The organism is Sphingomonas sp. MMS24-J13 (assembly GCF_044905095.1).
Lineage (GTDB): Bacteria > Pseudomonadota > Alphaproteobacteria > Sphingomonadales > Sphingomonadaceae > Sphingomonas_I.
In genome coordinates, this window is sequence record NZ_CP173258.1 from 1,928,678 (window position 1) to 1,986,348 (window position 57,671).

Here is a 57,671-nt window from a genome sequence, read left to right on the forward strand (position 1 = left end):
AACCCTGACGGGGATCACCGCGAGCACCGATCTGGCACGCGTTCCGCTGGAAGGATGGGGCGCGCTAGCGTTTCTCGTCGGGGCGAGCACATTGATTGGTTACGCCGTTTTCCTAATGCTCAACGTCCGCGTTTCGTCGACGCTCGCCAACACCTTCAACTACGCCGCACCGGTCATCGCCTTGGTGCTGTCTGCCCTTCTCGGGGGTGGGGAAGTCGGCGCGGATGGCTTCTGTCCCCGCCACCATCGATTTCGATAATCTCGTGCCCGTTGCTCGAATAGGCGAAGCGCAGGCCTAACACCTCGGCATAGTCCCGCGCCTGCTGCACACCATCCTGTGCTGAGCGATAACCGGCCTTCGCCTCAATCACAGCGATGGGATAATCCGGCCGGTAGCGCAGGATATAGTCGGCCCTCTTTTCTGCCCGCGGCGTGGTGCGCCGCCGACGAACATGACCCGCCCGTCAGTGAATGTGCGCTGTTCCTGAATCGCGTACGGCGCATCGTCCCACCAGATGCCTGCAGGCGAGGAACTATCAGTTTGCGACAGATATCTGCTTCCGTGACCATCATTCAGCCAGTGTTTTGCCGAGGGCAGTCGCGCATGGCAACGAACGATTGCCAGAAACGACATCCGATGCAGAAATGTCTGGTTTCCTGGATGGAATGTGCTGAAGCCGACAGTCAGCTATGTCCTCAAGTTGGCCGTTCGCATGTGGAATAGGTTGCACGACTGATTGTGGCTGCAACTGTGTGTTTTAGCGAGAAGGCGATGAAAATCGCGCTTTGAAGTCAACTGCTTGGGCGTCCATTAAGTCTCCTCTTCTGGCTTCCGAGGACGTCCACGAACGTCTCGGAAGTGGCTGTTTTCAGCCGATTTTACGTTATACCGTCCAGCGAAATCCGGGCAGATACGTGACCAGCCACGTAGCCGTTCTAAAGGCGTGGTTGCCCAGGCCATTTCGGGCGACAGCGACCGCAGGCAACTCGTACAGCTACAGCGGCAATAAATCCGGCCGATCAAATACCCTGACCCGCGGCGGCCGCCCGTCGTGGCGGCGGATATCGACCAGACAGGTCTGCGCGACGCAACCCTGCGAAAAGCTGGACGCGCCGCGATCGAGGGTCAGCGTGTTGGGGTTGCCGTGCCGCTCGATATCCTCACCCGGATCGAACCAGGCGCCGGTCGCGAGCCGCGCCACGCCGGGCATGATCGCGTCGCTCAGGATCGCCCCCGCAAGGCAGCGCCCGCGATCGTTGAATAGCTCGACGACGTCGCCGTCGGCGATCCCGCGCGCGGCCGCATCGCCGCGATTGAGATAGACCGGCTCGCGCGCCTGGATCTTTCCGCCGCGGCTGTAGGGCGTGAGATCGAGCTGGCTGTGCAGGCGTCGCTGCGGCTGATCGGACAGGAGGTGGAACGGGAATCGCTGCGCCAGATCGTGGCCGAGCCATTCGAACGGCTCGCGCCACACCGGATGACCGGGGCAATCCTCCAGCCCGAAGCCGGCGATGCGTTCACAGAATATTTCGATCTTGCCTGAGACCGTCCGCAGCGGATGCGCGACCGGATCGCGCCGGAAATCCTGATGCATGACATGCGGTTTGTCGTGCGCGGCGAGGTCGATCAGCCCCTGCTCCCAGAAGGCGTCGAAATCGGGCAGGTCGATCCCCGTCGCGACGGCGCGCAGACGGCTTTCCTCATACATGCGCCGCAGCCAGCCCGGCGCATCGAGCCCCTCGCCATAATCCTCGTTGACACCCAGCCGCCGCGCCAGATCGGTGAAGATCGCGAAATCGTCGCGCGCCTCGCCCTGCGGCGCGACCGCCCGACGCATCGCGACGACCAGCCCCTCGCGCGTGGCGAAGCCGATATCGTCACGTTCGAGGCTGATCGTCGCGGGCAGTACGATATCGGCGTGGCGCGCCGACGGCGTCCAATATTGTTCGTGGACGATGATCGTCTCGGGCTTCGCCCACGCCTTGCGCAGCCGGTTCAGATCCTGATGGTGGTGGAAGGGATTGCCGCCCGCCCAGTGGAGCAGGCGGATATCGGGATAGGTATGGGTCGCGCCCCGATAGGTGAAATGTCCACCCGGCCCGAGCAGCATATCGGCAATGCGCGCCACCGGGATGAAAGTCGCGATCGGGTTCTGGCCCTGCGGCAGGAACGGCCCCTTGAAATGGGCATGCCTGCTGCCGATCAGATTCATCGCGCCATAGCCGAGGCCATAACCGCCGCCCGGCAGCCCGATCTGGCCGAGCATCGCCGCGAGCGTGATGAGCATCCAGTAAGGCTGCTCGCCATGCGCCGCGCGCTGAAGCGCCCAGGCGGCGTTGAGCATCGTGCGCTTGCCGAGCATCTCCGCACCCAGTGCTTCGATCCGTTCGGCCGGCACACCGGTGATCGCGGCAGCCCAGGCGGGCGTCTTAGGCACCCCGTCCGCCGTGCCGATAAGATAAGGCAGGAAGCGATCGAACCCGACCGTATGGCTATCGATGAAACCACGATCGAAGCGCGGATCGTGCAGCACGACCCATGCCAGCGCAAGCATCATCGCCGTATCGGTATTCGGGCGGATCGGAATCCACTCGCTCGCGTCGCCGTCGCCCAGATTGTCGCCGACCGGTCCGATATTGACGATCCGTGCGCCCGCCTCGCGCAGCCGGCGCAGGCCGTCGCGCATCCGGTGGCGCCCTGCCCCGCTCGACGAGACCTGCCCGTTCTTCAGCGGGACGCCACCGAAGCTGACGAATAATGCGCTATGCTCGGCCAGTACGTCCCATGACGTGTGCGAAGCATTGGAGTCCTCGATGTCGGTGACGATGTAGGGCAGCAACGCGCGCCCCGCGCCGAGGCTGTACGTATCCACGCTACGCACATAGCCGCCGATCATATTGTAGAAGCGGTGGAGGTGGCTCTGCGCATGGTGGAACCGCCCGGCGCTCGCCCAGCCATAGGAGCCCCCGAAGATCGCCTCGTTGCCGTGGGTGGCGCGAACGCGGGCGATCTCACCGGCGGCCAGATCGAGCGCCACCTCCCAATCGACCTCGACGAACGGCTCGTGCCCACGCAGCGCGCCCTCCCTGCGGCCCTTCAGCCAGCTCCGGCGCACCGCCGGGCGCGCGACGCGCAACGCGGTCACCGAAGGGTCGAGCTGATCGCGCCCGATCGGATTGGGATCGGGATCGATCGCCAGCGGCTTGAGGATCGGGTCCGCGCCGTCGGGCCCCTGCTCGACTTCATAGACGCCCCAATGGGCAGCCGAGTAACGGCGTCCGCTCAAGAGAAGCTCTTGTCGAAACCGCGCCGGACGTCGATCCGCTGGCTGATCAGGCCAGCGCGCAGGTAACGATCGGCGGTCTTCTGCTGCTCGGCGATCGCGGCGTTCGGATCCCAGATCGCCCAGCCATCGACCGCCCCGCTTTCCAGCGCGGCATTGCCGTCCGATGGGGACATGAACACGAACTTCACGCTGTCGAGCGGATGGCCGTGCAATTCGAGTGCGGCGAGCACGAAATTGTGGCTGACCGATCCTTTGGGAGTGGCGATCTTGCGGCCGGGCAGATCGGCGATCGTGCGGATCGGTGAATCCTTAGGCACCACCAGCACCGGGCCGATCCCGTCCGATTTCCCGGCCCCGATCGCCTTGATGGCGGCGCCCGATCCGATCGCGAAGATGAAGGCGGCATCACCCCCGACCCCGGTATCGATCGCACCCGCATTGAGCGCCTCCAGCAGTGGCGCGGCATTGGGAAAGGCGGACCATTCGATCCTGTAGGGAAGATCGTTCAGATTGTTCGACGCGCGCAGCACCACCTGTGATCCGCCGCGCTGATCGCCCACGAACAGGGTGTCGGGGCCGGCCGCCGCACCGCGATGGCATGCCGCAAGCAACCCCACCGTGCCGAAGCCCAACAGGCTCCGGCGGGACAGCGCGAGCGATGGATCGCGTGCGAACGGCATGGGTGGATTTCCGATATGCTGACGACCGAAATGTTGCGGATCGTGCCTAATGGCAGCGGGCGATCCCGATAATTTGGCTTTTCCAATAGGGGCGGGGCGGCGGCTCATAGCTGGCCGCATCATGCGCAAACCAGCACGTCATTCCCTCGGCGGCGGGAATCGGTATTCTCAAAAGGTCCGGAGTTTATGGTGTCCCGCCTGCGCGGGGAATGACGGCAATACGTATGCCGGTTACTCAAAGCCCGAACGCCGCCTTCCCGCTGGCCACCAGGATCGTGTCGGTCTGCGGGCTGTGGATCCGGCTGCACAGCACATCACGATAATGGCGCTCCAGCGGGTTCTTGCGGCTCAGCCCCGGGTTGCCCGTGAGCTCCAGCCCGATCTCGACCGCGCGGATCGCGTTCGCGGTCGCGATATATTTGATGTTGTTGGCCTCGATCGCGCTGGGCGGATGGCCGGCATCGGCGTGTTCGGCCGCGGTTTCGAGCAGGGTGCGGTTGACCTGAAGCAAGGCCTCGATCTCACCCATCTTCTCCTGCACACGCGGCAGGGTGGCAAGCGGCGCGCCGAGATTGCCGGGCACGCGCGACTTCAGATAATCGACCAGCCAGTCGCGCGCCGACCACGCCACGCCATCATAGATGGCCGAGATGGCGAGCGCGTTCCACAGGCCGGCGGCGGTATCGCTCGTCTTGGGCTTCCACTCGGCGGGCGCGCGCACGTCGACCGCATGATCGAGCGGGGTCGGCGTATCGGCGAACACCACCTCGTGGCTCACGGTGGCGCGCATGCCGAGATGATCCCAGGCGGGGACGATCGTGATGCCGGGGCTGTCGGCCGCGACGAGGAAGTTGCCGACCCGCGGCTCGGGTTCGTCGGTACGCGCCCAGACCGCATACCAGGAAAGCCCGGTCGATCCGGTCGAATAGATCTTGGAGCCCGAAATCGCCCAGCCGTCGACCGTCCGCCGCGCGATCGTTGCCGGCATGCCGCCGCGCAGCGGGGTGCCCAGCTCCGGCTCGACCCGCAGTCCGCCGATCAGCCCGCCGCCCGCAACCGCCTGCCGCGCAAGGGTTTCGTAGATATGCGCCGGCCAGCTTTGCGCGCGGGTCGGCTGGCCGTGATAGCCATAGGTCATGAACAGGATCAGGGCGGTCGAAGGCTCTCCGCGCGCGACCGCGCCCAGCACGCGCAACGCCTCGGCCAGCCCCGCTCCGCGCCCGCCGAGTTCGGGCGAGACGGTCAGCCCGATCAAGCCCTCCTCGGCCAGGATATCGAAATTCGTACGGGGAAATTCGGCGCTGCGATCGAACGCTTCCGCGGTTTGGGCGAGACGCCGCGTGACGCTGTCGAGCACCGATTGCGGCACCGGCGGCACGGAGGCCGGGCGGGAAAAAGCGAGCGTCGCGGTCATGATCGATCGAACCTGCGTCTGGATGATGGCACCGTCAGCCGGTCATAAGCCGATCTGTTCAATGGAGATATGCTCACGGCCTCATTTACAAAGCTCATTGGATCATCGCCTGCGGCGGAAGTCGCAACGTTTCCATAGGTTTGGCGCAATCGGTAGCCTGACAAGATTCTCTATTGCCCGGAGCGGAATATTGCGCGCGCGACCCGCCTCCCCATCTGCCAATCCGAAAGGGCCGCCAATGGCTAAGGCGGCGGTGGAGACCAGCATGGCACGATCCCGTCAACTGCATCTCGGCGCCTTCATGCGGCCCGTCAGCATCCATACCGGCGCATGGCGTTATCCCGGCGCGATCCCCGACGCCAATTTCAACTTCCCCGCGCTCAAGCGCTTCGCCCGGAAACTCGAGCATGGGAAGTTCGACGCGTTTTTCATGGCGGACCATCTGGGCGTGCTCAACCTGCCGGTCGAGGCGCTCAAGCGGAGCCATACCGTCACGTCGTTCGAACCCTTCACCTTGCTCTCGGCTTTGGCCGGCGCGACCGAGCGGATCGGGCTGGTCGCGACCGCATCGACCACGTTCGACGAGCCCTTCCATGTCGCGCGCCGCTTCGCCTCGCTCGATCATCTGAGCGGCGGGCGGGCTGGGTGGAACATCGTCACCACCGCCAATCCGGATTCGGCGCTCAATTTCGGCTATGAGGTTCAGCCCGATCATGGCGCGCGGTACGTCCGTGCGCGCGAATTCTACGATGTCGTCACCGGACTATGGGACAGTTTCGCCGACGATGCCTTCGTCCGCGATGTCGAGGCCGGCATCTATTTCGATCCCGACCGGCTGCATGTGCTCGATCATAAGGGGCCGCAATTTGCGGTGCGCGGGCCGCTCAACATCGCGCGACCGGTGCAGGGCTGGCCCGTGATCGTCCAGGCTGGCGCATCCGAGCCGGGGCGCCAGCTTGCCGCCGAAACCGCCGAAGTCGTGTTCGGGGCGGAATCGACGATCGAGAGCGGCAAGGCTTTCTACGCGGACGTGAAGGGCCGGATGGCGCGGATCGGACGCAATCCCGATCATCTCAAGATCCTGCCCGCGGCGTTCGTGGTGGTCGGCGAGACCGTCGCCGAGGCGCAGGCCAAGCGTTCGCATCTCGACAGCCTCGTCCATTATGACAGCGGCATCCATTCGCTGTCGGGCATGCTCGGCCATGATGTTTCGGGCTACGATCCCGACGGGCCGCTCCCTGAAATCCCCGACACCAATGCCAGCAAGAGCGCGCGCGAGCGGATCCTGAGCTACGCCCGCGAGAAAGGCGTCACTATCCGCCAGCTCGCCGCCAAGGCGGGCAGCTATGCGGGTCTGGCCTTCGTCGGCACGCCTGCGTCGATCGCCGATGAGATGGAGCGCTGGCTCGATGAGCGCGCTTCGGACGGGTTCAACGTGATGTTCCCCTATTTGCCCGAGGGGCTCGACGATTTCGTCGATACGGTCGTACCCGAGTTGCAGCGGCGCGGCATCTTCCGCAGCGACTATGCGGGCACGACCTTGCGCGAGCATCTCGGCCTGCCCCGACCAGCAAACCAATTCTTTGCGCCGCGTGACGCGGCGGTCGCGGCGGAGTGACGGCCGCTCTCCTATGAGGCCTGCTCGAGCGGATATTCGAAAAACTGGCAATTTTTTTTCGTGGCCGCCCCCTATCACCAGGCGGGGAGACCAGAATGACAGTCGCACGATCGGTCCGTTTGATCGCCGCCACCCTGATGGCGTTGGCCGCACCGGCCGCGCATGCGCAGGCGACAGCCGCGGAGACGATCCACGATCGCATATTGCCGTTCGATCCCCACCTCGATCTCGACACGAATTTCGACGTGCCGGGCGCACCCGCTACTGCCGACGGCCCTACCCAGTTCGATCTCGCCAAGACCAAGCGCGGCGGGATCAAGGCGGTCGGGCTGGCCGTGTTCGTGCCGCAGGAGGATGAGAGCCCCGCTTTCCTCGCCAAGGCGCGCGGCATCGCCGAGGCCAAGCATCGCATCATCTTCGGGCTCGCCGCGCATTATCCCGGCCAGGCAGAACGTGCGCTGACGCCCGACGACGTCCGCCGCATTGCCGCGGCGGGCAAGCTCGCGATCGTCGAGACGGTGGTGAATGGCGGCGCGTTCGTCGACAGCCTCGACGATATCGACCGCTGGCAGCAGGCCGGCGTGCGGATCTTCGGCCTCGTCCATGCCGGGCATAACCGGCTGGCCGACAGCTCGCGCCCGGCGATCACGCGCGGCGAGGGGCCGTCGCGCAATGGCGGGCTGTCGTCGCTCGGCAGGCAGGTGGTGGAGCGGCTCAACCGGCTGGGCGTGCTGATCGACGTCTCGCAACTGAGCGATGCCGCATTCGACGATGTGCTGCGCCTCACCCGCGCGCCGGTGATCGCGAGCCATTCGGACGTGCGGGCTTTGGTCGACAATGGCCGCAACCTCACCGACGCCCAGCTCGATGCGATCAAGGCCAATGGCGGCGTGGTCGCGATCAACGCGTTCAGCGCCTATCTTCATCCGCAGGATCCGGCCGTCACCGCCAAAGTGAAAGCGCTGCAGGCCCAATATGGCATCGTCGACGGCAAGGGCGCGCGCCTCACCCCCGAGCAACTCACCGCCTATAATCAGGCGTTCCACGATCTGCTCGGCGAGCAACCCAAGGCGAGCCTCGCCGAACTGGCCGATGCGATCGATTATGCGGTCAAGCGGATCGGGATCGACCATGTCGCGATCTCGTCGGACTTCAACCATGGCGGCGGCGTGATCGGCTGGGCGAATGAAGGCGAGGCCGGCAACGTCACCGCCGAACTCGTCCGGCGCGGCTACAATGAAGCGGACATCGCCAAATTGTGGAGCGGCAATGTGCTGCGTGTCTGGGCGCAGGCGATCGCCGTCGCGCAGCGGAAGTAGGCGCGATGCGGCGTCGGTCTTTCCTGCTGCTGATCGCCGGGCTCGCCGGCTGCACGCCACACGATCAGGCGAGCGACACTGCGGTTCTCCGCGTCGGCAGCCAGCGCGGCGGGACGAAAGCGCTGTTGCTCGCCTCGGGCACGCTCGACGGCGCGCCGTATAAAGTGGAATGGTCCGAATTTCCGGCGGCGCAGAATCTGATCGAGGCGATCGGCGCCGGGGCGGTCGATGTCGGCATGGCGGGCGACGCCCCGTTCCAGTTCGCCTATCAGAGCGGGCAGCCGATCAAGGCGGTCGGTGCGCTCGCCGCGCATCCGCGCCCGCCCGGCGCGCTCGACATCCTCGTGCCGCGCGCGTCGCCGATCCGCACGGTCGCCGATCTCAGGGGCAAGCGCATCGCCACGACGCGCGGATCGATCGGCCATTATCTGATCCTGCGCGCGATCGATGCCGCCGGGCTCACGATGAAAGACGTACAGATCGTCTTCCTCTCGCCGGCCGACAGCAAGGCCGCGCTCGATTCCGGATCGATCGACGCCTGGTCGACCTGGTCGCCCTACGTGCCGGCCGCGCTCGCCGACGGCGCGCGGATCATCGCCGACGGATCGTCTTATTATAGCGGCACGGCGTTCGACGTCGCTTATGCCGGATCGGCGCAGAGCAAGCAGGCCTTGCTGACCGATTTCCTGCGTCGCGAGACGCGCGCCTACGCCTGGGCCAAGGCGCATCCGGCGGATTATGCGAAGGTGCTGGCGCGCGAGACGGGGCTGCCGCCCGCGATCGCTTTGTACCACGTCACGCATCAGCCGCTCGTCCGTACGCCGATCGATGCCGCGCTCGAGGCGGGCGAGCGTGAGGTCGTCGCCAACTTCCGCAAGGCGGGTGCGCTGGCGGGGAGCCAGCCGCTGGATGGTGCTTATGCGCCGCTGGAGTGAGTGGTGGGAAACCGAAAATTTCCGTCACCCCGGGCTTGACCCGGGGTCCCGCTTCTTGTGTTTCGTCGAAAGTGAGCGGGACCCCGGGTCAAGCCCGGGGTGACGATGAAATACGTCTTCTCACTCACCCATCAGCACCATCAAAGTCGCTATAAGAACCACTCGATATTCGCCCGAAGCCCTCCGCCCTACGAAGACCCCTCACCGGAGATCTTCGCAATGGCGCACCCGCCCCCACCAGCCAACACCGTCGCCGAAGCGGATGTCCTCATCATCGGCGGCGGCATGGCGGCGACATGGGCGGCGGTCTCCGCCGCGCGCGAGGGGGCGGACGTCCTGCTGGTCGACAAAGGCTTCGTCGGCACCAGCGGGGTGACCGCGACCGGCGGACCGAACCATTGGTGGGTTCCGCCCGATCCGGGCCGGCGCGAGGCGGCAATCGAGGATCGCTATGCGCGCAGCTTCGGGCTCGCCGAGCGCGCATGGATGGCGCGGATCATCGAGACGACCTGGCGCACCTTGCCCGAACTGACCGGCTATTATGCCTTCGATACCGACGGGCGCGGCGGGACCTATTATTCGGGGCTGCGCGGGCCGGAATATCTGCGCGCGTTGCGCCGCTATGCGATCGCCAAGGGGGTGCGCATCCGCGATCATCATCCGGCGCTCGAACTGCTCGTGCATGACGACGGGACGATCGCGGGCGCCGCGGGCTACGATCGGCTCGCGCGCAAGCCGTGGATCGTGCGCGCGGCGGCGGTGGTGCTCGCGACCGGCGGCTGCGCGTTCAAATCGGGGCTGATCGGCAGCGATACCAATACCGGAGACGGCTATCTGATGGCGGCCGAGGCCGGCGCCGAGCTTTCGGGTATGGAATTCGCCGGCGCCTACACTTTATCGCCCGCGTGGAATTCGACGCGGACCTTGCCTTACCCCTCGGCGCGCTTCTTCGACGCCGATGGGCGAGAACTCGACATCCCGCCGCAAGGCGCCGCGCATAATCGCGCGCTGGCGGAGGCGATGCTGGCCGGCCCGGTCTTCGCGGATCTCAGCGACGCGCCCGCTCTGCTCAAGCAGATCCTGCCGCGCATCCAGCCCGCCTCGCCCGCGCCGTTCGAGCGGCGCGGGCTCGATATCTTCGCCGATCGCTTCGAGGTGAAATTGTACGGCGAGGGCATGATCCGCGGCATGGGCGGGCTGCGCATCGTCGACGAAGACTGCCAGACGACCGTGCCCGGCCTGTTCGCCGCGGGCGACACCGCCACGCGCGAGCTGATCGCCGGCGCGACCAGCGGCGGCGGCGCGCAGAATTCGGCCTGGGCGCTGACATCGGGGCTCGCCGCCGGGGTCGGCGCGGCGCGGACAGCGCGGCGCGACGGCCGCCGCGTGGGTGCCCGGGCGCTCGCCGTGGGGGCTGCAGGCCTGCGACCGACCGCCTCACCCCGTTCGATCGACGAGGGCGCAGCGGTGCAGGCGATCCAGAACGAGGCATTGGCCTATGACCGGGTGCTATGGCGCAGCGGCGCAACCTTGCTCGCCGGCAAGGCAGTGCTCGACGGGCTATGGAACGAGATCGGCGCGCACAGCCATGCCGAAGGGCTAGCGCAGGTCCGCGCGCGCGAGACCGCCGCGATGACCGCGACCGCGCGCTGGTGCAATGCCGCAGCACTCGCCCGCACCGAAAGCCGCGGCATGCACGTCCGCACAGATTTTCCCGATCTTGCGCCCGAACAGACAAGGCGCCTGCTGATCGGCGGGCTCGACCGGATATGGACCCGCCCCGAAGCGCCGCAACGCGTCGAGTTGGCCGCATGATCGCGCATATCTTCGCCGAGCGCTGCACCGGCTGCAACGATTGCGTCGCCGCCTGTCCGACCCACGTGTTCGATCCCGGCGCCGACGGCGTCCCCATGATCGCGCGGCTCGATCAGTGCCAGACCTGCTTCATGTGCGAACTCTATTGCGAGGCCGACGCGCTCTATGTCGCGCCCGATCAGCGCAATCCCGAGGCGATCGATCCCGCCGCAATCCTTGCCTCGGGCCATGTCGGCCGGCTGCGGCACGATTATGGCTGGGACCGCCCGGCCGAAGGCGAAGGCCATCTCGCCGAATTCTGGCGGCTCGGGCCGCTTCTGCGCGAGGGCGCCGAGATCGCGGCGCGGCGCTACGAGGATCGGGCGAAGCTGCGCGCGGCCGATCAGTGTCCCGCCCCTTTGGCCGCCTCGTTGAACGAGCGGTCATAGCCCCCGGCCAGATCGGGCACGGTCGCAATGATCCCCGCCTTGCGATAGCGCTCGAAAATCTCGCGCTGCTCGGCGACGACCTGGTCGTCGATCTCTACCGGCGTGCCGAGATTGCTCTCGATCGAGAAGAGCGCGACCTCGAACGGAATGCCGGTCTCTTTCGCGAGCACCGCCGCATAATCGCGCGGATGCGCGCGCGCCCAGATCCGCGCACGGCTCAGCCGCTGGACGAAATCGTTCAGCAGTGGCCGTTTGGCGGCGATAGCGGCGTTGCTCGCGGCGTAGAAGCCGACATTGCCGGGCAGGCGGCTGCCGTCCGCCAGGATGCGATCGCCGTCCTCGATCGCGGCGATGCCGACATAGCTGCCCCACGTCGACCAGGCATCGATCGCGCCCGATCCCAGCGCCGCCTTGGCCTGCCCGTTATCGAGATAGACCCATTGGACGTCATGCGGCCCGAGCCCGGCTTTCTCTAGCAGTTTGAGCGCCAGATCCTGCCCGGCCGAACCGCGCACCGTGGCGAGCCTGTGCCCCTTGAGATCGGCCAGGGTGTGCAGCGGTGAATTCTTCCTGACGATGATCGCCGAGGCCCGCCCCGCCCGCGCCGGATCGACGCGATAGGCAAACACCGCCTTGATCGGCTGGCCACTGGCATACGCGAAAGCAAACGGCGCGCCGCCGATCCCGCCGACGTCGATCGCGTTGGCGCCGAGCGCCTCGAGCAAAGGCGCGGCGGCGGGGAACAGCGCAAAATCGAGCTTGTAGGGGACATGATCCAGCTCGCCGGCCGCGCGGAGCAGAGCCTGCACGCCGCCGCGCTGATCCCCGACGATCAGCACCGGCCGGCTGGCGGCTTTGGTCGCAGGCCGCTCCGTCCGCCAGACGAGCAACGCCACGACGACCACCACGATCAGGAGTGCGGCGAGCCCCCACCAGCGACGGGGGACCGACGGATAAGCGTGCTCGGACGGCATGATCTTCTCTCCGGCTGCGGGGAATCGAAATGCACGGCGCGGACGACGACGTTCACCCGCAGGCTCTCCGTTTCGGCACGCCGCCGCCACGTAGTTATCGTGGCGACCGGATTAGAAAAACTTCCAATCGCCGCGGCATTATCGATTTATCTTCGTCATGCATTCTTGTTACGAACAATCCAATTGATCGAATGATTGATCTTATATTTGGATTATCCATAGTCTTATGAGAATATCTCATCGACTTTCACTTCTGGAGATCGGCACCGCGCTTGTCGTGTCGGCGGCTGGCGCTCAGAGCGCCTATGGCGACGCGCGCAATTCCGCGCCGACCGCGCAGAGCTGGGCCGATATCGCCCGCCTGCCCGATCTCAGCGGGGTATGGACGCCCGGGCCGATGGACAAATTCCCGCCGGGCAGCACCACCGCCCCGCCATGGAAGCCCGAGATCGCGCAGCAGGTCGCGGCGCTCCAGAAGCTTGAGGAAAGTGGCCGGCCGCAGAATATATACATCAATTGCCTGCCCGAGGGCCTGCCGAGTTCGGTCACCCAGACGCTCAATTCGGTCGAGTTCCTGGTCACGCCGGGACGGGTCACGATCCTCGGCGAGTTCGACGGCAATCGCCTGCGCCGCATCTGGACCGATGGGCGCGGCCACCCGCCCGATCCCGATCCCACGTTCAGCGGCCATTCGATCGGCCATTGGGAGGGCAACAGCCTGGTGATCGATACGATCGGCTTCCTGCCCGAGGTCTATATCCCGATGGGCCAGGGCGTCGGTATCCCCAACAATGGCGACATGCATGTGCGCGAGCGGATCACCCTGATCGATGCGAACACCTTGCGGCAAGAGATCGAGGTGACCGCGCCGAAGGTGCTCGCCGCGCCGTGGAAGGCGGTGCGCAGCTTCACGCGCCATCGCGAGCGCCAATATGATTTCGTCAAATCCTCCTGCCGCCAGGGCGACTTCCTCGAAAGCAAGGACGCGCACGGCAATGCCGTGTTCGCGCCGATCCCCAAGGATCCCGGCGGTGCGCCCGTGCCACCCGATCAGCCCACCACAACGGGACACCAGTGACGATGCGACCTATCCTCCTTGCCGGCGCGCTCATGAGTGCGGCCCCCGCGCTGGCCCATCACAGCTTCGCGATGTTCGATCCGGCCAAAAGGATGACGATCGATGGCACCATCGAGACGCTGCAATGGACTGCGCCTCACGTGATCCTGTGGGTCCGGGCCGGCAAGGTCGGCCCCTATGACGCCGGGCTGTGGTCGGTCGAACTGCCGACCAGCCCGGGCAATCTCGGCAAGATGGGCTGGTCGCGCACCACGGTCGCGCCGGGCGACAAGATCCGCGTCGATATCGATCCGATCCGCGACGGGCGCCGGTCGGGCAGTTTCAAGCGGGCCGTCCTCGTCCGCACCGGCAAGGTGCTGACGGTCGGCCCGGTTCCCGGCGGCACCAACGATCCCGCCGCCAAATGAGGGATTCCCTGGTGCGCAAGATCATCCTGCTCGCCGGCGCGGCGTCGTTCGCCTGCGCCGCGGTCGCGGCTCCACCGTCCGATCCAATCAAGCCGGCGCCGACCGCAGCCGAATGGGCGGCGCTCGCCCGCCTGCCCGACTGGAGCGGCACATGGTCACCCGACGTCACCGATCAGAATGCCCAGATCAAGACCAACCCGGTGCCGTGGAAACCGGAGATCCAGAAGCAGGTCGATCACTGGGTCGCCGAGGAACAGGCCGGTCGACCCAAGGGCCTGCTGCTCGATTGCCTGCCGCACGGCATGCCGAGCCTGATCCTGATCTCGCACAATGCGATGGAGATATTGTTCACCCCCGGCCGCGTCACGTTGCTGGGCGAGTCCGACGGCAACCGGCTGCTCCGCATCTGGACCGACGGGCGCCCCCACTCGCCCGACCCTGATCCCAGCTTCCACGGCGAGACGATCGGCCATTGGGAGGGTGATGCTTTGGTGACCGATACGATCGCGATCCTCCCGCAAGTCTATCTGGCGGTGAGCGAGGCGGTCGGCATTCCCAACAATGGCGACATGCACATCACCCAGCGCGTCCACCTGACCGCGCCCGACACCCTCGCCTTCGATCTCACGATCGACGCGCCGAAGATCCTGACCCGCCCGTGGACGACACGGCGGCTTTACTATCGCAAGCGGCAGCGCAGCCACGAAATCGTCGAAGGAGTTTGCCGCCAGGGCGATTTCCGCGATGCGACCGACCCATGGGGCAATGCCATCTTCGAGCCCGCCTTCCAGCAGAACGGCAATATCCTGCCCACCCCCGGAAAATGAGATATCGCATGCATAAGATCATCCTGCCCCTGCTCGTTTTCGCATTCGCCGCGCCGGCGAGCGCGCATCACAGCTTCGCGATGTTCGATCCGGCCAGGACCGTGACCCTCAACGGCACGATCAAGGAATTCCGCTGGGTCAATCCGCACGTGTCCCTGTTCGTACTGGCGGATCATCCCGGCGCGGCACCCGAATTGTGGGCTGTCGAATTGACGAGCCCCGGCAACCTCACACGGCTCGGCTGGACCCGTAAATCGCTGGCGCCCGGCGACAAGGTGACGGTCGAGGTCAATCCGTTGCGCGACGGCCAGAAAGGCGGCGGCTTTCGCAAGCTGACGCTGGTTTCGACCGGTCAGGTGCTGGTGGCGCGGTTGATCGATATCGAGAAGAATGGGGAGAGGTGAGATTATCCAATCCGTCATCCCCGCGAAGGCGGGGATCCCTATCTCTGAAGCTCACAAATAATTCGGAAGGTTAGAGTTTATGGATTCCCGCCTCCGCGGGAATGACGGGATTGGCAAACCCTCACTGCGACAACGTGAACCCGATCCACCGCCCGAACGCGACGATCACCACCCACAGCAGCAAAGACGCCCCGCCCGAAAGCTTCGGCAGCACCGCTCCCTCGCGATCGAGATGGCGGTGCGCGAAGAGATGGAATCCGATCATGTTGAGCCCGGCCAGCACCAGCAGGATCAACTTGCCGAGAAAGTAGAAGTTCGCCGAATAGCTGATCGGATTGGCGGTGAAGAGCAATCCGCCGGTAATCGCGGCGATCACGAACGCGATCCACGTCACAGGCAGCACCGCGCGGATCAGATCGCGTGGATCGCGGTCGCGCGAGGCGAGACCGACCAGTCGCAGATCGACGATCATGATCGATCCCACCACCAGGGCGATCGCGATGACATGAAGCGATTCGATCGCGGGAAAGGCGGCGGGGGAATTGGTCAGCGCCATCGACAGCCGGGTTTCCGACAGCCAGGTCGCGAAATCTTGCAGGCTCAAGGCGTGATGGTCCTCGTGTCAAACATGCGGATCAGGAGGGCGCGCCGGGCCAGGCGTTGACGTAGGCGATCCAGCGCCCCGCCACGATCACCGCCAGCCACAAGGCCAAGGCGACGATCGCGACGAGCTTGCGCGCCGGCGCGACCGCGATCGCGCCGCCGGGCGCCAGCGTGAAAACGGCCCGGTGCGACCATGTGAGGCCCAGAGCCGCCACGATCAGCGCCATCTTGATCCAGAATATCATGCGAAAGATCGCGCGGGTCGGCTCGCCCGCGATCAGCAGCGCACCGGTCACCGCCAGCACCGTGACCGCGATCGTCACCGGCCACAGATAGCGATCGAGGATCGCGGCGATCGGCTGCCCGTGTTCGACCAGGCCGGCGATGCGCAAATTGATGAACAGCACGCCCGACAGCACCACCGCGACGCTCAGGATATGGATCGTCTGCAGGCTGGGGATGATCCAGTCGTGGCTCGCGATCAGGATGTTGAGCCAGCCGCCCGAAAGTTGGCCGGTGAGGCGAAGGAGAGCGTCGTTGACCATGGGGCCGACTCTAAAGACGGCGCGGCGTCAGGAATAATGGTGCTTGCTTATAAGCCTTATGCGGCGCGCTTGAGCGCGCGCTCGCTGATGATCATTCCTTAGTGGTGACGCACAAAAACTCGCTTCCCGGCGATCGGGACGATGATAGGCCGGAGGCGCGACTATCAGCGAGTATCACATGATCGACGACGACCCACCTCCGGCGCCGCCGGGCCATTATTGGGACATCGATGCGATCGCATCGGACCTGCGCTCGGCACGCGACGACTGGCGCGCGGCGCATCGCCGCCATGCCGAGCATGGCGCGGTCGGCTTTCCCTCACGCATCCTGCTCGAAAAGATCATGAGTGCCATGTGCGGCGCGCTGTTCCCGCTCCGCCTCGGGCCGAGTTTCGTGCGCCACCATAACGAGGATGCGTTCGTCGCCGAAACGCTCCAGACCGCGCTTGCGCGCCTCTATGGCCAGATCCGGCTCGAGCTCGGCTATGTCCTTCGCGACGATGCCACCGGCCAGCTCGAATCCGAGGCTGCGCGGATCATCGGCCAGTTCGCCGCCGCGCTGCCGGCACTCCGCCGTCTGCTCGATACCGATGTCGCCGCGGCTTATGCCGGCGATCCGGCGGCGCGCAGCGTCGACGAGATATTGCTCTGCTATCCCGGCATGCTCGCAATCATCCACCACCGGCTGGCACACCGGCTTTACCAGCTCGGCGCGCCGCTGGTAGCGCGGATCATCGCCGAGATCGCCAATTCGAAGACCGGGATCGATATCCATCCGGGTGCGTCGATCGGCGAGAGCTTCTTCATCGATCATGGCACCGGCGTGGTGATCGGCGAAACCGCGATTATCGGCAAACGCGTGCGCCTGTATCAGGCGGTGACGCTCGGTGCGCGCAGCTTCCCCGCCGACGACGAGGGCATCTTGCACAAGGGCCTCCCTCGCCATCCGATCGTCGAGGACGATGTGGTGATCTATGCCGGCGCGACCATCCTCGGTCGCATCACGATCGGGCGCGGGTCGACGATCGGCGGCAATGTGTGGCTGACGGCGAGCGTGCCGGCGAACAGCGCGGTCAAGCAGGCGAGTGCGCTCAGGAACGAAACGGTGGTAGAGGAGGTCGCGTAATCTGTCGTCGCCCCTGCGAAGGCAGGGGCCCATATCTCGCCCAACAAGAGATGCCTTGGAGGCGAAAGAGATGGGCCCCTGCCTTCGCAGGGGCGACGGGCGTTAGGCCACTTCGCGCTGTTCGTCGCGCCGCGCGACCAGATCGCGCACCAGCGGGAGCAGATCCCGCCCGTAGGCAATCGAATCCTCCAGCGGTTCGAAGCCGCGGATCAGGAAATGATCGACGCCGAGGTCGTAATAATCGAGCATCGCATCCGCCACCTGTTCAGGCGTGCCGACCAGCCCGGTCGAATTGCCCGAAGCGCCACCCAATGCCGCAACGCCGGTCCACAGCCTCTTGTCGACGCGATAGCCGCGCGCCGCCGTCTGGAGCAGGCGCTGCGATCCGGCATTGGCGGGCGCATGACCCTCGGTCTTGAGCCCCGCCGCCTCGCGCAGCGCGCGCACCTGTTCGACGATCTCGTCGGCGCGCTTCCACGCCGCTTCCTCGGTGTCGGCGATGACCGGGCGCAGCGACAGCGAGAAGCCCGGCCGGCGGCCATGCCGCGCCGCCGCCGCGCGCACGCGCGACACGACCTCGCGCACTTCATCGAGCCGCTCGCCCCACAAGGCATAGACATCGGCGTGCTTGCCCGACACCTCGATCGCGATGTCGGACGATCCGCCGAAAAAGACCGGCAGGTTGGTCGGCTTGATCGCGGCGATCGCCTGACGGATCGTGTAGAAGCGGCCCTGATGGTCGAACGGTTTCTCGGCGGTCCATTCCTGGCGCAGGATCGTCAGATATTCGTCGGTGCGGCGATAGCGATCCTCCTTGACCGAGATGTCGCCATCCTTCGCCATCTCGTCATCCGCCCCGCCGGTGATGATGTGAACCGCGACGCGGCTGCCCGAGAGCGCATCGAGCGTCGCAAGCTGTCGCGCCGCCAAAGTCGGCTGGGTGAAGCCCGGCCTGTGCGCGACGAGGAATCCCAGCGTCTTGGTCTTCGCGGCGGCATGCGCGGCGACGATCTGGCTTTCGGGCGAGCTCGATCCGAACGGGATCAACACGCGATCGAACCCGCCCTCCTCCTGCGCCCTCGCCGCGGCCTCGACATAGTCGACGTCGAGCTCGCGCCCGCGCACCGCGCCGTGAATCTCGCTGTGATTGTTGAAGCCGATATAGCCGATGAACTTGACGCTCATGATGGTCTCCTGACGATCGAAGGACAGCGCACACCCTGCCGTTAGCGGCGGTCCCAAGCGTGCGGCGGCCATGCCGGTTGGAAGGACGACGGTTCGGCACGGCCAGGCAATGGAGTTTCTCTGCACTGCACATTTGCAATCCTCATACGGCGCAAATCCGGTATATAATCGATTGATTCACAATGGTTTTTATTGCCGATCGGCAGGGCAGCAACAAAGGCTTTAAAGGGCTAAATCGAAAGCCTCATCGTTATTTCCTATCGTTTGAATAGGATATAGATCGAAGCCGGGACTTCGCATCGCCGACGAAGGCGCAGGAGCGGACGCGCAGCCGCACACCTGTTCGGAGTATCCCGGCCATTCGTCCCTCGTCGGTCTGTCACGCGCCGACGGCGGAAACGGGAGCGAGAAGCCGAAATGACCGTCAATCTTCCGACCACCCTGCTCCGAAGCTTCGTCGCGATCGTCGACACCGGATCGATGCTCAACGCCGCCGAGCAGGTCTTCGTCACGCAATCGGCGCTGAGCCTGCAGATCAAGCGGCTCGAGGAATTGGTGCAGCAACCGATCTTCACCCGCGAGGGCCGACGGCTGGCGCTGACGCCGATCGGCGAGGTGCTGCTCGATTATGCCCGGCGCGTGCTCAACCTGCACGACGAGGCCATCGTCGCGATCAGTTCGGGCCATTTCTCGGGTCCGGTGCGGATCGGCATGGTGCAGGACTTCGCCGAGACTTTGCTGCCTGGCCTGCTCGCCCGCTTCGCCGAGTTGCACCCCGATTCCCAGATCTATGCACGTGTCGCCGGCACGGCCGAGCTGCTGACCCTGTTCGACCGCGGCCAGCTCGATCTGGTGATCGGCTATGCTGCGGGTGACGATCCGCACGCGGTGAAGGTTGCACCGATGGCCTGGTACGGCCGCGATGATCTGGCCGAACGCAACGTCATCCCGCTCGCGGTGCTGGAGAAACCGTGCCGCTTCCGCGAGGCCGCGATCGCCAGCCTGGATGCGGCGAAGCGGCCGTGGCGGATCGCGATCGAGACGCCCAATCTGTCGACCCTGCGCGCCGCGGTGGAAGCCGGGCTCGGCCTCACCTGCCGCACACATCTGTTCCTGCCCGCCGAGGCCAGCCTCGCCTCGCTCGCTTTGCCGCCGCTGCCCAAGGTCGCCTGCATCATCAGCCGCAACCATGACGCCAATCAGGCAACCGAACGCCTGTCAGAACTGGCGACCGAGGTGGTCCTGCAGCTTTAAGGTGGGGCGTCCAGGTCAAACCCTCACGTTATTGCTGACCCGCTCATACTACGCTCATACTATAAGCGCCCATCAAGGCAGGAATGATATCATCTCGTTGGTCGCCGTTCGGCCCGCTTCCTATGCTTCGCCTATAGTCATGGAGGTGGACCGATGAGCAATGCCACGACCGAAAGCCTGACCGCGCAATTCGAGCAACTCCACGCCGAACGCGTGCGCAGCTGGGAGCCCGCCAAACTCGCCAAGAATGTCGACCAGAGGCGGCGGCTGGTCGACGCCTTCGATCCCGCCGCGATCGTCCAGATTGGCGATGCCGTCGACCCGTTCGTGCTGACCGATTCCGATGGCGGGACGCTGACGCTCGACAGCCTCACCGCGCACGGCCCGGTCGCCTTGATCTTCTTCCGCTTCGCCGGCTGCCCGGCCTGCAATCTGGCGCTGCCTTATTATGACCGCCAGCTCCGTCCGGCGCTGGAGGCGGCGGGGGTGACTTTGGTTGCGGTGAGCCCGCATCTGCCGGAAAAGGGGTTGGGCGACATCAGGGCGCGCCACGGCCTCGGCTTCCGGGTCGCATCGGACCGCGGCAACGCACTCGGCCGCCGCTTCCGCATCACCTTCTCGCGCGGCGAAGTCCCGGCCGGCCAGCCGACCCCGGGCTGGATCGGCGAACTGACCGGCACCGGCACCGCCGAACTGCCGGAGCCGACGGTGGTAATCATCGATCGCGACCATGTGGTGCGTTTCGTCGATGTCAGCCCCGACTGGCTGATCCGCACCGAGGCGCCCGAGATCATCGATGCGGTGGCGAAACTGACGCTGCGCGCCGCCGCCTGAACCGCTGGGTTCGCACACCGAGCGCCTCTTATAGATTGTCGAGGGTTTCTCGTAAGACAGGCGCGCCGTTTGGCTTATGGGGCCGACGGCACGCCGCCCCTCGACAAGGATCCTTCATGCAGTTTCGCAAGCTCGGCCGTACCGATATCGACGTCAGCCTGATCTGCCTCGGCACGATGACGTGGGGCTCGCAGAATACAGAGGCCGAGGGCCATGCCCAGATCGATTATGCGCTCGATCAGGGGGTCAATTTCCTCGACACGGCCGAGGGTTATCCGGTCACCCCGGTGAGCGTCGAGACGCAGGGACGGACCGAGGAGATCATCGGCAGCTGGATCGCGAAGGGCAAACGCCGCAGCGATATCATCCTCGCTACCAAGGTGGCAGGCCCCGGCCGGCCCAACGATGTGCGCAAGTTTCGAGGTGGTGGCAATCGGCTCGATCGGCGCAACATCGAGCAGGCTATCGATACCAGCCTCAAGCGACTGCAGACCGACTATGTCGATCTCTACCAATTGCATTGGCCCGACCGCACGGTTGCCTCGTTCGGCGGGCGCGGCATCGGCAAGCTCGACGATCATCCTGATACGGTCTCGATCGAAGAGACGCTGAGCGCGCTGGACGACCTGATCAAGGCGGGCAAGGTGCGCCATGTCGGCGTATCGAACGAGACACCGTGGGGCGTCAGCGAGTTCCTGCGGCTCTCGCGCGACGCCGGATTGCCGAGGATCGCCTCGATCCAGAATGCGTATAATCTGCTCAACCGGGTGTTCGAGATCGGCCTGTCGGAATTCGCGTTGCGCGAGAAGGTCGGACTGCTCGCTTATTCACCGCTTGCCGCCGGCAATCTCAGCGGCAAATATCTCGGCGGCACCGTTCCGCCCGGATCGCGGCGTTCGGTGGCGCAGCAATTCACCCGTTACGATACACCGGGCCAATTGCCCGCGAGCGCGCGCTATGTCGCGCTGGCGCATGCGCACGGGATCGATCCGTCGCAGCTCGCGCTGGCTTATGTGAACAGCCGGCCGTTCGTGACCTCGACGATCATCGGCGCGACCTCGCTGGACCAGTTGCGCACCGATATCGGCAGTGTGGACGTGACTTTGTCGCCCGAAGTTCTGGCCGAGATCGAGGCGATCCAGCGCGCGATCCCGGATCCGTGTCCGTAAGCCGCCCATATCGTCACCCCGGCCTTGAGCCGGGGTCCCGCTAACTTTTGACGGAACAGAAGAAGCGGGACCCCGGCTCAAGCCCGGGGTGACGAGACAATATCGGGCCGCACCACCACTTTGACAGACGTCATCAACCTATAAGCAATCCGCGTTCGTCCCGCGCCCGCATCTTTTCTATCGCGTCATGCAACGCATCGACGGGATCACAGACCATGGCACAATCACGCAAGATCAAGCTCGGCTTCATTCTCCACGGCGTCGGCCGCACCTGGAACGATTGGCGCCACCCGGACAAGGACGTCAACGCCAGCACCAGCTTCGCTTTCTACACCCGCCAGGCGCAACTGGCGGAGAAGGGCAAGTTCGACTTCCTGTTCGTGGCCGACAGCCTGTCGATCACCGAGAAATCGAGCCCGCATTATCTCAACCGGGTCGAGCCGATCACGATCCTGTCGGCGCTCGCGGCGGTCACCTCGAAGATCGGACTCGTCGCGACCCTGACGGTCAGTTACTCGGAGCCGTTCAACGTCGCGCGCCAGTTCGCGTCGCTCGATCATATCAGCGGCGGTCGCGCAGGCTGGAACGTGGTGACGTCGTGGCTCGGCGACACCGCCGCCAATTTCTCGAAGACCGAGCATCCGCCGCACAATGTGCGCTACCGCATCGCCGCCGAATATCTCGATGTCGTGCAGGGGCTGTGGGACAGTTGGGAAGAGGACGCGCATGTCGCCGACAAGGCGAGCGGCACCTTCGTCGATCCGGCGAAGCTCCACCGGCTCGATCACAAGGGCGAGTTCTTCCAGGTGCGCGGGCCGCTCAACATCAAGCGCGCGCCGCAGGGCCAGCCGGTGATCTTCCAGGCGGGCGCGTCCGACGACGGGCGCAATTTCGCGGCGAGGCGCGCCGAGGTGATCTTTACCCACGGCCCGACGATCGAGGAAACCGCGGCGTATTACAGCGACGTCAAGGAGCGCGCGAAAGGCTTCGGTCGCGATCCCGATCAGCTCTACATCCTGCCCGGCATCGCCCCGATCGTCGGCGATACCGACGAGGACGCCGAGGCGCGCTATCGCGAACTGGCCGATCTGGAATCGCTCGAGACCGGCTTCGGCTTCCTCTCGCGCACCTTCAACGATCATGATTTCCACCAATATGATCTCGATGCGCCCTTCCCCGACGTCGCGCATATCGGGCTCAACAGCCAGCAGAGCGGAACCTTGCGGATCCTGAGCCAGGTCCGCGCCGAGAATCTGACGTTGCGTCAGGTGGTACAGCGCCTCGCCACCCCGCGCGGCACCTTCGTCGGTTCGCCCGAAACGGTGGCGAACGAACTGCAGAACTGGTTCGAGAACAGGGCGGCCGACGGCTTCGTCGTGTTCGAGCCGCTGCCGGGCCAGCTCGATCTGTTCGTCGAGAAGGTCATCCCGATCCTACAGGCGCGCGGGCTGTTCCGCGAAGAGTATGAGGGCGATACGTTCCGCGAGAATATCGGTCTGCCGGTGCCGGACAATCGCTATACTGCCGCGCGTGACTCGCAGGAAGCCGCCTGAGGGATACGCACAGGGGGCCGGACGTGCTGACTTTCTATTTCGCGCCGCGATCGAGTTCGATGGCGGCGCATATCGCGCTGCATGAAACCGGCGCTCCGTTCGAGCCGCGCCCTTTGTCGCTGCTGCGCGACGACAACCATCAAGCGGCCTATCTGGACGTCAATCCCGAGGGCAAGGTGCCGGCCTTGCTGATCGACGGGCGGTTGCTGACCGAGGTGGCCGGCATCCTCTTCTACCTCGCCCGACGCTTTCCCGAGGCGCACCTGATCCCGGAGGATCCCGAGGGCGCCGCGCAGGTGGTCTCCTGGATGTCTTTCCTGGCATCGAGCGCACACCCCGCATGGCGGACGGCAGGCGAGGACGCACGCGCGGTCTACACCCTCGCCGAGGCCCGGATCGGGGCGGACGGCTGGGCGGTGGGCCATCGCCTGTCGATCGCGGACATCCACCTCTTCCGCCTGTTCTGGCGCTTTCATGCGGCGGTCGAGCTGCAGCGGAGCGAATTTCCCAAGCTGTTCGCGCATCATGATCGCATGCTGGCGCGACCGGCGGTGCAGAGGGTGATCGCGATCGAGGCGGCGTTGGCCTGAAGGCCCGGGCTACGCCTTATAAGCGACGCTGAACAATCGCGCAGAATTGCTCGTTGGTCTTGTCTCGCCGGCCGCGCCAAAGGCCTGCGCCATCGATTATTCCGTATGGCGGCAAAACACGACATGGCATGGATCCGCGCTGTTCGCGCACGGCTTTCCGCATCCCGGCACTGGGCGGCACGCACCTTCCTGCGACCGGGCTCGGTGACGCTCTACCATCGCCCCGCCGGCTGGGGCGATGGTGAGGATGCCGTGCGGTAATCCGATGCACGACAGATGAGCCCGCCGGGCGAAACGGCGGGCTCCAGGCGACCATGCAAGAGCAAGTGCGGGCCGATCAGAGATCGGCGTAGAGCCTTTCGTCGGCGATCAGGATACGCTCGAGCAGCCGCGGATAATCGCCATAATTACGCACGGCATAATGAACCGCCGCGCGATTGTCCCAGAAGGCGACCGAGCCGGGGCGCCACGCGAAGCGCACCTGGAATTCAAGGCGCTTGTACTGGCGCAGCACTTCACGCGCGATCGCATCGCTCTCGGCCAGTTCCAGCCCGAGGAATTGGGGGCGGAGCGAGAAATTGACCCAGAGGATCTTCTTGCCGGTTTCGCGATGCGTGCGCACCGCGGGATGCGCCACGATCGGATATTCATGGCCGAGCGCGTTGATCGACGCCTGGAAATCATGGACGACGTGGAGCGTCTCGAGCTTCGCCTTCAGTTCGTCCGACAGGCCTTCATAAGCGAGGTTGGCATCGACCCAGACCGTGTCCCCGCCGACCGGCGGCAGATCGACCGCGCGCAGCACCGCGCCCCACGCCGGTACCAGCCGCCAGCTGGTATCGGTGTGGAAATAATCGCCGTCCTTGATGAAATCGGGCTGCTTGGCGCGCGGACAATTCTTGTTCTCGACGGCCGAGATCTTGTGGATCGGGACGATATTGCTGTCGCTGGTCGCGCTCGGATAATCGTAGAGCGGCCCGAACTGGCGCGCGAAATCGGCATGGCCCTGCTTGTCGAGCACCTGATCGCGAAAGAAGACGACCTTGTACTGCAGGATGGCCGCCTTGATCGCGTCGCGCTGGCCGAGCGTCAGCGGCTTGCTGATGTCGACACCATGGATTTCGGCGCCGATCGTCGGCTGTAGCGGCACGATTTCAAGTCCGTTCACCGAAACCAATAGTTCATTCGAAGCCGGAGCCGTTGCCATGACGCATTCCTTTCTCGATCAATCGGGGTTCTCCCAAGGACATTGCGCCGGCTTGATTGCCCTGTCTGTCGAGACTTTGGCATATCGACTGCGTATTTTCTTATAAGCTGAACGGCCCGCGACGATCGCAACGCGGCCGCGCGCCCGTCGAGCCGATCCGCCACAAGCAAAGCTTATAAGCGCGCGAGAAAAATCAATCGCGGTGGCCGGATGGTGCAGAGCCCCTGCCCGCCTACATCATCGAGCGCGACCTTGGGATGTCGTCCCGCCAGTACAGGAGCAGCAGCTTGAGCAACCTACCCTATCGTTCCGCGCTGATCGTCGGCACCGGGCCGGGCATCAGCGCATCGTTGGTCCGCCAGTTGAGCGACGCCGGCCTCAAGGTCGCAGCATCGGCGCGCAACATCGACAAGCTCGACGATCTCGCGACCGAAACCGGCGCGGCTCTGTTCAGCGCGGATGCGACCGACCCCGCTTCGGTCGAGCGGCTGTTCGCCGAGGCCGAGGCGCGGATCGGCCTGCCCGAGGTAGTCGTCTACAATGCCAGCGGCCGGGCGCGCGGCGCGATCGCCGATCTCGATCCGGAGGAGGTGCGGCGCGCGATCGAGGTTTCGGCCTATGGCGGCTTCCTGGTCGTGCAGCAGGCGGCCAGGCGGTTGCTCCCGCTCGGCAAGGGCGCGATCCTGCTCACCGGTGCCACGGCCAGCGTCAAGGGGTTCGCGCAATCGTCCGCCTTCGCGATCGGCAAGTTCGGCCTGCGCGGGCTCGCCCAAAGCGCCGCACGCGAGCTTTCGCCCAAGGGCATCCATGTCGCGCATTTCGTGATCGACGGCGGCGTGCGCAGCGCCACCCGTCCCGATCCCGCCGATCGGCCCGACAGCACGCTCGATCCCGACGCGATCGCGCAAAGCTATCTTGCGGTGCTGGCCCAGCCGCGCAGCGCGTGGAGTTGGGAGGTCGAGTTGCGCCCGTGGGTGGAAAGCTTTTGACGCAAGCAGGCCGCCGCTGCGCAATTCACGTCGGCGGCTGGCGCAGCGTGACGCCTGCCATATGGAAACCGGAGGCTCTCGCCGACTGACTGGCGCAGTGGACCTGGGCCGGCACGGGAAATCTCGCGCCGGCCCCGATATCCTTTACCAGTTCAGGCCAGCACGCACATACAGGTAGCGCCCGTTGAACCCGAACGGCGAATAGAACGGATAGGCCGTCACGCCGGTCGTGTTCAGATAGGTCGGCGACTGCTTGGGATAGGTATCGAACAGGTTGCTCGCCCCGATCGCCAGCTGCAGCGGCGTCGTCTTCGGCTGATAGCGCAGCTCCAGGTCGGCGATCGCCTTCTTGCCGGTCTGCAGATCGTTGCTCATCGCCACGCCGTTGACCAGGACGGTCGCGGTCGTGCCCGGCTGGGTGACGTTGCCATAATAGGTCACCCGCGCGGTCGCGCCGAACAGGCGGGACGACCAGTCGATCGTCCCCGTCACCTTCTCGCCCGGCGTGCCGTCTTCCAGCGTCAGGATGCGGCTGCGCGCGAACAGGGTCGGCACCGGATTGAGCGCGGCGAGCGAATTGGGCACGCGCGTCACGTCGATCTTGTTGACGTTGCCTGCGACGGTGAAATCGAACGTCCCGGCATTGGCGCTGCGTAGGCGATAATGCGCGACCGCGTCGATGCCCTTGGTGGTCGATGCCAGACCGTTGATGAAGAAGCGCGCCGCCGAGACATTGTAGGGCGCGAGCAAAGCCGCGACCTGCGGACTGAACGACCCCTGGATATTCTCCGACAGGCCGATCTGGTTGCGGATGTGGATACGATAGGCATCGATCGTCAGATCGAAGCCACCCGCTCGTATAACCGTACCCGCCGAAAGATTGGTCGATTTCTCCGGCTCGAGCGCCTTGCCGCCCAGCGCCTGGGCGACCGGGCTGACCGACGGATAGGTGCCGGTCAGGATCGGCGAACCGTTCTGGATGACCGAGGCGACGCTCGTGAAATATTGCTGCTGGAGCGACGGCGCGCGGAAGCCGGTCGAGGCGCTGCCGCGCAGCGCGAACCAGGGGGTGAAGTCATAGCGGGCCGAGACCTTGCCGTTCCCGGTCTTGCCGAAATCGGAATAATCCTCGCCACGCCCGGCCACGCCGACCAGCAGCTTGCTGGTGACCTGCGCCTCCAGATCGAGATAGACACTGCCATTCTCGCGATGCTTCGAAATCTCGTTCAGAGGCGAGAAGCCGCCGAATCCCTGCGCGCCCGGCTGCTGGTTGGGCAATGCCGTACCGTAGCCATAGGACGCAGGCTCGCCCTGCGTGATCTTGAAGCCCTCGCGCCGCCCCTCGACGCCGAACGCGACGTTGAGCGACTGGAACACATCGAACTTGCGCGACACGTCGATCCCGCCGACCAGCTGGTCGTAGATCAAAGCGCCGTCGTAGAAGTTCGTCTGCGTGCTGTTGCCGAACGTGTAGTTCGCCGAATTCCGGGTGCGGAAATCGATCTTGTTGCGGCCGTAACTGACATTGGCATCGACCGACCAGCCGGCCACGTCGCCCTTCACCCCGATCGCCGAATTGATGTCGCGCGACTTGGTGTTGATGAGCGGCAGAAAGCCGTTCGGATAGACGCCCGAGACGGACGCCGCGGCCGACGGGATGCGCGGAAACGCTGCCGAGGTGGAATTGCGATCCTGATAGCCGAACCAGCCATAGAGCTTGAGATTGTCGGTGATCGACGTGCCGGCAGTCGCCCAGACGCTATACTGCTTCACGTCCGGATCGCCGAAGCGCGAGTCCACCACGCTGGGCGTGATACGCGGATCATAATCGCCGCGGCTGGTCGGCAGGCGGCGCTGATATTCGCCCGACAGCGTCAGATAGCCGTCATTACCGAAGCCGATCCCCTGCCACGCCGACGCGTTGATCGTATGCTCGCCCGAGGAACTGCGGCTGCCGCGCGCGGTATCGATATTCGTGTCGTAGAAGCCGTAGGTGACGCTGGCGCCGCCGCCCGAGCGCGCCTCGCGCAGCCGCAGGTTGATCACGCCGGCGATCGCATCCGAACCATATTGCGCCGATGCGCCGTCACGCAGCACCTCGATCGTGTCGAGCGCCACCGTCGGGATCGTATTGAGATCGACCGCCGCCGCGCCGCGCCCGACCGAACCGTTGATGTTGAGCAAGGCGGCGGTGTGGCCGCGCACGCCGTTGATCAGGACGAGCGTCTGGTCGGGCGAAAGGCCGCGCAGGGTGGCGGGACGGATCGCGTCGGTGCCGTCGACCGCCGAGGCGCGCGGGAAATCGATCGAGGGAGCGACCGCGGAAAGCGCGGCGCCAAGCTCGGTCGAGCCCTGCTGGCGCAGGGTCGCGCCGCTCAGCACATCGACCGGCGCTGCGGTGTCGAGGCGCGAGCGGCCGACCGTGCGGGTGCCGGTGACGACGATCTCGGTGCCGGCATCCTCGGCCGCCTGAGGCGTGGCCGACGCGGCTTGCGCAAAAGCGATCTGCGCGTGTGCGAACGCAAGCGTCGAGCCGGCAAGTGCCAGCGTGGTACGACGGATATTCATCATGGGTCCCTTCTGCATTCTGTCGGGAAGGCGAAGCCGATCGCGTGGGACGATTGCGACCCGAAGCCATTCCCGTTGGCTGTAACGCCGCGCCGCAGATGCGCTTTCCGCAACTGCGAACCACCCCCGCAAAAACTTGTCGGGCCTAAAGACCTTCAATCCCTTGAATCGGGCCATCTATTTTCTAGCCTAAGGAGAAGGACGTTCGACGGAGCGCCTGCGGCACGCCCATGGACGGTTCAGGCGGAGGCTGAAGCGGTTGCCGCGAGGTCATCGACCCCGCTGCCTGTGGCACAATCGCTACACCCGATCGGCAAGCAACCGTTCTGGTTCGCTCGAGCCGCACGATCAGAATTTGAACCGCAGGGTGGCGCCATAGAAACGCGGATCGCCGAGCGAGCCGGCATAGCTGTAGGTGGTGGCGGAATCGACCGACGTGTTGGTGTAATAGACCTTGTTGGCGAGGTTGCGGCCCCAGACTTTCAGATCCCATTTCCCGTCGGCATCGCGGATCCCGAAATAGCCGTTGAGCAGGCCGTAGGCGGGGATCAGCCCGTAGGGATCGGTGTTGAGCGTCCCGTAAGCGCTGCTGCGATGGCTGTAATCGCCGCCGAAATAGGCCTTGGCCTGGAAGCCGAGCAGGGTGCCGACGGCGAATTCATATTCGGCGGAGAGATTATAGACGAATTTGGACACGCCGGTCAGCCGCCGCCCGGACAGATCGCACACCCCGCCATTCGCCACGGTCGTCTGCAGATAGGGGCATTGGCCGTTCACATAGGAGCGGAACGTGCCGTCGTCATAGGTGGCGCCCGCCCCGAGCGACAGGCCCGGCAGCGGCGTCGCGCGCAGATCCGCCTCGATGCCCTGCGTGCGCACCTTGCCGGCATTGGTGATATATTGGCGGAGCACGAACCCCGCCGATGTCGGCACCAGAACGCTCTGATTGGCCTGGTAGCCGCTGTCGTCCGAGCGGAACAGCGCCAGGTTGAAGGTCACGCGATTGCGGAACAGATCGGTCTTGAGACCGATCTCATAGGCGTTGACGATCTCGGGCGCGAAGGTCTGCGGTGCCGGGCCGTTGGCGAGTTGCACCGGGGTGACGAGGTTGATGCCCGCCGATTTGAACCCGCGTGAATAGCCGGCATAGGCGTTGATGCCCGGCGCGAGCTTGTAGAGCGCGTTGATCGTACCCGAGACGCGGCCGCCTTTGGCCGACACGTCGTAGGAGGCGGTCGGGGCGAAAGTGGCGCGACGCGATGCGATCGCGGCCAGTTGCGCCGCGGTGAGGCTGGCGAAGACCGGATCGGTCAGCGGCACGCCGCCCGAGGGCAGGGATTCGTAATGCCCCTCGCGCTTCTCGTAGGTGTAGCGCGCACCCGCGGTCAGCGCGAGCCGATCGGTGACATGCCAGGTGGCATTGGCGAAACCCGAATAGCTCTTGGTGAAGGCGAGCTGTAGCCCGGTCTGCGAGAAATCGGCGAGCGCCGCCGAGGGATAAGCCGGCCCGAGGATATATTTGGCGGCGTCCGCGCCATAGGTGTTGTAGGGAATCTCGCGGTTGCGCTGCCAGAAATAATAGAGGCCGGCGGTATATTCGATCCGCTGCCCGCTCGGCGAGGCGAGACGCACCTCCTCGCTCCATTGGCGTTGGTAGGTCGGCAGGTTGCTGCGGGTATTGACCGCGGCACCCAGCCCGTCGCCGTCGAGCGACGGGTTCCAGTTCCAGAAGCGCCACCCCGTGATCGAGGTGAGCGTATGTCCGCCGAGCAGCTTCTTATCGAGTTGGAGCGACACGCCGCCCGTATTCATATTGACCGTATAAGGCGTGTTGAGATCGACCGTGCGTGCGCCCGGATCGATCGGCAGCGGGACATAGCCCGCATCGGCCGCGCGATCGTAGAAATCGCGGGTCGTGCCCACGCTGCCGTCGTTGCGCAGCTTGGGCAGGATGCCGCGCTTGACCTGGAAACCCTGATATTGGTGCTGGCGGTTGAAATCGCCGATCAGCCGCGCGGTGAAACTCTCGTCGGTGTTGCGGTAGTCGAGCTCGCCGCGCACCGCCTCGTTATGATAATCCTGCCAGTCATCCTTGAAGGTGGTGTTGTAGATCGTTCCGTCGCGATCGCTCTTGATGCCGGCGATCCGGATCGCGAAGCCGCTGTTGCCGATCGGGGTGGAGGCGGCCAGCTTGATCTGGCTGAAATTGTAATTGCCGTAACTGAGTTCGCCCTCCGCCTCGGGCGTGTAGGAGGCCTTGTTGGTGTTCACCTCGATCACGCCGGCGACGCTGTTCTTGCCGAACAATGTGCCTTGCGGCCCGCGCAGCACATTGACGCTGGCGACGTCGAACACATCGAACACCGCGATCGACGGCCGCGCATTGTAGACGCCGTTGACATAGACGCCGACGCCGGGCTCGATCCCGCTGTTCACGGTGCCAGCGGTGGTGCCGAGGCCGCGGATCTGGATCGTGACGTTACGCGGGTTGAAGCCCAATATCTGCAGGCTCGGCACCTGCTGCTGGATCTGGCGGATCGAGAAACTGCCCGACGCATTCAAGTCGCGCGCAGTGACTGCGGTGACCGCGATCGGCACATCCTGCAGCTTTTCGATACGATGGCGCGCCGTCACGGTGATCTCCTCGACCCCGGCGGCATCGGCCGGGGCTGCGGCTGCGGGTTCGGGCGAGGGTTGCGGATCGGCCGCCCGGGCCGAGCTGATGGCCGTCGCGCTGAGACCGGCGAGCAAGGCGAACTTCAGGGCCAGAAAATGGCTCGAACGAGAAATCATGGAAACACCCCTTTTGAATGGAGTCCATTCTGGAGACGTTATCCACCATCACAATTCAGTATTTCTATAGGCGCAGGTAGCGCGGCAAAATGCCGGAATTCATAGATGTATTAGAATTTTCAAATTCTCCTGCCGGACGTAGGGATTTCTATATTATAAATTCTCATGTCCACATTTTGAATTCAATGGAGAGCCGGTGTCGACACCCCCCTGCCCTACGCCTGAAGCGCGCCTTCGTTCGATCATCGCGAACGGCAGGACACTTGGCACCGTCCTCGATCGCCGGGCGGAAATAGACCTGGTCTATTTCGATGCGGCCGATCTGTCGGAAGCCGGCGAAGCGGCGCAGGCGAACCGCATCCGTGCGCTGTTTCCCGATCTGCCGCTATGGATCGACGTCAAGAACGATATTGACCTGGCCTGTGGATGTAGAACGGCTCCGGCTGGGAGGGTTCTGACCAGCGCAATCCTCGTGCTGGATGCCTACGCGATCCGACCAAAGCCAAGGCGAAAGCGGTCGATCAGGACGGGAGCCGGCGTGGCGGACGATGGCCGTCCCGACGCCGGCAGTCGCATGGTCCGAAACAGGTCATATGCCGGATGGTTCGGCAGCCGCGCCCGATCGCCTCAGAGCATCTCGAGCCGGGTGCGCGATCGCGGCGCCGGAAACAGCCGCTCCAGGGCCACCCGGTCGTCTTCGTCGAGGATGATGTCGGCACTCCCCCTGTTCTCCTCGACATGGTTTCGCGACGCCGCCTTCGGAATGGCAATGACACCCGGTTGGTCGAGAAGCCAGGCAAGCGCGAGCTGCGCCGGGCTGCAGCCCTTCCTCTCGGCCAACGATTTCAGGCCAGGATGCCGGACAAGACGCCCCTGCTCGACCGGGCTGTAGGCCATGATCGGAATCGAGCGTTTGCGCAGCCAGGGGATGAGATCGAACTCGGGACTGCGTCGGGTCAGATTGTAGAGTATCTGATCGGTCGCGCAGGACATGCCGCCCGCGGCGGCAAGTTCCTCCATGTCGTCGGTATCCAGATTGCTCACGCCCCATCGCAGGATCTTCCCTGCCGCGACGAGGCGCTCCATCGCCTCGACCGTTTCGGCAAGCGGGACGTTTCCCCGCCAGTGCAGGAGGTAGAGGTCGAGACGATCGGTCCCGAGCCTGGACAGGCTGGCATCGCAGGCCCGCGGGAGCAGGCCACGGGACGCATTGTGCGGATAGGCCTTGCTGACGAGGAAGACGTCGTCCCGACGCCCCCTGACAGCCTCACCCACGACCTGCTCGGAGCCGCCGTCCGCATACATCTCCGCCGTGTCGACAAGCGTCATGCCGAGGTCGATGCCGTATTGGAGGGCAAACACCTCGCCGGCTCGCTTCCGCGGGTCTTCGCCCATCATCCACGTGCCCTGGCCGAGCATGGGAACGGCGGTGCCATCCGGGAAGCCGACGCTCCGCATCAGGATGCGACGAGCGAGCGAAGCGTTTCAGTGATGGTCTCACGCAGCGCCGGCGCGCGGGTTACCTCGAGCATCGCGGCAAGGCTGCTCTTCGCACCGGCGACATCGTGGTCGATCAGTTCGAGCCTGGCCCGTTGCCACCACGCGTGGGCAGCATCGGGCGCGACTTCGGTGATCCGACGATAGAGTTCGAGCGCGCGCCCGCCCCTTCCCGCCCCCTCGGCCCGGGTCGCTTGATTGAGCAGCAGCCTGACGAGGATCGCCCGGTTGGGCATCGCCGCGACCTGGACGACGTTCGAGCCGGGCCCGACGGACGCCGATACCAGGGCGACGAGTTGCTCGTGCCCGACGAGCACGCCACCGCGAAACGGATCCACGATCACCGCGTCGTCGGCCTCGCCGATCAGGACGAGCACATGCCCGGGCACGTCCAGCGCGTTCGCCGTCCAGCCGACCCGGCGCGCCGCCGCCACATAGAGGATGGAGAGGCTGACGGGCAGGCCGCGGCGGCGGTCGATCACCCGGATCATGTCGGCATTGGCGGGTGCGTCGTAGGCGTCCCGATCGCCCTCGAAGCCGAACTCCCCGGCGATCACGAGCGACAGTGCGTCGGCGCGTTCGTGAGGGGTGTTCGCTTCGGCCCCGACATCCCGCAGCCGCACAGCCATCTCGGCGAGCAGCGCATGATAGGGATCCAGATCGGTTTCGGGATTGTCGGGCAGCGCCAGCGACAGGGCTGCCTCGTCGAGCATGATGGCCTCGTCGTCGACAAGGCCGAGGCGGATGAGATCGTCGTCCATGCCCGGAATATGGGTGCTCCGGGCGATATCGCAAATGTCTGGAGCTGGAAAGCGGTGGCCGCTTGCCGCACCGTCCGCACCGCGTTCGGGCAAACCGGCGTCTTGGCCGCCTTGGATGTGTTCGTCTGAACTGGAACTTGTTGGGAAAGCGCTACACAGAGGCTGCCGCCCACCCTAAAACAGCCGATTTAAGAGCTTTGGTTCGCTTGCCTTCAGCCGCTCCAGCATATTGTTAACGTAAAACATATCCGGAGCGGCGTTCACCGGAAGCACCACCACCGCGTAATCGGGCCGATCCTTATTTAAGGCAAACGTAACCAGCCCGACCCCGTGAATGCTGCAAAGCGATTTCAGCCAATTCATATCATCGCTGCTCGTCGAGTTTGGCACGACGATGTAGCTTTTGTGAGAAAATAGCCGATAGGCGACAGCTTGCCCAAATGCGACTACCGGCTGACTTGGTACCGCCTTGATTTCCGCCGTAACGATCTGCGGCTCGAATTTAAAGATGTCCTGTGCTCGGGGTTTAAGCACGCCAATTACGTCGGGCGTCCCCCATTTTCCTCCCAAACTCGCGCCACCTAGCGCAGACGCGACGGTAGCCTCGTCATTCTCCTCTAGCCAATCGGCAAAGCTGCCATAGAAATCCTGTTCAGTGAGGCTTTCCAAACCGGGCGTCTCTGCCACCACCGGCGCGGCGGCGGCTTGCACCTCTTGGGCGTTGGCCAACGCATCATCGTCCGCCACATATTGGGCCAATTGATAGGTGCCACGCGCAACCTTAACAATGTCAGTTGAAACAATAAAAAGGTTTTGCAGTGCGCCATGGATGCTGTTTTGCGGAGTATCTGGATCATCGGCATGAATGCGTCTAAGAATTTCCCCCCAGCGAATGCCTCCCTTTTCAGCCTCCAGAAGCGATCGCGCCTTTGCCTGAATTTGTTGTCGATTCAATTTCATCTCGTCCCTCAATCTAAATCGTGCATTTTACCAGACGCATGACGAGAAGATAAGCAGGCTTATATATTTGGTTGTGCGTTTCGTTCGGTGTAATAGAACCATGAAAGAGCGCGTTGCGGAGGCCGTAAAGGACGTCGATCAATGCGGAAAAATTCTTTGCAGCGTCGTCGATGAAATTAACATCCCCATAAGTAAGAAATTTGGGATCGCCATGCTCGGCCAAGACGTTCATTACCAATCGTGGCGCTACCGCTTCGAAGAGTGACAGGAGGACGGCGCGCTGCTCATCTTTCAAAGCCCTGAAGGAAATATCATCTTCAAGCGCACGTCGATCATGACCGTTGAGAGTCAGCGCGAACGGTGCCACGGTCTTGGACGCAGATATCTGAATATGCACCTCGCCCTTAGCGGGATAATCGCGGCGACACCGAAAATCACGCCGCCACTTGTTTTGCTGCTCGTCCCTTTTCGTGTTGGCGCCAATATCAACCGTTTCAAAACAAATGCGGCCCTTTCGGCTCTCGATTATGCACTCCTGTAAACGGCGGTTCAGCTCGCCGATGTTGAGCCGGAACTCCTGCGCTTCGGCGCCATCATCCTGCCATCCCCCCGTCGTGTCGCGGGCAACACGGAGGTTCCTGGACAACATGGGCAGCGCCTTGTTCCTGACAACGTTAGCATCGGCCTTAATCCTATCCAGCAACTCTCGATCGCTTAAATCGCCAAACGTGTCCGTCAGCCAAGCATTGAATGGAATCCACGCCTTGATGAACTGACTGAACCAGTCAACCTCCGCGGCGTCGCGCCAGCGCTTCAGGTTATCGCCAAGCCCCGGCATCAAGAGTTGCCCACGCCATTGAGATATGCCAGCGCCGCGGCCTCGCTGTCCTCTACGGCGATTTCGACTGCGCGTTTGGTTGCATCAAGCAAGCGGCGCGCTTTGTCTCGAGCTGCAAAGCTCGTTTGAACGATCGAAGTCACTTCGATAGATACGCCGGCAACGGCATCGGGGATCGGGATCGAAAGCAAATCGCTCTCGCTGAAGCGTGGGTGCTGAGAGCCATCCTGACACCATTTTAGAATGGTCTGAACGGGCATGGAACGCAAGAACACCATCAGGGTCTCCGGGGATATGTCAGCCCCATTGGGTCGGAGGACGATGAATTCGGACGAGCCTACCGATGGAATCTTATCACCCGTCCGCACGACGGCAATTTCCTTTAGATACGAACGTAGACGTGACACCGCCACGTCGCCGTCGCGCAGCAGCTTCTTCATGCTGCCTATGTCAGCGGCGAAGCTGGGTTTCTTTTCTGCATCGAGCAGCGGCAACAGGGCATCAGTTACATCATAGTTCCGAACACGCATCGTGGCCGGGGCGCGGTCCGGCACCCATTGCTCGCGAACGCTAGTAAACCGCTCGACCATCGGTTTACCCGGCAAGGTAGCCAAGGCCTGCATCACTCGCTTCTTGGCCGGCATAAAATACTGAGCATCGAGCCGCCCAGCAACGAAGGCATCGCTGGCCTTGGCTGAGTAGGCGAGTGGCTCCGGGGGTGCCCAATCGGCTAAGCCAAGTGCGACCACGAGTATGTCCTCGGCTCGCGCAGCAGCTTCACTCGAAGTGCGGCGCATTTCGTATGCGCGCTCCACTGCCCGAACGACCCCTTTTTGGATCGCCTCCCCTAAAGCCGGAACTGGTATTTTCCGGACCTTGTCGAGCGGTAACCCCTGCTGGACCATACCCGATGCATGTCGAGTAATGTAATCTTGACCAAATTTACCGTTCAGATAAGCTAAAACAAAGCTTGGTTCCAAGCCTTCCCGGGTATCAATCGCGATACGCGCGACGTCCTGATCGAGATTTGCAGGCAAGACCTCCTCCGTCACTATGGCACAATTCCCAACTGTTCCACGCGTCGACAGAATCAAATCTTCTACCTCCAGGGAAGATCGCCGATTAGCGTCATCGACCCACTTAGCGATTGTATCCGCCCCAGAGCGGTCCGCAAACCAGTTGGACGCACAACTTGCGGTCAACATGGCGATTGCCGACGTTTCGTCAACGACATGGTATCCGTGAGGTCCATCGGTGACGAATGCAATTTCGCCGATTTTTTTTAACGGCAAACGATGTAGTGCCTGATCTTCGGCCAGATATCGTTTGTAGAAGAATTGCGCATCGAATCGAAGATCTCGTTCCAATTGGCTGCTTGGGACTATTGCGATTTCCAGCCCCTCCAACAGACCGTTTAACCGGTCCTCGTCGAAGGGGCCTACCGAAAAAAAGGCAGCCCCTCCCTCCGAGCGAACTCGTGGAAGGCTTCGGCGATGCCGTCCTTGGTCAAACCCTCATGGTTAAATAGATCGTGCTCGACGACGAAATGGCCATGGCGGTCGCGCAGGAACGTGCCGTCTGGCCTCTTTCGGTATACCTTTCGACCTGAATTATCGACGCTCTCAATCTGCTGGGTGGCGAAGAAGATATTGTAATCATTCTGGCGAGCGCAGAGCGGCCCGGCGGATGCGATATCGTTCCATTTCTGGACGAACAGCACACTTGTCTTGGTTCCGGTATGCGGCTTGAACGTATTGGGGTGGAGACCAACCACTGCAAGAATGCGGCAGCGCTCCATAATGAACTCGCGCAGCCGTTGGTCAGATGGATTATTGAACCGTCCCTGCGGCAGCACAACTGCCATGCGGCCGCCGGGGCGCAGGAAATCGATATTCCGTTCGATGAACAGCAAATCGCGCGCGACCGCCTTGTCGAGCTTGCCATCTTTTTTATGTGCCACTTCGTAGGGGCTCAACATGTCCGACTGCTTAATGTCCCCGGCAAAAGGCGGGTTGGCCATCAGGACATCGAAATTGAACTGGCGGTATTCCCCCGGCCTCTTGACTGCGCGCAGGCGCTTAAGGCCATTCCAGCCGTTGCTGTAGGTTTCCGACCATTCCGGCTGGCTGGCCGTCTCGTCCCACTTCGTCCAGTCAAGTGTATTGAGGTGCAGCACATTGGTTTCGCCATCACCAGCGATCAGATTAAGGCAGCGCGAAACGCGAACGCTCTTTTCATCAAAATCCACTGCAAATACATTGCGCCGGACATATTCGATGGCCCGCGGTTCCTTTGTTTCCATCGTAAAGAGGTCGCCTTCGGGCTTGCCTAACTCGCGATAGATCTGCTTCCAGACGTGGAACATGCTATGCACGGTGAACCCTGCCGACCCGCAGGCCGTATCAATCACGGTTTCGTGCTCTTGCGGATTAATCATCCGCACGCACATGTCGATTACCCAACGCGGCGTGAAATACTGGCCTTTTTCGCCTTTGGATGATTTCGAAACGAGATATTCAAAGGCGTCATCAACGACGTCAAGGTTTGAATTAAATAGTTTCCATTCTTCCAAGGAGCCAACACAGACTTGTAGATGATCGGGAGACAGACGGATACGCTCGTCGTCAAGGAATACGCCCGGCCATTTTTCCTTTGCTTCATCAAACAGTGCCTGAATCGCGGATTTAAGCTGCGCCGACGTGTTATGATTCCGGAACCGCAAATTGCGATGCATCTGATAGGACGTCATCTCGTCAAACAGTTTTGTGAAGATCAGCTTAAAGACCTCCTCGAAGACATCGACACCGGCGTTGGCCAACACTTCGTCTTCCATATCCTGGATGAGATCGCGGAGTGACCGGGCAAATTTGCCCTCCTTCGCTCGTTCATTCTCTAGATCTATCAGGGTCTGCACGGTCCAAGGTTGATCGACCACCTGCTCGATCGTTTGATCCGCGCGCGGGAGTTCGTGGATCGGCATGAAGTAATTCGGATTCTTGCGGTGCCAAACCTCGGCTAACAGCCCGTCGCTCCACACCGCCAGCGGCGCACCGGTTGCATGGCAATATGACCGTAGCTGCTCCTTGCCGTCTTTGTACTTTTCCTGCTTCACTTCGATGATGATGTAGGGGACGGTTGGACGGTCCGCGTCAAACACTACAATATCAGCGCGCTTCGAGGTGTCTCGGCCAAAGGTGATCGGATATTCGAGTGCGATGCGTGCTGGACTGTAACCAAATTTGCTGATCAAGCGGGCCAGCCAGAGTTGGCGTACACGCTCCTCCCTTTTTAGCTGAACCTCCTTATTGCGAACAAGGCAGGTCGTGTATGACGTTGTTTTCCCGCGATTTTCACGCTGAGAGCAGCGCGCCTCGAGCGCTTTGACCTCCGCTTCTGAAAAAAGGGCAAAATCATTGAATTCGTCAACAATCACTTCAAAACTCCCGCGCCTGACCGGCGATAATTCGAGCATTACGTTCGATTTGGCTGATCCGTGGCGCGCCGCCCGGCCGCCATGCTCAGCGGACGTCTAGCCAAAGAGCGATCATTCGGGAAGGCTGCTCGCAATCGTGCGCGAAACGATACCGGAGTCGCTCCCAAATTCTTGGCGGCCAGCCCAGCTTCCGCGGTGCGGCCGCAGGCGATATAATCCACCTTCGGCCACCCACACCAAAACTGTGGCATGGCCCGGATCAGCGCGTTTTATCGGCGCAACCATCTGCGGCACGGCCGCATCGGTCCCGGGCACCAGTGCCCGCATGATCTCACCCGGCCGTCCGCCGCCTGCCCTGTTCCACCCCCTGTTACGGAGATTTCCCGCCCTGTTATGTCGAATTTGATTCACTGTTCCGCGCAGAAAGCGTGCGCGCCGAAACTGTCGCCCGATCAGGGCGATGGAAGGGGCGGCGCGTCTGCGGGCGATGCAGAAATGCGGATTTTCCCTGTTATTGGCGCGATAACAGGGAAAAACAGGGAAAGCGGGCCGGTGCCCCGCCGTGAAATGTCATGCAAATGCATTACGTGCTCTTCTCCAACGTCATGCAAATGCATGACGGCACCGCGGCCGGGCATGCGCGCGCCCGGCCAGCGCTCAGCAGCGTTGCTCCTGATAGGCGGCCGCCGCGCCGAGCAGGCCCGGTTCGGGGTGGCAGGCGAGGCGGATCGGGAGTTCGGCCATGCGCCGCGCGAAGCGGCCCTTGGCGCGGAAGCGATCGTGGAACAGCGGGCCGGCCAGGCGATCGCGGATGCGGTTGGCGAGGCCGCCGGTGATGGCGACGGCATTGGCGCCGTGCGCGAGTGCGAGATCGCCGGCGAACGATCCGAGCGCCATCACCAGCCGATCGAGCGCCTGCGCCGCCAGATCGTCGGCGCCGTCGATCGCCAACTGCCACAGCGCCGCATCGTCCACCGGGACGATCGGCCGGCCGGCGTTGGCCGCCAGCGCTTCGCGGATCGCGGCCAGCGCCGGGCCGGCGCAGACGCGCTCGGCGGACACGCGGCCATGCTGCGCCCGCAGCCGCTGCGCCAGGGCTTCCTCGAACCCGTCGAGCGCGGCGAAATCGACATGCCCGCCCTCGCTGGCGATGACGATGTTGCGCCCGCCGGTGCGCAGCAACTGGGCGACGCCCAGGCCGGTGCCCGGCCCGATCACGGTCGTCACGCCCGAACCCGGCCAGGCGCCCGCGGTGCCGCCGAGATGATCGAACTCGCTATCGTCCATCACGCCGATCCCCGCCGCCATCGCCGCGAAATCGTTGAGCAGGAGCGGATCGCGATCGAGGCCCAGCTCGTCGCCGATCGTGGCCGGGCGGATGAGCCAGGGATTGTTGGTGAAGCGGATCAGTTCGCCGTCGACGGGGCCGGCGATGGCGATGGCAGCCGCGGCGGGCAGGACGCCCCCGCAATCGCGGCCGAACGCCGCCCAGGCCGAGGCGAGGCCGGCATGATCGGCGGTGCGATATTTGCGCATCCGGCCGAGCGCCGGCCGCCGCCCGGGCTGCAGCTCGGCCAGCGCGAAGCGGGCGTGGGTCCCGCCGATATCGACCGCGACAACCTGGTTCATACAAGCTCACCCATGCCACATCGCTCCGTTTCGTTCGGCCAGCGCCATCGCGGCCGGCGGGCCCCAGCTGCCGGCGGGGTAGAGCGCGGGGGTCATCCGCGCCGCCGCCCAGCCCGCCCGGATCGCGTCGATCCAGCGCCACTGCGCCTCCACCTCGTCGCGGCGGACGAACAAGGTCGGGTCGCCCTCGATCAGATCGAGCAGCAGCCGCTCATAGGCGATGCGGCGGCGCGCGCCGGCAAAGGCATCGCGCAGTGCGATATCGAGCGGGATCTCGCGCAGCACGATCCCCTCGCCGCCGAGGCCGGGCTGCTTGGCCATGACGAGCAGACGGATATTCTCGTCCGGCTGGAGCAGGATGACGAGCTTGTTCGGCTTGAGCGGCTGGCCCTCGAAGATCGAGTGGGGCACGCCGCGGAACTGGATCACGATCTCGGTCCGGCGATCTGGCAGGCGCTTGCCGGTGCGCAGGTAGAAGGGCACGCCGCGCCAGCGCCAATTGTCGACATGCGCCCTGATCGCGACGAAGGTCTCGGTGGCCGATGGCCGGCCGAGTTCGTCGGCATAGCCCGCCACCGCCTGGCCGCCGATCGCGCCCGCGCGATACTGGCCGATCACGCTATCGCCCGGCGCGCTGGCCGCGTCGATCGGGCGGAGCGAGCGCAGCACCTTGACCTTCTCGTCGCGCACCGCGGCGGCATCGAAGCGGGCGGGCGGCTCCATCGCCACCAAGGCGAGCAACTGGAGCATATGGTTCTGGACCATATCGCGCAGCGCGCCGGCATCGTCGTAGAAGCCGACCCGGCCCTCCAGCCCGACCGTCTCGGCGACGCTGATCTGGACATGATCGATCCCGCCGGCATTCCACAGCGGCTCGAACAGCGAATTGGCGAAGCGCAGCGCGATCAGGTTCTGGACGGTTTCCTTGCCGAGATAATGATCGATCCGGAAGATCCGATCCTCGGGAAAGGCGGCGGCGACCGCATCGTTGATCGCCTGGCTCGAGGCGAGATCGTGGCCGAGCGGTTTCTCGAGCGCGAGGCGGGCATTGTCGCCGGCCAGCCCGTGGGCGGCGAGCCCGCCGATCGCCGGCCGGAAGAGCGCCGGGGCGGTCGACAGGAACGCCGCCAGCGGGCGGCGGGCGCGATCGCCGAGCGCCGTCGCCAGCCCCGCAAAGGAGCGCGCATCGTGCAGATCGAGCGGAACGTAGCGCAGCCGATCGAGGAAGCCGGGAATGAGGGCGCGCCGATCGCCGGTCACCGCCTTCGCCAGCGCCTGCCCCGCCAGATCGCGGAAGGCCGCATCGTCCTCGTCGCTGCGCGCGGTGCCCAGGATCAGCAGATCGTCGGGCACGAGCCCGTCGGCATGGAGCCCGAACAGCGAGGGCAGCAGCATGCGCTGCGACAGGTCTCCGGTCGCGCCGAACAGGATGAGCGTCTGCGCGGCCGCCGTCATTCGTCCCCGCACCGCGTCATCGGCACCGCGACATAATCGATGCGCGCGTCCGAAATCGAGATGGTGCCGGTGGTGGCGGCGAGCGCGAACGGCCGGTCGATCCGCGCCATGTCGACACCGCCGGCGCGGAAGCACTGGAGCGGCACGGCGATCCTGCCCCACGCGCCCGGCGCGGCCGCCGCGAGCGTCCGTCCGACCGGAACCGCGCGCGTCCGCTCGCCCGATCCCATCGCGAGCGTGACGGTGCCGGTCAGCGGCTGGTCGATGCGATACTCCATGACGAGGCTGAGCTCGCCATTGGCTTCGCGGCTCATGTCGATCGGTCTGGCTGCCTCGATCCGCATTTCGGCATCGCCGGTAAAGGTGAGGCGCCGCGAATCCTCCTGCGCGCGCCGGTCGATCGCGGTGACGCTGAGGTGATGCGTCGGCGTCGCCCCGACCGCGCCGGGCAGGATGGCGAAGGCCGAGTTGCGATCGCCGATCGCGAAACGCCAGCCATCGGGCACGCGGCCCCGGCTCCAGAAGCGCGAGCTGTTGCCGGCGTCGAGCCCGGCGGGCCGCGTCTCGTCGAGCCGGCCGAGATGCGCGGGCCTCGCATAGGTCAGGCCGAAGCCGATCGGGAAGAGCGGGTCATAGCCCGGATCGCGGCGGTTCAGCACATATTGGTCGGGCCGTTTCGGCCAGGAGAAACTGAGCCGGCCGCGGAAATCCTGCGCGATGCGGCCGTCGGACTTGCGGAACAGCATGTCGGCGACGCCGCCACCCTCGGTGCCCGGCAGGAAGGCGGCGACGAACGCGTCCGACGCGTTGATCTCGGCATTCACCCACAAGGGCCGGCCGGACAGGAACACCGCCACGACCGGGATGCCGGCCGCCTTGAGCCGCTTGAGCAATGCCAGATCGGATTTGTCGTCCGGGCTATAGTCGAGATTGGGCCGATCGCCCTTGAACTCCGCATAAGGCTGCTCGCCGAACACGACGATCGCGGCGTCGGGCTTGCGGGCGAAGCTGCCGTCCGGCGACAAGGTCGCGATGCCTCCGCCCGCGCGCACCGTCTCGGCGATGCCGTGCCAGATCGTCTCGCCATTGGGAAAGACCGCGTTGGGGACGTCGGTGCCCTGCCAGGTGATCGTCCAGCCGCCCGATTGCTGGCTGATGCTGTCGGCGCCACCGCCTGCGACGAGGATGTTCGCCGACGGCCTGAGCGGCAGCACGCCCTCGTTCTTGAGCAACACCATCGATTCCCGCACCGCCTGCCGCGCGATCGCGCGATGCGCGGGCGAGCCGATCAGGTCGAAATGACCCGCGACCGGCCGCGACGAGGGCCGCCCGCGCTCGAACAGTCCCGCGCGCAGCTTGACCCGCAGGATGCGCCGCACCGCATCGTCGAGCCGCGCCGCGGGGATCTCGCCCGATCGCGCCTGTGCCAGCGTATTCTCGTAGAGCTGCTTCCAGCCCGGCCCCGAATACATGAACATGTCGAGCCCGGCGTTGATCGCCTGCGGGCAGCTTTCGTTGGTGCAGCCGGCGACCTGGCCATGGCTGTTCCAGTCGCCGACGACGAAGCCGTCGAAATGCATCCGGTCCTTGAGCACATCGGTGAGCAGGCTCTTGTTGCCGCTCATCTTGACCCCGTTCCAGCTGGAGAAGCTGGCCATCACCGATTGCGTCCCCGCCTCCAGCGCCGCCGGATAGCCGCCGAGATGGACGTCGCGCAGCACCTCCTCGCCGATCTGCGCATCGCCCTGATCGCGCCCGCCGGTGCCGCCGTCGCCCAGGAAATGCTTGGTCGTGGCGATGACATGGGTGGGCGAGAGGAAGTCCTTCGTGCCCACCCTGCCCTGCACCCCCTCGATCATCGCGCCGGCATAATCGGTCGGGATCGCGGGCTCCTCCGAATAGCTTTCGTAGGTGCGGCCCCAGCGATCGTCCTGCACCACCGCAAGTGTGGGCGCGAAAGTCCAGTCGAGCCCGGCGGCGGCGGTCTCGATCGCGGTGACCTCGCCGATCTTGCGGATCAGATCGCGGTCGTGCGCGGCGCCGAGCCCGATATTGTGCGGGAAGATGGTCGCGCCGGGGATGTTGTTGTTGCCGTGGACCGCATCCGTGCCCCAGATGATCGGAATGTGCGGCCGGCCGTCGCTGCGCGCCATCGAGGCATCGTAATATTCGTCGGCGAGCTGGAGCCACTTGGGCGCGGGCGCGAAATCGTCGCCATAGGGCCCCGAATTGCCGCCGTTGAGGATCGAACCGAGCTTGTAGGTGCGGATGTCGGCGGGCGTGATGCTGCCGATATCGACCTGGATGAGCTGGCCGACCTTGTCCTCGACGCTCATCCGCGCGAGCAGGGCATCGATGCGCCGCTCGATCGCCGGATCGCGCGGCGGCATCGCCTTCACCGCCGGCCACAGGGCCGGATGCGCGATCGGCGACAATGGCGGCGAGAGCGGCGCGGAGACAGCCGGAGAGAGGGCCGCGGCAAGAGCGGCGAGCGATACGAAAACGGATGTCATCTGGTCTTCCGGGTCAGGCGTCGGCGCGCAGGCGCTTGACGTGGTGGGCGGGGGCAAGGAGCAGGCGGAGCAGAGGCCCGGTCATCAGCGTGGTGGTGACCGCCATGACGACCAGCATCGTGAAGATCGATTGCGGCAGGAAACCGAGCTCGTAGCCGACGTTGAGGACGATCAATTCCATCAGCGCGCGGGTGTTCATCAATGCCCCGAGGGTGAGCGCGGGACGTGTCTCGAGCCCGGCGGAGCGCGCGGCGAGCGCCACGGGCACGATCTTGCCGAGGATCGCCGCCGCCATGATGAGCAGCAGCCACGGCAGATCGGCGAAGGTGAGGCCGAGCAGGTTGGTCCTGAGGCCGGTGAAGGTGAAGAAGATCGGGAGGAAGAAGGTCAAAACGAACTGCCCGACCTGCTTCTGCCAGGCGGCCGCGACCGCATGGTGGCGATGGAACAGCAGCCCCGCAGCAAAGCCCCCGAAGATCGCGAAGATGCCGAGCGCGTAGGTGCACAAGGCCAGCGCGAAGATCAGGCAGAGGATCGCAGCGAGCAAATTGGGCGGCAAGGCGCTCTCGACCAGCGGCATCCTGGCGAGCAGCCGATCGACCGCCGGGGCGAGCGCGAAACGCAGCGCCACCATGAACAGCACGAGCCCGCCCAGTTGCACGGCGATGCTCGCCCCGGTGAGATGCGCGGTCGCATAAGCCGAGACGAAGGCCAGGAGGAGCCAGCCGACGACGTCGTTGAACGTCGCGGCGGCGATCGCGATGACGCCGATCTCGGTCCGCTCCATGCGATGTTCGACGAGGATGCGGCCGAGAATCGGCACCGCGGTGATCGCGAGCGCGACGCCGCAGAACAGGCTGTAGGTCAGCGGATCGATCGCGGGTGCCATGACGCCCGCCGACAGCCAGCCTATCCCGACACCGAGCCCGAACGGCACCACCACCGAGGGCAAGGCGACCGCCAGCGCGATCCTGCGCACACGCGGCTCATCGAGACGTTCGAACGCGAATCCGCAGCCGATCTGGAACATCAGCAGCACCAGCCCGATCTGGCTGAGGATCGAGATCGCCGGATCGGGCTTAGTACCGAACAGACCAGTCGCCAGTTCCGGGAAGAGATGGCCAAAGAGCGAGGGCCCGAGCAACAGCCCGGCGACGATCTCGCCGACCGCGCCGGGCTGGCCGATCGCGCGAAACACGGCATTGCCGATCCGTGCCGCGGCGATGATCACGATCAACTGCAGCAGCACGTGGAAGAGCAGGCTCTCGGTCGTGTGGACGGAGGCAGTCATGGCATCAGGCCTCCCGCACGGGGCGGCGGGCATAAAGGCCGTAGCCCGCGATCACCGCGTAGCAGAGCGCCGGCAGCAGCAAGGCGAAATGGAGGTTGGTCGCATCGGCCAGCCGGCCGGTGAGCCACGGCACGACCGCACCGCCGACGATTGCGGTCGCGATCACGCCCGATCCCTCGGCCGCACGCGGGCCGAGCCCCTCGCTGGCGAGGCTGAAGATTGTCGGGAACATGATCGAGTTGAACAGCCCGATCGCGAGCAATGCCCAGCCCGACACGCCGCCGGTGGTGTTGGCCGAGACGAGGATGAGCAGGATCACGCCGCTTGCCATCGCCGCAAGCAATTTGCCCGGCGACACCACCCGCAGCAGCCCCGCACCGAGGAAACGGCCGACCAGCGCGCCGCCCCAATAATAGAAGACATGATTGCCGGCCTCGACATCGCCGACGTGCCAGACGCTGGGCTCCATCAGATAGGTGACGATCAGCGAGCCGATCGAAACCTCGGCGCCGACATAGAGGAAGATGCCGAGTGCCCCGAGCGCGAAGCGCGGCCGCGCGAGCAGGCCGAAAGCGTGGAGGATATTGCCGGTGCGATCCTGCACCTCGCGCAGGCGATTGCGCTGCGTCCAGACCACTGCGGCGATGACGATCAGGGCGACGGCGAGGCCGAGATAGGTGTGGACGATCGCGCGCGACGCCTCGGCGCGATAGGCATCGAGCGCCGGGCCGGACAAGGTTGCCGCGCTAACGCTCGCCAGCCCGCCGAGGATCAGCACCGATCCGACGCGCGGGAAGATCGTCGTGCCGAGCGAGTTGAACGCCTGCGCGAAGGTCAGCCGGCTATGCGCGGTCTGCGGCGCGCCGAGCAGCGAGATGAGCGGATTGGCGACGACCTGCACGATCGTGATGCCGGCGCCGAGGACGAACAGAGCCACCAGGAACAGGCCGAAGGTCGCGGTCGACGAAGCCGGGATGAACAGGAGGCAGCCCGCTGTCATCGTCGCGAGGCCGATTGCGGCGGTGCGCAGATAGCCGGCACGCCGCACGATCGCCGCCGCCGGCAGCGAGAACAAAGCATAAGCGAGGAAGAACGCCGTCTGCACCAGCATCGCGCTGGCGTGGGTCAGCGTGAACAGTTCCTTCAGCTTGGGGATGATCACGTCGTTGAGGCTGGTGATCCCGCCGAAGATGAAGAACAGAGCGAAGGTGAACCAGCGCAGGCTGGCGACCGATCCCTCGATCCGGCCGGTGGCCGCGCTGTCGGAAAGTGGCGTCACCGTGCGTCTTTCGGTTCAGGGTTTGAGCGTTTTGGTGGCGAGGCGGAGCGTGCCGTGCGCGACCATGTCGGTGGCCGAACGGCCGATCGCGTAGCGCCGGGCGCCGCCGTCGATCACCCAGGCGTGCCGGCTGAGATCGAAGCGGGCATAGGTGCGCGGCTCGAGCGCGATCGTGACGCGGCGGGTCTGGCCGGGCTGCAGTGCGATCTTCTGAAAGCCGGCGAGGCGGTAAGGTGTGCCTTTCGCGCCCTCGACATAGATTTGCGGAACGTCGGCACCCGGCCATCCGCCCCTGTTGGTCACGTTGAAGCTGATCTTCGGGATCACGCCGCCACTGATCGTCGCGGGGCCGTAGGCGAAGCGCGTATAGGTCAGGCCGTAACCGAACGGGAACAAGGGCTTGGCGCCGGTCTTCGCATACCAGCGATAGCCGACGTCGGCGCCCTCCCGATACGTCACGTCGAACGGCGCGACGCCCGCCGACATCCCATAATTGGTGGTGTCGCCCGCCTTGCGCCGTGCGACCGCGGCGTGGAGATTGTCGAGCCCGAGCGGCATTGGCCGTGGCGCCTGTTCGGCCGAGACCGGAAAGGTAATCGGCAGGCGCCCCGACGGGTTCACTTCGCCCGACAGGATGCGCGCGAGCGCCTCGCCGCCGCGCTGGCCGGGATACCATGCCTGCAGCAGGGCCGGCACACGCGCGACCCATGGCATCAGCACCGGGCCGCTCGTCTCCAGCACGACCAAAGTCTTTTTGTTGGCATCGGCGACCGCGTCGATCAGCGCATCCTGACGATCGGGCAGCGCCAGCGTCTCGACATCCTGCGCCTCGGACTGCCACTGCCATGCGAACACGATCGCGAGATCGGCGCGCTGCGCAGCCGCCGCGGCCGCCTGCGGGTCGTTCCCGTCGAGATAGGTGACATCGGCATTCGGATACATCTTGCGGATCGCGGCGAGCGGCGACGAGGCGTGCCAGGTGATCCGCGCGAACGAGGCGGCTTCGCCCTCGGTCAGCCTTATCTCGACCGGAGCGCCGCCGGTCGAGCGCACCTGCGACGATCCGCCGCCCGAAAGCACGCCGACGTCGGCATGCGCACCGATCAGCACGATCCGCTTGGCGCTCCTCGCCAGCGGCAGGATATCGCCCTCGTTCTTGAGCAGCACCATGCCCTGCTCGGCGACGCGCTGCGCGATATCGGCATGGGCGGCGAGATCGATCGGCTGCGGCGTGGAAGGCACCGGATCGTCCATCAGCCCGCTGGCGATGACCCCGGTCAGGATACGGCGGACCATATCGTCGAGCCGCGCCATCGGTATGCGCCCGGCCTCCACCGCAGCCTTCAACGGATCGCCGAAATAGAAAGCGCGATCGAGCTCCTGTCCCGATTGCTGGTCGAGCCCGGCATTGGCGGCTTTCTCGGTCGAATGGACCGCGCCCCAATCGGACATCACCCAGCCCGGATATTGCCAATCCTGCTTGAGTACGCCGTTGAGCAGCCCGTCATTCTCGCAGGCATAATCGCCGTTGACCTTGTTGTAGGCGCACATGACCGAGCCGGGCCGTCCGCGCTCGATCGCGATCTCGAAGGCAAGCAGATCGCTTTCGCGCAACGCCGCCGGATCGATCTGCGCGTCGAGGACGTGGCGGCCGGTCTCCTGCGAATTCAGAACGAAATGCTTGACGGTCGAGACGATGTGCGCGCTCTCGACCCCGCGGATCGCCTCGCCGCCCATCACGCCCGCGAGCAACGGATCCTCGCCCAGATACTCGAAATTGCGCCCGTTCCACGGATCGCGCGTCAGATTGACCCCGCCCGCGAGCAGGATGTTGAAGGTCTTGGACCGCGCCTCGTTCGCGATCATCGCACCGCCGGTGCGCGCCAGTTCGGGGTCGAAGGTGGCCGCGGTGGCGAGCCCTGCCGGCAAGGCGGTCGCGGTATCGCCCTTGCGCTGCTCGATCTGGTTGGCGACGCCGAGGCTGGCGTCGCTCTCGCGCAGGGTCGGCACGCCGAGGCGCGGAATGCCCGGAATATGCCCGGCCGACGGGATCATTCCCATCGCCTGCGCGGGCTTGGCGAGCGGCGGGAAATAACCGTGGACGAGCTGGAGTTTCTCGTCGAGCGTCATCGCCTTGACGATCAGCGCGGCACGATCGGACGCGCTCAGCGCGCGATCGTCCCATGGCTGGGCGGCCAGAGCCGGTACGGCGCTGGTGGCGAGCATAGCGGCAAGCAACAGGGTCTTCACAGGAACAGTTCTCATCATGCGGCGCGGCGCAGCTCTTCGAGCAGCTGGCGATGGGGCGGAAGATTGGCGATGGCCTGTTTGGCGGCGTCGAACACGCGCAGGAACGCCTGGCCGGCCTGGGCGTCGTCATGATGACGCGCGCCGACCGCGGCCGGATCGGTGCGGAAGCCCATGCCGTAGAGGATGAACTGCCAGCTCGCGGGCAGGAACGTCTCATGATCGACGACGAAGTCGAAGCGCGACGGAGGACGGTGGCGCCATTGCGCGAGCTTGTCCCGAAGCCCCCCGGGGAAGGTCGCAGGGTCGGTGTTGTCGCGCCAGTAAGCCGTGTCGCGCCGCTGGCTGATGGCGTAATGCAGCTTCAGGAATTCGACGATCGCGGCAAAGCGCGCCGCCATCAGCCGGTTATACTGGCGTGCCGCGGCGGCCATCGCGGCCTCATCGGACACCGGCGAGCCGAGGAAATCGCCGAGCATCCGCGCGGCAACTTCGATCAGCATGATCCCCGTCAATTCCAGCGGCTCGAAAAAGCCCGCCGCCAATCCGACGGCCGCGCAATTCCCCACCCATTGCGTTTCACGATAACCGCTTTCGAAGCGCAGCTGGCGGACGGACAAGTCCTTGCCGGCATCACCGAGATAGGTGCGTAGGGTGCGCTCGGACGCTTCGTCGTCGCTATGCCGGCTGGAATAGACGTAGCCGACGCCGCGCCGCGCGCCGAGGCCGATATCCCAGGTCCAGCCCGCCTCATGCGCCGTCGCCAGCGTATAGGGATGGATGGCATCGCCGGGGCCGGCATGCGGCACCTGGATCGCCAGCGCGCGATCGTTGAACAGGATATCGCCGACGCCCTTGAACGGCATGCCGAGCGTCTTGCCGATCAGCAACGCGCGGAAGCCCGAGCAATCGACGAAGAAATCGCCCTCGATTCCTTCGCGGCCATCGTCGGGCACGACCGCGGCGATGCGGCCATCGGCATGCTGCGTCACCTCACCGATCGTCGCCTCGATCCGCTCGACGCCGTTGGCGGTGGCGACCTCACGCAGATGATCGGCGAAGCGCGCGGCGTCGAAATGATAGGCATAGTTCATCGGCCCCGAGAAACCGGGATCGTTCGCCCGCTTCGGTGCGCAGCCGGCGCGGATGACATGGCCTTGCGCGGTCACCGCATCGGCATAGGCCGGGCGCTTCGCCTCCCCGTCGGCCTTGATCCAGTAAGGCAACAGGCCTTCGTCGCCACCGAACGGCAGATTGAACGGGTGGAAATAATCGTCGGTCGCGGCACCGGGGGTCGCGCGGCCGGTCCAGCCGATAAAGCGCACCCCCTGCTTGAAGCTGCCATCGGCCTTGCGCAGGAATTCGCGCTCGTCGATCCCGCACGCCGCCAGCGTTTCACGGATCGTCGGGAACGTGCCCTCCCCCACCCCGATGATGCCGATCGCCGCGGATTCGACCAGGCTGATGCGCCAGCTTTCGGGGGCGAGCGTCCGGACGAGATAGGCGGCGGTCAGCCATCCTGCGGTGCCGCCGCCGACGATGACAATACGCTTGGTCATATCCGCCAGCCTTGCGCCTTTTGGAAGGACGGCTGCCGCCAGGGGTAAAGGCGGCAGCCGCAGGGAGCCGCGACGGGATCGCGGCCGGAGGGATCGGATCAGAACTTCGCGCGGGCGCGCACGCCCCAGGTCCGCGGTGACTGCAACACCGAGATAAAGACCGGGGTTGCCGGCGCACCGAACGAGCCGGTACCGGTGCGGATTTTCTTGTTCTCGATATTCTCGACGAAGCCTTCGAGCATGAACCGCTTGTTCTCGGGCTCGAAGCGGAGCGAGAAGTCGGTCCTGAAATAAGCCTTCTGGCGATCGAAATCGGTGCCGTAGATGCCGCGCGGGGTGCCGGTGGTGTTGGGGTTCACGAACGGATTGGCATCGCCGTTGAAGTAGCTGAGCCAGCTCTTCGTCTCGTAATGCGTCGTTGCGCGCGGTGTGAGCCTGGCGCCCGAAGCGAACACGAAATCATGCTCGTAGGTCGCCGTCGCCGAGAAGCGCGGCGCGTGCGCAAGCTCGTTGCCCTTCAGCTCCTCGACCTTGCCCTGATCCGAATTGTTGTAGAGCCGCGCATCGATGCTTTGGAGTTCCTCCAGCTTGGTCTTCTGGACGGTACCCGCAAACTGGAAGCGATCGGTGTCCGTGACATTCCAGGCCAGCTCGGCCTCGAAGCCATAGGCTTTGGCACCCTTGGCGTTCTGCGTGACGAGCTGGCTCGAAATCACATTGCCGGCGGCATCTCGGTTGGTGACCGCCTGATTGACCTGATACCCCTTGAAGTCGGAATAATAAGCCGCGACGTTCAACGTCATACGGTTGCCGAACAGCCGGTTCTTGAGGCCGACTTCGTAGTTGGTCAGCGATTCCGGATTGGTCAGGCCGGCATTGTCCTGGATGTTGCCCGATTTGAACCCGGTCGACACGCTCGCATAGCCGAGAATCCCGGGGGCGAGATCAGCATCGGCGCGGGCAAGGTAGGTGAGCTTGTGCCACTTGCCCTTCACATCGTTGTTGGCGATGCCGTAGCCCGGAAGCAGCGTCACCAATTGCTGCGCCGTTGCGTCGGGATAGGCGCCGAAGATGCCGGTGGTACAGGCGCCGCCGGGCGCCTTGTCCGCCGTCGAACAGCCCGCCCCCGAATAGGTGACGTTGCGGCCGCCAATATCCTGCTTCTTGTCGTCGGTGTAGCGCAAGCCGCCGGTCAGCCGGATCTTGTCGTTCACATGCCAGGTCGCCTGCCCGAAGGCGGCAAGGCTGTCGATCTCGCGATCGGCCTGGATGAAGCTGCCCGCCCAGCTGAAGGTGCCGTTGCGATAGCCGTTGCGCTGATCGACATCGAAGCGGATCTTGTTCTTCTCGTGGCTGTAATAGCCGCCGATGATCCAGTCGATCACGTTATCGCCACGCGACTTCAATTGCAGTTCGTGGCTCTGGAACTGATAGCTCGATGAAACGGTGCGGTTTTCCTGGAACGCGCCCGACGGCGTGCTGATGCTCGTCGGCGGCAAGGTGCCGGCGTCCGAATTGGTCTGGGTCGATCCGCCGATCTTCTGGTATCCGGCGATGTAGCTCGCCTGGATCTTGTCGCTGAGATTGTAATCCATCGTGCTGTGAACGTTGACCGACCAGCGATTTTCGTCCGGCGCGGTATCCGCAAGGATCGACCACATCTTTTGGCCCGGACGCGGATTCTGCATCAGCCCGGTGACCGGCGCCCCGGTATCCTTGTAGCCCTCGACCCCGAAGTTCCAGGTGAACTTGTCGGATGGCTGCCACAGGACATTGATGCGGCCCGACTGCTGATCGGCGGCATAATATTTCTTGCCCGAGGTGATGAACGCCGAGGGCGAAATGCCGGCGACAGCGGGCGGTTGCTGGTAATCGGCATAGCCGTCATGGCGGTCGCTGATGCCGGCGATACGGATCGCCAGCGTATCGGTGACCGGAATGTTGATCGCGCCACGCAGGCCGAAGCGGCTGTACGAGCCGGCGACGCCCTCGAGATAGCCCGAAAATTCGCCGAGCCTGGGCTTGGCGGTGGTGAGGTTGAGTGCACCGACCGTGGCGTTGCGGCCAAACAAGGTGCCCTGCGGGCCGCGCAACACCTCGGCGCGTTCCAGATCGTAGAGCAGCACGACCGCGCCCTGCGCGCGTGGGCTGTAGACGCCGTCGACATAGATCGCGACTTCGGGATCGGCGACCTCGGTATAGGCACTGTCGTTGCCGATGCCGCGCAGGGTGAGCAGGACCGCCGACTGATCGCCCTGCTGGTTGAACTGGAGCGAGGGGACGAAGCGCGCCAGATCGGTCACGTCCTTGACCTGCTGGCGATCGAGCGTCGCCTGGCTGAAGGCCGAGACCGCGACCGGGGTCTTCTGCAGGCTGGTCTCGCGACGGGTGGCGGTGACGATAATCTCGCCGACCTGCCCGGTGTCGGCGCTCGTCGCTTCGGGCGCCGCACCACCGGTGGGCGCAGCCTGGGCGAATGCGCTCTGGCTCGCGCCGATCGTCAGCCCCAGCGCAGTGCCCGCAACCAGGATAGCCTTCTTCGTCATCACAATCTCCCTGTTCGCCGCGCAAACGGCGAATGCTTATACCTCCGCGATCATCAGGGATCGCGGCTTGATGGTCGTCGGATACAGAACAACCAAGTACAGCGCGCTATCAGCACTCTGCATCGTGTGTTCAATAATGTCTTGGCAGAAACGGTCGCGGCGATTCGCTCAGCCGGTGCCCCTCATGACTGGTCCTCTCATGTCCAAAGCTCGTTTGACCTTGTTCGAATCAGCTTGTCGCATAAATTGAGAACGTTCACAACAGTCAAAATTGATGGCCGATTGACGTTGCAGCCAAGGCTGCGCGACAGTAGATCGAGGACCATGGGCAAGGGCGACCGCAACGGCACGAACGAGACCAGGCGCAAGGCGGCAACGATCCGCGATGTCGCCGAGGCCGCGGGCGTTTCGTTGCAGAGCGTGTCGCGTGTGGTCAATAACGGCCCCAACGTCACCGAAACGCTGCGCGAGCGCGTGCAGGCGGCGATCGACGCGCTCGGATATGTGCCCAACATGGCAGCGCGGCGCATGGGCGGTTCCAAATCCTTCCTGCTCGTCGCGTTCAACGATCGCGAGCCGACCCTGGAGAAATGGCGCGCCGGGCGCGGCAGCGACTGGGTCGCGCAGATGCTGCTCGGCGCCATGCCGCGCTGCGAGCGCGACGGTTATCATCTGCTGATCGAGCTGCTCGATGGCCATTCGGCCCGGCTGGCGGCGCGCGTCGATGCGATCGTCTCCTCGCTGCGCCCCGACGGAATCATACTCACCCCGCCGCACTCGCAGGATGCCGCCATCCTCGACCGGCTGGCGGCGCATGACGTACCGTTCGCGCGGCTGAGCCCGGGCGAAGGCGACGATCGCGGCTATCGCATCCAGATGGACGAGGCGGGTGCGGCCGCGGTCGCGACGCGCCATCTGCTCGCGCTCGGCCATCGCCGGATCGGCTTCCTCACCGGCAGCGCGGCTTATGCCGTCAGCGGCGAGCGTCTGGCCGGCTTCAAGACGGCGATGGCGGAGGTCGGCGCGCCGATCGGCGAAGGCTGGGTCCAGCAGGGCGAGTTCAGCTTCGAATCCGGTCTCGCCTCGGCCGACGCTTTGCTCGCGCTGGCCGAACGACCCACTGCCGTAATCGCCAGCAGCGACGAACAGGCGCTGGCGATGCTCCATCGCGCGCGCGATCGCGGGCTCGATGTGCCGCGCGATCTCTCCCTGATCAGCTTCGACGATACGCCACCGATCGGCTTCAGCCTGCCGCCACTGACCGCGATCAGACAGCCGACCGCCGCCATGGCGGAATGCGCCGCCGGGTTGCTGATCGAGCGGCAGGGTTATGATCCGTCGGGGACGGCGCCGCATGTCCTGCCCTTCGAGTTGATCATCCGCGGATCCAGCGCGCCGCCGCATGGCTGACCGCGCGCTGCGCCGGTTCTGCTGGCTCTACCCGCTGGCCAATGCCGGCGGCTTCGTCGCGTTCATGCCGTTGCTCAACCTGATCGTACCGCTGCGCGCAACCGAGCTCGCCGCCCCCGGCAAGATCGCATTGCTGAGCGAAACGCTGATCTTCGGCGTCCTCACCGCGACCGTTGCCAATATCGTTGCGGGCGTGGCGAGCGACTGGAGCCGTGCGCGCTGGGGCACTCGCCTGCCCTGGTTGTGGCTGGGGCTCGCCGGAAGCTGGCTCAGCTACGGTGCGATCCTGATCGCCGCGACGCCGACGGCATTGATCGTCGGCCTGATCGCCTTCCAGGCCTGCTTCAACATTTTTTACGGCCCGCTGACCGCTTTGTTCGCAGACAAAGTCCCGGACGGACGCAAGGCGCGCGTCTCGGCCTTCGCCAACCTCGCCATGCCGGCCGGCTCGCTCGCGACCGCCTTGATCGGGTTGCCGGCCTTCACCGATAATGGTCAGCGGATCGCCGTGCTGATCGCGCTGACCGCCGTCCTGATCCTCCCCCTATTGCTCGCATGGCCGCGAACATTGGCCGACGTGCCCGCGCAACCGCCGATCGTGCATGATGCCGTGCAGCCCGGCTGGGCGATCTTCTGGAGCCTGTGGCTGGCGAAATTCCTCGTCCAGCTCTCGGGCACCGTCCTTCCGAGCTATTTCCTGTTCTATCTGCAGGATGGCCTGACCGCCGACACGCACGGCGCGCCCATCGAGTTCGCGATCGTCGTGATCGCTGCGACGGCGCTGACGGCGGTGGTCGCAGTGACTGCGGCCCGCTGGTCCGATCGAACGGGGCGGCGCAAGCCGTTCCTGATCGGCGCGATCGCGATCATGGCCGCGGGGCTGGTGGCCTTGATCCTGCGGCTGGGCTGGCCGACCGCCCTGATCGGCTACACCTTGTTTTGCGCCGGCCTCGGCACCTTTCTGGCGATCGACGTCGCCCTGGTCGCCCAGATCCTGCCCGATCCGCACCGTCGGGGCCGCGACCTGGGGGTGATGAATGCCGCGAACACGTTGCCGGCCGTGATCGGCCCGATCGTCGCGATTGCCGTACTCGGCGAAAGCGGCGCGCGCTTCCCGGCCTTGTTCGCGGTGCTGCTCGCGGGGCTCGGCGCCAGCGCGGTCGCCTTGGCCGGCAACCGGACGCTGCGCTAGGCCGGATCGAGCGCCCTCGTGTTGAACATTCTGCCGTCTACCCGCCAAGCAAGATCTCATGTTGGCCCATTCGTGCATGGATGCCGAAATTGATGCGGAGCGCCTTCAGGAATTCAGTCGGGTCGTTGGTCAGGAAGCGCCCACCGAGCCGCAGCCGCCCGATCTCGGGCGTCTCCAGCACGATCGGCGTCGGAAGATAGCGATTGAATTCGGCGACTGCGATCGACAGCGGCTCGCCATCGAGCAATAATTCGCCCTCCTGCCACGCGGTGGCCGCCTGAATCTCGTGATCCGACAAAGCGTGGATCGTCGTGGCGTCCGCCAGCACCGAAAGCTTTGCCCGCTCGGGTACGATCAGCGAGTGCGCCGCACCGCGTCCGGGCATCAGATGGACCGCCCCGGTCAGCGCGACGACATCGACAGCCTCGCCGGGGCGCAGCCGCGCGATGCACCGGCCGTGATCGATCCAGAGCCGTACCTGGCCTGCGTCGAGCGTGCAGCGCGGGGCGCCGGGGCCAAGGTCGAGCGACAGCTCGCCGCACTGCAGTTCGATCTCGAACGCACCTTTCGTGATCCACCAGCGCAGCCGGCTCGCGGTGTTGAGATCGAGGCATACGTGCTCAGCGACGTAGAAACGCCGCCGCTCGCCGACCGCGGTTTCGACCGTCTGCGCGGCTGTCCGGGTCGCGACGAACAGACCACTTCCCGTGGTGAGAGCGGCGGCCGCCGTCGCCGCCACCGCCATGGCGCGGCGCCGAGACAGGATCCGCCGCGGATCCTCCACCGGCGTCGGCATGGCCGCCGCATCAGGCGCGTGGCGGAGCCGATCGAGCTTGCGCCATGCGCTTTCGACACGGATGAACGCGATCAGATGGGCCGGATCCGCCGCGCGCCATGCGTCGAACGTCGCCTTGTCGGCCTGCCCGGTATCGAGCGCGGCGAGCCAATCGGCGGCCTCCTGTTCGATCCTCTCGCGTCGCGTACCCGGTATGTCCAAAATACAATTCTCGAATCCGTGCCGATGCCCTTGTCTTCGATGCCCCGCGTAGCAAAAACCGCCATGCCCGGGCGTGAATAATCAGGCTTTGAGGCGCTCGAGCGCCGGGGATTGAGTCGCCGGCAGCGTGTCCGCATCGCGTAACGCGCGCGCCACCAGCGCCATGCCGCGCGCGAGATGCTTCTCGACCGTCGAAAGACTGATGCCCAGCTGCCGCGCGATATTGCGCGGCGGCATCGCCTCGAGCTTGCGGAGCAGGATCACGCGGCGGCAGGCGGGCGGCAGCGCCTCGATCGCCGCCATCATGCGGCGCAACTCGTCACGGCCGGCGGCGACCGCAAAACTGTCGGGCGCGGGATCGGGAAATTCGACCTCCTCGAGCGCCGCGAATTGCCGCATCGGCACGATCCGCGCACGGCGCATGCGCTGCAGCGCGATGTTGCGGATCGTCCGCACGGCATA

45 protein-coding genes and 2 pseudogenes (2 of these 47 running past the window's edge) are annotated in these 57,671 nt (G+C 64.8%); 20 read left to right on the forward strand and 27 right to left on the reverse strand.

The annotated features are described in order from the left end of the window. Nucleotides 1-148 (forward strand): annotated as a pseudogene (locus tag AB4Z44_RS09100) (hypothetical protein); its annotated part reaches 119 nt to the left of the window's first position; the annotation flags it as partial. Between the two features lie 48 nt (nucleotides 149-196). Here the strand turns inward: AB4Z44_RS09100 and AB4Z44_RS09105 are convergent. The 4 genes and pseudogenes from AB4Z44_RS09105 to AB4Z44_RS09120 form a co-directional block, all read right to left on the reverse strand. Continuing rightward, nucleotides 197-570: pseudogene (locus tag AB4Z44_RS09105) on the reverse strand (type I restriction endonuclease); the annotation flags it as partial. A 425-nt stretch (nucleotides 571-995) separates the two neighbouring features. Then, nucleotides 996-3,287: a molybdopterin-dependent oxidoreductase gene (locus tag AB4Z44_RS09110; protein ID WP_404713722.1), complete on the reverse strand. Its 2,292-nt coding sequence runs from the start codon at nucleotides 3,285-3,287 to the stop codon at nucleotides 996-998. After that, entirely contained in the window at nucleotides 3,284-3,967 is a 684-nt protein-coding gene (locus AB4Z44_RS09115; protein ID WP_404713723.1) for an ABC transporter substrate-binding protein, read from the reverse strand. The genes AB4Z44_RS09110 and AB4Z44_RS09115 overlap by 4 nt, the downstream gene beginning before the upstream one ends. 235 nt (nucleotides 3,968-4,202) lie before the next feature. Then, nucleotides 4,203-5,381 carry an acyl-CoA dehydrogenase family protein gene (locus AB4Z44_RS09120; RefSeq protein WP_404713724.1) on the reverse strand — a complete coding sequence of 393 codons (1,179 nt, stop codon included), beginning with the start codon at nucleotides 5,379-5,381 and terminating at the stop codon, nucleotides 4,203-4,205. Nucleotides 5,382-5,646: 265 nt separating this feature from the next. Between AB4Z44_RS09120 and AB4Z44_RS09125 the strand changes: the two genes are divergently transcribed. The 5 genes from AB4Z44_RS09125 (at nucleotide 5,647) to AB4Z44_RS09145 (ending at nucleotide 11,496) form a co-directional block, all read left to right on the forward strand. Then, complete coding sequence (locus AB4Z44_RS09125; RefSeq protein ID WP_404713725.1) at nucleotides 5,647-6,999, forward strand: LLM class flavin-dependent oxidoreductase; 1,353 nt, start codon at nucleotides 5,647-5,649, stop codon at nucleotides 6,997-6,999. Nucleotides 7,000-7,094: 95 nt separating this feature from the next. Beyond that, entirely contained in the window at nucleotides 7,095-8,318 is a 1,224-nt protein-coding gene (locus tag AB4Z44_RS09130) for a dipeptidase (protein WP_404713726.1), read from the forward strand. A gap of 5 nt (nucleotides 8,319-8,323) precedes the next feature. Continuing rightward, the gene (locus tag AB4Z44_RS09135; protein WP_404713727.1) at nucleotides 8,324-9,253 is read left to right on the forward strand and encodes an ABC transporter substrate-binding protein; all 930 of its coding nucleotides are present in this window, start codon (nucleotides 8,324-8,326) and stop codon (nucleotides 9,251-9,253) included. 219 nt (nucleotides 9,254-9,472) lie between these two features. Beyond that, nucleotides 9,473-11,068 (forward strand): FAD-dependent oxidoreductase, encoded by a 1,596-nt coding sequence (locus AB4Z44_RS09140; protein WP_404713728.1) that lies wholly within the window; start codon nucleotides 9,473-9,475, stop codon nucleotides 11,066-11,068. Beyond that, the gene (locus AB4Z44_RS09145; protein WP_404713729.1) at nucleotides 11,065-11,496 is read left to right on the forward strand and encodes a ferredoxin family protein; all 432 of its coding nucleotides are present in this window, start codon (nucleotides 11,065-11,067) and stop codon (nucleotides 11,494-11,496) included. The genes AB4Z44_RS09140 and AB4Z44_RS09145 overlap by 4 nt, the downstream gene beginning before the upstream one ends. On the opposite strand, the gene AB4Z44_RS09150 is transcribed toward AB4Z44_RS09145, so the two are convergent. Further along, on the reverse strand, nucleotides 11,451-12,470 hold the full coding sequence (locus AB4Z44_RS09150) for an ABC transporter substrate-binding protein (protein WP_404713730.1): 1,020 nt from the start codon (nucleotides 12,468-12,470) through the stop codon (nucleotides 11,451-11,453). The genes AB4Z44_RS09145 and AB4Z44_RS09150 overlap by 46 nt on opposite strands. A 226-nt stretch (nucleotides 12,471-12,696) precedes the next feature. Between AB4Z44_RS09150 and AB4Z44_RS09155 the strand changes: the two genes are divergently transcribed. From AB4Z44_RS09155 to AB4Z44_RS09170, 4 genes are read left to right on the forward strand one after another with little or no spacing between them, the layout of a single operon-like run. Continuing rightward, complete coding sequence (locus AB4Z44_RS09155; RefSeq protein WP_404713731.1) at nucleotides 12,697-13,548, forward strand: hypothetical protein; 852 nt, start codon at nucleotides 12,697-12,699, stop codon at nucleotides 13,546-13,548. Between the two features lie 2 nt (nucleotides 13,549-13,550). After that, nucleotides 13,551-13,955: a DUF6152 family protein gene (locus AB4Z44_RS09160; protein WP_404713732.1), complete on the forward strand. Its 405-nt coding sequence runs from the start codon at nucleotides 13,551-13,553 to the stop codon at nucleotides 13,953-13,955. 11 nt (nucleotides 13,956-13,966) lie between these two features. Then, a complete protein-coding gene (locus tag AB4Z44_RS09165) occupies nucleotides 13,967-14,782 on the forward strand; it encodes a hypothetical protein (protein WP_404713733.1) in 816 nt (271 codons plus the stop codon). An 8-nt stretch (nucleotides 14,783-14,790) separates the two neighbouring features. Then, on the forward strand, nucleotides 14,791-15,186 hold the full coding sequence (locus tag AB4Z44_RS09170) for a DUF6152 family protein (RefSeq protein WP_404713734.1): 396 nt from the start codon (nucleotides 14,791-14,793) through the stop codon (nucleotides 15,184-15,186). 121 nt (nucleotides 15,187-15,307) lie between these two features. Here the strand turns inward: AB4Z44_RS09170 and AB4Z44_RS09175 are convergent, their stop codons facing one another. Next, nucleotides 15,308-15,790, reverse strand: coding sequence for a DUF6644 family protein (locus AB4Z44_RS09175; RefSeq protein WP_404713735.1), 483 nt, complete (start codon nucleotides 15,788-15,790; stop codon nucleotides 15,308-15,310). 31 nt (nucleotides 15,791-15,821) lie between these two features. After that, nucleotides 15,822-16,334 (reverse strand): DUF6644 family protein, encoded by a 513-nt coding sequence (locus AB4Z44_RS09180; RefSeq protein ID WP_404713736.1) that lies wholly within the window; start codon nucleotides 16,332-16,334, stop codon nucleotides 15,822-15,824. Nucleotides 16,335-16,512: 178 nt separating this feature from the next. Here AB4Z44_RS09180 and epsC point away from each other — a divergent pair, with 178 nt between their 5' ends. After that, the gene (gene epsC, locus AB4Z44_RS09185) at nucleotides 16,513-17,460 is read left to right on the forward strand and encodes a serine O-acetyltransferase EpsC (protein ID WP_404713737.1); all 948 of its coding nucleotides are present in this window, start codon (nucleotides 16,513-16,515) and stop codon (nucleotides 17,458-17,460) included. 102 nt (nucleotides 17,461-17,562) lie between these two features. Here epsC and AB4Z44_RS09190 read toward each other — a convergent pair whose 3' ends face one another. Continuing rightward, nucleotides 17,563-18,645: an LLM class flavin-dependent oxidoreductase gene (locus tag AB4Z44_RS09190; RefSeq protein WP_404713738.1), complete on the reverse strand. Its 1,083-nt coding sequence runs from the start codon at nucleotides 18,643-18,645 to the stop codon at nucleotides 17,563-17,565. A 417-nt stretch (nucleotides 18,646-19,062) separates the two neighbouring features. On the opposite strand from AB4Z44_RS09190, the gene AB4Z44_RS09195 reads away from it, so the two are divergent. From AB4Z44_RS09195 to AB4Z44_RS09220, 6 genes are all read left to right on the forward strand, one after another. Further along, nucleotides 19,063-19,899, forward strand: coding sequence for a LysR substrate-binding domain-containing protein (locus tag AB4Z44_RS09195; protein WP_404713739.1), 837 nt, complete (start codon nucleotides 19,063-19,065; stop codon nucleotides 19,897-19,899). A gap of 153 nt (nucleotides 19,900-20,052) precedes the next feature. Next, complete coding sequence (locus AB4Z44_RS09200; protein WP_404713740.1) at nucleotides 20,053-20,733, forward strand: peroxiredoxin-like family protein; 681 nt, start codon at nucleotides 20,053-20,055, stop codon at nucleotides 20,731-20,733. A gap of 116 nt (nucleotides 20,734-20,849) precedes the next feature. Further along, nucleotides 20,850-21,902, forward strand: a complete 1,053-nt coding sequence (locus AB4Z44_RS09205; RefSeq protein ID WP_404713741.1) for an aldo/keto reductase — start codon at nucleotides 20,850-20,852, stop codon at nucleotides 21,900-21,902. 215 nt (nucleotides 21,903-22,117) lie between these two features. Further along, a complete protein-coding gene (locus AB4Z44_RS09210) occupies nucleotides 22,118-23,455 on the forward strand; it encodes an LLM class flavin-dependent oxidoreductase (protein ID WP_404713742.1) in 1,338 nt (445 codons plus the stop codon). Nucleotides 23,456-23,478: 23 nt separating this feature from the next. Next, a complete protein-coding gene (locus AB4Z44_RS09215) occupies nucleotides 23,479-24,045 on the forward strand; it encodes a glutathione S-transferase family protein (protein WP_404713743.1) in 567 nt (188 codons plus the stop codon). 123 nt (nucleotides 24,046-24,168) lie between these two features. Then, nucleotides 24,169-24,306: a hypothetical protein gene (locus tag AB4Z44_RS09220; protein WP_404713744.1), complete on the forward strand. Its 138-nt coding sequence runs from the start codon at nucleotides 24,169-24,171 to the stop codon at nucleotides 24,304-24,306. A gap of 76 nt (nucleotides 24,307-24,382) precedes the next feature. On the opposite strand, the gene AB4Z44_RS09225 is transcribed toward AB4Z44_RS09220, so the two are convergent. Next, the gene (locus AB4Z44_RS09225) at nucleotides 24,383-25,252 is read right to left on the reverse strand and encodes a TauD/TfdA dioxygenase family protein (protein WP_404713745.1); all 870 of its coding nucleotides are present in this window, start codon (nucleotides 25,250-25,252) and stop codon (nucleotides 24,383-24,385) included. Nucleotides 25,253-25,539: 287 nt separating this feature from the next. Between AB4Z44_RS09225 and AB4Z44_RS09230 the strand changes: the two genes are divergently transcribed. Further along, nucleotides 25,540-26,241 (forward strand): SDR family NAD(P)-dependent oxidoreductase, encoded by a 702-nt coding sequence (locus AB4Z44_RS09230; protein WP_404713746.1) that lies wholly within the window; start codon nucleotides 25,540-25,542, stop codon nucleotides 26,239-26,241. Between the two features lie 144 nt (nucleotides 26,242-26,385). On the opposite strand, the gene AB4Z44_RS09235 is transcribed toward AB4Z44_RS09230, so the two are convergent. The 16 genes from AB4Z44_RS09235 to AB4Z44_RS09310 form a co-directional block, all read right to left on the reverse strand. Continuing rightward, the gene (locus tag AB4Z44_RS09235) at nucleotides 26,386-28,809 is read right to left on the reverse strand and encodes a TonB-dependent receptor plug domain-containing protein (RefSeq protein WP_404714201.1); all 2,424 of its coding nucleotides are present in this window, start codon (nucleotides 28,807-28,809) and stop codon (nucleotides 26,386-26,388) included. Between the two features lie 348 nt (nucleotides 28,810-29,157). Further along, nucleotides 29,158-31,602: a TonB-dependent receptor gene (locus tag AB4Z44_RS09240; protein ID WP_404713747.1), complete on the reverse strand. Its 2,445-nt coding sequence runs from the start codon at nucleotides 31,600-31,602 to the stop codon at nucleotides 29,158-29,160. A 627-nt stretch (nucleotides 31,603-32,229) separates the two neighbouring features. Continuing rightward, nucleotides 32,230-33,060, reverse strand: coding sequence for an aldo/keto reductase (locus AB4Z44_RS09245; RefSeq protein WP_404713748.1), 831 nt, complete (start codon nucleotides 33,058-33,060; stop codon nucleotides 32,230-32,232). After that, the gene (locus AB4Z44_RS09250; RefSeq protein WP_404713749.1) at nucleotides 33,060-33,860 is read right to left on the reverse strand and encodes a SirB1 family protein; all 801 of its coding nucleotides are present in this window, start codon (nucleotides 33,858-33,860) and stop codon (nucleotides 33,060-33,062) included. Before AB4Z44_RS09250 ends, AB4Z44_RS09245 begins: the two co-directional genes overlap by 1 nt. A 174-nt stretch (nucleotides 33,861-34,034) precedes the next feature. Then, the gene (locus tag AB4Z44_RS09255; RefSeq protein ID WP_404713750.1) at nucleotides 34,035-34,820 is read right to left on the reverse strand and encodes a hypothetical protein; all 786 of its coding nucleotides are present in this window, start codon (nucleotides 34,818-34,820) and stop codon (nucleotides 34,035-34,037) included. Nucleotides 34,821-34,833: 13 nt separating this feature from the next. Next, nucleotides 34,834-35,658, reverse strand: a complete 825-nt coding sequence (locus AB4Z44_RS09260) for a hypothetical protein (protein ID WP_404713751.1) — start codon at nucleotides 35,656-35,658, stop codon at nucleotides 34,834-34,836. Then, nucleotides 35,658-37,064, reverse strand: a complete 1,407-nt coding sequence (locus AB4Z44_RS09265) for a hypothetical protein (RefSeq protein ID WP_404713752.1) — start codon at nucleotides 37,062-37,064, stop codon at nucleotides 35,658-35,660. Before AB4Z44_RS09265 ends, AB4Z44_RS09260 begins: the two co-directional genes overlap by 1 nt. A 32-nt stretch (nucleotides 37,065-37,096) precedes the next feature. Next, nucleotides 37,097-39,130 carry an N-6 DNA methylase gene (locus AB4Z44_RS09270; protein WP_404713753.1) on the reverse strand — a complete coding sequence of 678 codons (2,034 nt, stop codon included), beginning with the start codon at nucleotides 39,128-39,130 and terminating at the stop codon, nucleotides 37,097-37,099. 618 nt (nucleotides 39,131-39,748) lie between these two features. Next, nucleotides 39,749-40,720: a glucokinase gene (locus AB4Z44_RS09275; RefSeq protein WP_404713754.1), complete on the reverse strand. Its 972-nt coding sequence runs from the start codon at nucleotides 40,718-40,720 to the stop codon at nucleotides 39,749-39,751. A 6-nt stretch (nucleotides 40,721-40,726) separates the two neighbouring features. Beyond that, the gene (gene zwf / locus AB4Z44_RS09280; protein WP_404713755.1) at nucleotides 40,727-42,175 is read right to left on the reverse strand and encodes a glucose-6-phosphate dehydrogenase; all 1,449 of its coding nucleotides are present in this window, start codon (nucleotides 42,173-42,175) and stop codon (nucleotides 40,727-40,729) included. Then, the gene (locus AB4Z44_RS09285; protein WP_404713756.1) at nucleotides 42,172-44,688 is read right to left on the reverse strand and encodes a glycoside hydrolase family 3 protein; all 2,517 of its coding nucleotides are present in this window, start codon (nucleotides 44,686-44,688) and stop codon (nucleotides 42,172-42,174) included. The genes zwf and AB4Z44_RS09285 overlap by 4 nt, the downstream gene beginning before the upstream one ends. Before the next feature lie 13 nt (nucleotides 44,689-44,701). After that, nucleotides 44,702-45,979: a cation:proton antiporter gene (locus tag AB4Z44_RS09290; protein ID WP_404713757.1), complete on the reverse strand. Its 1,278-nt coding sequence runs from the start codon at nucleotides 45,977-45,979 to the stop codon at nucleotides 44,702-44,704. A 4-nt stretch (nucleotides 45,980-45,983) separates the two neighbouring features. Beyond that, entirely contained in the window at nucleotides 45,984-47,258 is a 1,275-nt protein-coding gene (locus AB4Z44_RS09295; RefSeq protein ID WP_404713758.1) for a sugar MFS transporter, read from the reverse strand. Between the two features lie 15 nt (nucleotides 47,259-47,273). Beyond that, nucleotides 47,274-49,526 (reverse strand): glycoside hydrolase family 3 C-terminal domain-containing protein, encoded by a 2,253-nt coding sequence (locus AB4Z44_RS09300; RefSeq protein ID WP_404713759.1) that lies wholly within the window; start codon nucleotides 49,524-49,526, stop codon nucleotides 47,274-47,276. Beyond that, nucleotides 49,523-51,064: a tryptophan halogenase family protein gene (locus AB4Z44_RS09305; RefSeq protein ID WP_404713760.1), complete on the reverse strand. Its 1,542-nt coding sequence runs from the start codon at nucleotides 51,062-51,064 to the stop codon at nucleotides 49,523-49,525. The genes AB4Z44_RS09300 and AB4Z44_RS09305 overlap by 4 nt, the downstream gene beginning before the upstream one ends. Nucleotides 51,065-51,162: 98 nt before the next feature. After that, complete coding sequence (locus tag AB4Z44_RS09310) at nucleotides 51,163-53,610, reverse strand: TonB-dependent receptor (protein WP_404713761.1); 2,448 nt, start codon at nucleotides 53,608-53,610, stop codon at nucleotides 51,163-51,165. 324 nt (nucleotides 53,611-53,934) lie between these two features. On the opposite strand from AB4Z44_RS09310, the gene AB4Z44_RS09315 reads away from it, so the two are divergent. Both AB4Z44_RS09315 and AB4Z44_RS09320 read left to right on the forward strand, forming a co-directional pair. Beyond that, on the forward strand, nucleotides 53,935-55,020 hold the full coding sequence (locus tag AB4Z44_RS09315) for a LacI family DNA-binding transcriptional regulator (protein WP_404713762.1): 1,086 nt from the start codon (nucleotides 53,935-53,937) through the stop codon (nucleotides 55,018-55,020). Beyond that, nucleotides 55,013-56,212, forward strand: a complete 1,200-nt coding sequence (locus AB4Z44_RS09320) for an MFS transporter (RefSeq protein ID WP_404713763.1) — start codon at nucleotides 55,013-55,015, stop codon at nucleotides 56,210-56,212. Before AB4Z44_RS09315 ends, AB4Z44_RS09320 begins: the two co-directional genes overlap by 8 nt. Before the next feature lie 37 nt (nucleotides 56,213-56,249). On the opposite strand, the gene AB4Z44_RS09325 is transcribed toward AB4Z44_RS09320, so the two are convergent. Next, entirely contained in the window at nucleotides 56,250-57,209 is a 960-nt protein-coding gene (locus AB4Z44_RS09325; protein ID WP_404713764.1) for a FecR family protein, read from the reverse strand. A gap of 81 nt (nucleotides 57,210-57,290) precedes the next feature. Further along, nucleotides 57,291-57,671: the 3' portion of an RNA polymerase sigma factor gene (locus AB4Z44_RS09330; RefSeq protein WP_404713765.1), read on the reverse strand. Its footprint extends 183 nt past the window's final position; only the last 381 of its 564 coding nucleotides appear in the window; its start codon lies beyond the right edge, outside the window; it ends in the stop codon at nucleotides 57,291-57,293.

Excerpts from the sequence above, each read along its gene's own strand:
- AB4Z44_RS09315 (WP_404713762.1), top strand. The coding sequence starts at position 53,935 with ATGGGCAAGGGCGACCGCAACGGCACGAACGAGACCAGGCGCAAGGCG.
- AB4Z44_RS09125 (WP_404713725.1), top strand. The coding sequence starts at position 5,647 with ATGGCACGATCCCGTCAACTGCATCTCGGCGCCTTCATGCGGCCCGTC.
- AB4Z44_RS09195 (WP_404713739.1), top strand. The coding sequence starts at position 19,063 with ATGACCGTCAATCTTCCGACCACCCTGCTCCGAAGCTTCGTCGCGATC.
- AB4Z44_RS09310 (WP_404713761.1), bottom strand. The coding sequence starts at position 53,610 with ATGACGAAGAAGGCTATCCTGGTTGCGGGCACTGCGCTGGGGCTGACG.
- AB4Z44_RS09320 (WP_404713763.1), top strand. The coding sequence starts at position 55,013 with ATGGCTGACCGCGCGCTGCGCCGGTTCTGCTGGCTCTACCCGCTGGCC.
- AB4Z44_RS09220 (WP_404713744.1), top strand. The coding sequence starts at position 24,169 with ATGGCATGGATCCGCGCTGTTCGCGCACGGCTTTCCGCATCCCGGCAC.
- AB4Z44_RS09290 (WP_404713757.1), bottom strand. The coding sequence starts at position 45,979 with ATGACTGCCTCCGTCCACACGACCGAGAGCCTGCTCTTCCACGTGCTG.
- AB4Z44_RS09250 (WP_404713749.1), bottom strand. The coding sequence starts at position 33,860 with ATGGACGACGATCTCATCCGCCTCGGCCTTGTCGACGACGAGGCCATC.
- AB4Z44_RS09130 (WP_404713726.1), top strand. The coding sequence starts at position 7,095 with ATGACAGTCGCACGATCGGTCCGTTTGATCGCCGCCACCCTGATGGCG.
- AB4Z44_RS09115 (WP_404713723.1), bottom strand. The coding sequence starts at position 3,967 with ATGCCGTTCGCACGCGATCCATCGCTCGCGCTGTCCCGCCGGAGCCTG.
- AB4Z44_RS09200 (WP_404713740.1), top strand. The coding sequence starts at position 20,053 with ATGAGCAATGCCACGACCGAAAGCCTGACCGCGCAATTCGAGCAACTC.
- AB4Z44_RS09270 (WP_404713753.1), bottom strand. The coding sequence starts at position 39,130 with ATGCTCGAATTATCGCCGGTCAGGCGCGGGAGTTTTGAAGTGATTGTT.
- AB4Z44_RS09255 (WP_404713750.1), bottom strand. The coding sequence starts at position 34,820 with ATGAAATTGAATCGACAACAAATTCAGGCAAAGGCGCGATCGCTTCTG.
- AB4Z44_RS09190 (WP_404713738.1), bottom strand. The coding sequence starts at position 18,645 with ATGAGCGTCAAGTTCATCGGCTATATCGGCTTCAACAATCACAGCGAG.
- AB4Z44_RS09225 (WP_404713745.1), bottom strand. The coding sequence starts at position 25,252 with ATGGCAACGGCTCCGGCTTCGAATGAACTATTGGTTTCGGTGAACGGA.
- AB4Z44_RS09135 (WP_404713727.1), top strand. The coding sequence starts at position 8,324 with ATGCGGCGTCGGTCTTTCCTGCTGCTGATCGCCGGGCTCGCCGGCTGC.
- AB4Z44_RS09180 (WP_404713736.1), bottom strand. The coding sequence starts at position 16,334 with ATGGTCAACGACGCTCTCCTTCGCCTCACCGGCCAACTTTCGGGCGGC.
- AB4Z44_RS09155 (WP_404713731.1), top strand. The coding sequence starts at position 12,697 with ATGAGAATATCTCATCGACTTTCACTTCTGGAGATCGGCACCGCGCTT.
- AB4Z44_RS09150 (WP_404713730.1), bottom strand. The coding sequence starts at position 12,470 with ATGCCGTCCGAGCACGCTTATCCGTCGGTCCCCCGTCGCTGGTGGGGG.
- AB4Z44_RS09160 (WP_404713732.1), top strand. The coding sequence starts at position 13,551 with ATGCGACCTATCCTCCTTGCCGGCGCGCTCATGAGTGCGGCCCCCGCG.
- AB4Z44_RS09240 (WP_404713747.1), bottom strand. The coding sequence starts at position 31,602 with ATGATTTCTCGTTCGAGCCATTTTCTGGCCCTGAAGTTCGCCTTGCTC.
- AB4Z44_RS09120 (WP_404713724.1), bottom strand. The coding sequence starts at position 5,381 with ATGACCGCGACGCTCGCTTTTTCCCGCCCGGCCTCCGTGCCGCCGGTG.
- AB4Z44_RS09210 (WP_404713742.1), top strand. The coding sequence starts at position 22,118 with ATGGCACAATCACGCAAGATCAAGCTCGGCTTCATTCTCCACGGCGTC.
- AB4Z44_RS09260 (WP_404713751.1), bottom strand. The coding sequence starts at position 35,658 with ATGCCGGGGCTTGGCGATAACCTGAAGCGCTGGCGCGACGCCGCGGAG.
- AB4Z44_RS09245 (WP_404713748.1), bottom strand. The coding sequence starts at position 33,060 with ATGCGGAGCGTCGGCTTCCCGGATGGCACCGCCGTTCCCATGCTCGGC.
- AB4Z44_RS09300 (WP_404713759.1), bottom strand. The coding sequence starts at position 49,526 with ATGATGAGAACTGTTCCTGTGAAGACCCTGTTGCTTGCCGCTATGCTC.
- AB4Z44_RS09285 (WP_404713756.1), bottom strand. The coding sequence starts at position 44,688 with ATGACATCCGTTTTCGTATCGCTCGCCGCTCTTGCCGCGGCCCTCTCT.
- AB4Z44_RS09140 (WP_404713728.1), top strand. The coding sequence starts at position 9,473 with ATGGCGCACCCGCCCCCACCAGCCAACACCGTCGCCGAAGCGGATGTC.
- epsC (WP_404713737.1), top strand. The coding sequence starts at position 16,513 with ATGATCGACGACGACCCACCTCCGGCGCCGCCGGGCCATTATTGGGAC.
- AB4Z44_RS09235 (WP_404714201.1), bottom strand. The coding sequence starts at position 28,809 with ATGAATATCCGTCGTACCACGCTGGCACTTGCCGGCTCGACGCTTGCG.
- AB4Z44_RS09145 (WP_404713729.1), top strand. The coding sequence starts at position 11,065 with ATGATCGCGCATATCTTCGCCGAGCGCTGCACCGGCTGCAACGATTGC.
- AB4Z44_RS09170 (WP_404713734.1), top strand. The coding sequence starts at position 14,791 with ATGCATAAGATCATCCTGCCCCTGCTCGTTTTCGCATTCGCCGCGCCG.
- AB4Z44_RS09275 (WP_404713754.1), bottom strand. The coding sequence starts at position 40,720 with ATGAACCAGGTTGTCGCGGTCGATATCGGCGGGACCCACGCCCGCTTC.
- AB4Z44_RS09205 (WP_404713741.1), top strand. The coding sequence starts at position 20,850 with ATGCAGTTTCGCAAGCTCGGCCGTACCGATATCGACGTCAGCCTGATC.
- zwf (WP_404713755.1), bottom strand. The coding sequence starts at position 42,175 with ATGACGGCGGCCGCGCAGACGCTCATCCTGTTCGGCGCGACCGGAGAC.
- AB4Z44_RS09305 (WP_404713760.1), bottom strand. The coding sequence starts at position 51,064 with ATGACCAAGCGTATTGTCATCGTCGGCGGCGGCACCGCAGGATGGCTG.